We start from the raw sequence: 55706 nt of genomic DNA, 5'->3' as shown, positions 1-55706 counted from the left end.
CCGTCGAAAAGCGAAAGGAGGAAATAGAGATGTGTGAGAACAAAAAGGAATGTCCCACCGCGCAAATGCTGCGAGTGCCACAGTCGACGCGATGGGACAGTGACCTAGTCGACAGGATGTTCGCCGACCTGCCGTTCAAGCCGTGCGATACGTCGCTCCAGCCCAGTGATCGTGTGGACGACTTGTCGAACAAGGGAGGCGAGTGCCAATACGGATGCAGATTTAATCCTGGCTGGATTGGTGTTTCCGGAGAAGCGAATCGACGAAGGGAGTTGGCTCGAATTCGGAAGCAACACGGAATCTCGCAGATCTGCGCTCAGTGCGGCGACGAATTGGTGCCGGAGTCCACTGCACGAAGACGACTGCATTGCAAACGTCCTCGAAGCGCAATGATGTTTCGAATTCCAGGGAGTCTCCTGGACGCAGCAAAGGAGAAGTTGCGATTTTTTGCTCGCGGTACTCGGCATCTCGGTGAATCCACACGCTCACACGGTGAGCATTGCCGTCGCCGAAGTTTCCGCAAGACCCGTAAATAATGAGCCGTTTCTCGTCTCTCGATGGATTGGAGAGTTCCCCGGTAAATGACCAGTCAACCAAGGGCCGATTCCACCAAGACCAAAGAGCAGCACCGCCTACGGAAGCGAAAGAGATGCCGGCTGCTACCCATGACGAGACTGTTCCGAAATCCATACATCAACACTAGTTGAGCTCTCAGAAACTGCTGGGCAGGGCAACCGTCGACAAGCGAAAGGAAGGAATCTAAATGAATGCGCAAGCAGATGCCCAAATGAAGAGTCCAATCAGCGGAGTGAGGATTTACCGCTACGCCACCCGCGATGATCTACGACTAGCGATGCACCTACCTCATGGAGCGAACGTAATCGATATCTCTATCGAGGAGGCGCAACGCTTCGCCGAAGACCTAACGCAACTCGTGCGCTAGCTGGCTGGCTAACGATTCAACCCGCCGGGCGCTGGGGAAGGTGCCGGGCAGCAACTGTCAACAAGCAAAAAGGAGGGAGGACGAGAGTGAACGACCTAGGAAACCTGAGAAAAGACAATGGCTCCGAGCTTGTCCTCGCGACAGCTCAGGCGGCGCTTAATAGTGCCACCGCGCTCGCCACCACCGGGCGTTTTCCACGACATGACAGCAATGACATCAAAGGTGATGGGATTGCGGCCGTTGTATACGACGCTGTCTCCGAACATTGCGACGATGTGGCGCTTCTGGGCTCGCGCCTTGGGAATCAACTGAGGGTAAATGCTCTCAAGCTTGAAGAACAGTTGCGCACCGTAGGACACGTTATCAACGTGCCGATAGTGGGCATCAGCGGGAGCTATGGATTTGCCCGCGTGTTGAACCTCAACAAACAAGGTGAAGTCAACAGCATCGTGGGAGCTTTCGCTGGAGATGCAGATAACCCCATCGTTTTCGATCCGGAATCCCCAGTTGTACTCGAAGTCCTCGCTAGAGACTCGGAGCGCTCTTTCACTGACCGAGTTCGCATCCTCAGCCAGCTTGTTTGCCTGTATTGCGATGCGATTCGATTCGGCGGCTTCTTGAAGTGCCCGCTTAGCGATGCTGTTGGACTTCTTCGCCTTGCAATTAGCGATATGCGCGTACACGAGACCAGCGACACCGATGGGTACTCCGAGGATATCGATTCCGACTGACAGCCAATCCATACCAATAAATCTATGGAACCAAATACATAGGTGGCGAAAAATGCCAGTCAAACAGCAGCCAGCAAACGAAAGGAGGAAGTAGCGGTGAAGTACATGGATTTAGCCAACGCTAGGGGTGAATTGCGTCAACGAATGTTGACCAGGCTCCATGACAGTGGCTTAAGCCAGTATCTCGTCATCAATGATGAAGAGTTGCTCGAAGATCTCGATGGTCTTACTGAGATACATTTCTGCGTTGGCCATTCGGTCATCGAGGCTCCAATCGCCGTAGCTGCGGGGAATTCGTTGGACCCAGTCGGCTACATCGAATTGGAGACGCCAAGTGATGTCTACTCCGTCATTCGAGTTGAGTTCGATGCTGTGGCGGAGCGCGATCCATGCGGCTTCCAACTCCTCATCACCCCGGATGAAAGCCTCGAACTGATTGCATACACCACAGCGCGAGGTGTCGATGGCTGGGCTGTTGGAATTGACCTGCAGGTCGATGATGCGCCACACGAGGGAATGCCCACGTCGATGGCGGTCAATTCGAGCGAGCTCATGAATCCACCACAGCGCACTTCCGCTGAATCCTCCGGTGGCGTGATAGGGCTGCGTGCGTTCAATAGCTCGGCGAATCCTATCGGAAACCCCATAGGTATTGCACGAGGCGAAAGCGTCAGCAGATCTGCACAACGGGTAGGAAATCCGGCCGGCATTTGGCGGAGGGTCCAACTTGGTTTCTCGGACAACGATTTCGTACATCAGCCCATCGAGAGCAGCGCGAAGTTGGTACAGCCACTCTCCGAAGATGAGGGACAGCTCGGTTGGCACAGGTGCGGTCGCATGGAGGCGAAAGGAACGGATATCGCCGTCGCCTACAACCCGGCGCTCAATCGGGTTCGCCTTCAGATGTTCGGCACCAAGACTCCACAGCTCGCGGCGGTGCGAAGCCGCTCGCTCTACTCGAGCTACGAGGCGCCTGAATTCGTTTTCACTCATGGACAAATCGTAACGGCTGACACTAATCCAACTGCGGTAACAAACCAGGGCGGTAAAGGGGAGCACACGTGGAATTAAAAGCAGCAATCGGAAACACGAGAATCGACGCCACCGAAAGTGAAATCACAATCACCAATACGGACAACGACACGTCAGTGTCGATTCCTTACCGGGCAGTCGGCACCGTTGTCGAAGTGTTGGAGCTCGCAGATAGGTGTCGCACTCCTCTTACACATTCATATACAGCCAGAGCAGTCCCTTGGTCGGACTACAGCAAATTGGCGAAATAAGAACAGCCCGAATGGTTACTCAGGGGTTCGATTCCTCTGCCGGGCACTGGCGCGTAGGCGATATGAGAATCGGTCGCCGCAAGCCAGCCACAATGCCGTGGGCCTTTCGCACGGCGGTTTGGCTGCGCGCCTCACAAACCAAATAAAAAGGGCCCGCCCCCGCTAGCACCAGGGACAGGCCGAAAGTGTTGAAAGGAACACTGCCATGAAGCATACACAGTCTACGGAGGTAACCATGATCGCCAGACGGAGAACTCTGACGCCGCGCGAGTTCGCCGACGAATTCGGCATAGATGTTCAACGCGTCTATCGCTGGTGCCAGGCGGGACGCCTTCGCACGATGCCGAAGACTCCTGGGAGTCGCCAGCACTGGCGCATCTTCAGCTGCGAAGTTGATCGCGTTATGACCGTTGGGTTCCCGAGCGATCCACGGGAGGCAGCATAAATGAGTAATCCAAACGTTAAGTTCAGCCGCTCAATGTGGCGCGACGCCTACGATTTGCTGGACCACGTCAACACCAGGAACAAACTGCAATGGGCAATGTCGCTGATTCTTGCCGCATCCTCTTTTGCAATGGTCATCATTACCGGCTACGACAATTTCAATTTTGTGCCAATCATTTGGACAATCACAACAATTTTTTGGTTGTGCACGGCGGTCTTTATTTCAAAGTCCGTCAAAAGCATTGAGCGTGTTCTCCAGATGAAAAAGAAGAACAGTGGCGTCTCTGCGACCCGGTATTGGCCGGAGGCATGACATGAAACAGCTTCGTCGAGTTCGCTCACCGAAGAATCGGTGGGTGCTCGTAGTAGTCCCCGTGCCCCGAGGAAACAGGAAATCGGCCACGACCGATTTCGAGGTGTCGTTCGGTGATCTGATGTCAGAGATGCCTCGTAGTCTGAGGTTTCCGCCAACACTGCCTCGTCGGCTAGGCCGGCATGGGGATGGGCAGCAGTTCATCACCAGAGGGGCCTTGGAAAACCTGGTCACTTTCAATAAGGATGACAAGCGCGTTATGCGCCAGCTTGAGGAGTTCATCGAGCACATCGCAAGTGAGGTGCAAGGTGAACCAGAAAGATAAGCCACGGTGCGCCCGCCGAATCTCAGACGGTCGCTGGCAGGTAGCAATGGCAGGGATTCCGCCGGCCGTGATCTGTAATTCGCTGCAAGACGCTTTGAAGACCGCGGTGGGTATTGAGGAAGTTCCGCCCGGCGATTATGAGGTGTGCCGGCTTGATGCTCGGGGCCATGTTCTCGAGCTCATCGAACTGGGCATGTCAGTAGAACATATCGCTGAGTCAGCCCAGGTGGGCTGTCAAACAGTGGAAGGAATCATCTCCGGTACTGCATCCGTCTCTATGGCTGACGTCAATGCGATGGCGCAGGTTGAGTTTGAGCTGTCAGATACGGAAGCCACGGCGCTAGATCTCCTGCACTTCACGTCATTAGGGGCCACCCTTCGGGAAGCGATTGCATGGTGCCGAAAAAGGGATGGCCTGTCTGCGCAGAAAGCGTGGGCTGCAGTTCCCGTCGTCAAGCAGCGTATGGAGGGGCTGAAATCAGCATGATGCGCAGAAGATGGCTGATTTTCCAGATGAAGGTCGAAGCCCACGTGTTGCGGATTGTCCACCGCGGCGAAAAGCACTAAGCAGCCGATAGTAGTCAAACATGAGGAGGAAAAATGCCACGCCAAAGGGTTTGTAGGCACTGCGGTTTCCCTATCCGGTGGGCGTGCACACCATTGGGGCATCGACTTGCCCTTGATGCATCGTCTGATCCAGATGGGAACGTGCAGATCGTACATGGTGCTGCTGTGTTCCTCAGTGCGGAAGAAGCTCTGCGGAAGCGGTCTCAGGGGTATTTGCTGTTCCAGCGGCATGTGTGCGCTGGTGCTCATGGTAAACGGCGAGCGGGCATGCCTGAGCGGGAGAAACAGCGCATGCAACAGCGACGTGTTGCGCGTGAGCGCAGACGGCTTAATGAGATGACGAAGAACTATAAAGCGACAGCTAGATGACATCAGATGAATCAGCTGCGCAGCGTTGGTGGGAGCAGCAGCAAACGCGACGCCAAATTCAGATTTACCGATTCCTTGGCCCTCGTAAGCGCCCCGCCCGCACTGAGATTCCAGGGCAATTAACCATTGATGGACAGGAGATAAGCGATGACCACCAAGAAGATTGACAGTGACGCAGAAGACCAGAACCAAGACCACAGGGAGCCAGAGACGCCCGAGTTGCAGGAGGATGCCCCGGCCAAGTGCATTGTCGTCAACGCTCGTCCGCTGGGAGGAGTGGCGTAGCCATGACGCTCCAGGTGAAGAAGACGGGAAGCAGTTTGTTGCCGTGGGTTGTTGAGGACGATACCGGTGGCATCGCGTGGTGTGGCTCGTGGGAAGACGCTGTCAGTACTGCGAACGAGTACGCCCGCGAGGTGGAGGTCCAGCTCGTGCGGCCGGACAAGCTGTTCATTGAGCATTGCTACTCATGGGATGTTGGGCCCTACGACCGTGATATCGCACAGTTCGGCGATGTTGAAGCATCTCGGAGTATGGCCGCCTGTGGTAGCCCCCAGGTTCGCCTGGGGGACATTGAGTTCGCCTCAGTCGACGAGGCTCGTCGGACGGCAGCGCAGTTGCTGTCTGCATGTCAGTGGGCACAACGGCCGGCAGTAAAGGGGAAGGTTTCTTGATGGGTGACAGCGGCGTAAGCAATAACAAGGCCGTCAGGCAGTTCTGTGTAGTGGCGTCAACAGATGGCGGATACACATGGAATTCATTGCGCGTCGCTGGGGTGACATGGATGAGCGCAGAACAGGCACAAGATGTGCACCAGGCGTGCAGTCTGCGGGCCCGCACATATGGCTTGCCTGCGCGGTACCGGGTGCTGTCCCGCACTGTTTCTACGAACACCATGTGGCCTTATCCGTCTGATGAAGGTGATGACCGAACCGGTTATCACGAGGAAAGCGAGGATTAGCCGTGGCGCTACCAGTGCCTTGTTGTAGAGATCCGTAAGCAATTGTGTTGGTTCATTTTGTTACCGCGCCTGTTTTTGATTTGGAGTTCGAAGAATGATTGGTACCGCTTCCCATATTTCTGCTGGGCAGCCCCGGTCCGGGAGTGATGCACCATGGCATGGGTAAGGGTCAGCGATACTTTCAACGAGGCCCCGGAGTGGATGCGAGCCTACGAGCTGGCAGCCGAACGTGGCGATGACCGTCTGGTCAGTGAACTCAAAGGCGCGGCGTCAGCGTTGTTTACGCATTCTGCGCAGCAGTGGACGGATTACAAAATCACCTATGGTGCAGCCGTCCGGCATATCGGCATTAGCCGGGTGGAGCCTGTACTTCAGGATCTGATCACTATCGGGATTATCACCGAGGTGGAGTCTGAAGGTGAGCGGCAATTCGTGCTCGTTGAGCGTGAATCGTTTGTTCATGTCATCCGCTCAGATGCGAAGTCGAAGGCAACGAAACGCCGCAACGATCAAAACCGTGCTGGGTTGCAGGTGCCGGTCATGCTCCGTGATGGAGACCAGTGCCGGTACTGCGGTGATGAAGTGGTCTGGGGCGATAAGAAGTCCGATCGTGGCCGTGAGTACGACCACCGTGACATCGATGCGCCGACGACCCCAGACAATTATGTGACGGCATGCCGTGGCTGTAATCAGCTGCGGCATGAATTAGGCGAACGCGCCGAGGAGGAACTTCCGCTCCTCGACCCACCAGAGTCTCCAATATATGGCCCGGAGCTGCGCAAGAAACTCTCCCGCTGGGAGGGATTCGTTGCGCGCTGGTGCAAGAAGGAGGGACTCCCGAATCCGCTTATCGCGGACGAGGTTGAGGCCCAGGACAACCCGGCAGCCAGTCGGGCAGTGACCCCTTCTCAGGAAGAAAAAACGGTACGCGCTACGTCCCCGGCCGCGGGCCCAAGCCAGGAGCCCGGCAAGCCGCAGTTCCCCAATACTGATTCCCATGGCCAGGTTGAGTCTGAGGGTAGAGCCGCCAAAGGGAGTTCTCGGCAGCCAGCCGAGACTATTCAAGTCAATGTTGTCCAGTCGCTTCCGGCACTCCCCGCACACCATGCGGGCGGTGCGCCGCAGGGCCGTAAGGCATCGCACGTGCGCGATGCCGGTCCCGCCAAAGGAGCGGAGCCTTTCGCACGTCGCCGTCGCCGACGCCGCCGCAACTAGTTTTCGAGTACACGCCCCGCGATAGGAGGGGCGAAAAACAAACGAGCTTGCGGTGCGTCCAAGAGAGCCTACGCGCTTTTGACGACGCGGCCTTTGTCGTACCCAAAAACTTTCCCGTCGACGAAAAAACCGTTCGACAAGGGGAGTAGTTGTCGGGCTGGCACCGGGTCGGGTCGGGTCGGGACGGGTCGGGTCGGGAGGGCTTTTAAATATCCCTCCCCCTCTTTCTTTCCACCCCCCTTACCTTTGTTGGTTCTCTAGTTCTTTTTGTTGTGGCTTGTTGATTGGAGCCTTATGCCACCGTTGTCGCCGGACCAGGTTGAGCAGCTTGGTCGTGCATTGTCCGCGATTGAATCTATGGCCCCCGCTCTCGCTGAGATGATGGTCCCCTCTCCGCCTGCCTCCGGGGTCAATGGGGGACGGCCCCCGAGTACCCGGGAGTCCCGCCCGCCACTACCGGTGTATCTGCTGGATGTGGAGCACGCGGCGGAGTTGTGCCTGTGGGACTGGGCGCAGGCACTGGCCTACGAGGTGCAGTGCCGGCCCCCAACCAGCCGACGCCTTGAGCACGTGGCTCGTTGGCTTCATGATCGTGTGCATGATGTCGCGGAGCGCTCGTGGGCTGATGGCGTGCTCGTTGAGGTTGAGCATCATCGGCGGGTGATAGGCGATAGAGTGAGTCCACCTGAGCCGGTAGCGCGGCGGGAGATTCCGCAGCAGGGTTCTGCGCGTCAGGTTGCCGACGCGCTCGCAGTGCTGGGTGTGCGGGTCAGTCACACGTCGTTGAGGAAGTGGGCGAAGCAAGGCGAGATTCCAACGACGCTGAACGCCGAAGGCGTGGAACTCTTCGACATCACAGACTGCATGCGCGCAGTCGCAGCACATCAGTGTGGCGACGACACGCGGTCGACAGGGTAGAACTTCGTGACCTGCGGTTTACAGTCCGTGTGCTAAGCTACGCTTGACTGAAGCGCATGCTCTTAAACCATCTCATTTGAGATTATGGTTTGAGAGCGTTTGCTTTATGTCAGCACATTCACGATTGCCTAACACGAGTTCCACTAATGGCAACGGCAGGTTGCGGCAGTAAAACCACAGAGTTTCACCGGGACAGCGGCACTCCTCCAGTAACCCGTAGTGGGTCGGTCGGTAGCCACCCCAGCCGCCACTCGCCCCCAGGAGGTACCAGATATGCCAGGGTGGAGGTCGAACTCCCGGGGTCCCAGATCCCGGGGCGTACCAAAAGCAGTAGCTGACCAGGTCATGGCGCGCGATCACTACGAATGCCAAGCGCGACTGCACGGCTGCACTGTCATCGCCAACGAAGTGGACCATGTGGTCCCGGTCTTCGAAGGTGGTAATGACGAGTTAGAAAACCTTCGGGCTATCTGCTCGTCGTGCCACAGGAAAAAGACCGCCGGGGAAGCCACCCGCGCCAGGCAGCGACGCCGCCAGCCCGTATGGGCAAGGCCTCACCCAGGCCTGCTGTGAGGGGTGGGGGAGGCCCCTCGTTTCTAGGGCCTGGCCAGGGCGGAGGGCATTGCCTTTAAATTTGTGTACGGGTTCCATTATTTGCGCTGGTCAGGTGGGAAAACGGGCTAGATTGAACGCTGGCGCGCTTTGCTGACCTGCGGGTTTAAAACTGGCGCAGCGCTAACTTCGATGCCTTATTTCGTGGTCTGTGTGACCGTCTTTAATTGGAGAACATAAGGCCAGGTCACAGCAGTGAAACGTAACGTTTTCTGATAAAATCGAAGTATGAACAAAGGTTGCGAAGTCTGTGGTGCAACGCTTCCGTTGCAGGCACCCGGCCGCATTCGGACATACTGCTCGAGTGCGTGCCGGCAAAAGGCGTACCGTGCCCGCCAGCGCAACCGTTACCCGCAGGAAATGACCAACGCACGACGCTGGGTTGCCGCCGACGGCAAGCGCCCCATGCAGACCAACGGAAAGCCAGCATCGTCAACCAAGCCAGAAACTTGGACGCAGTTCCGCGACGTCAAAAAGAAGCCGCACGGTTTCATGCTCGGCGGCGGATTCGCATGCATCGACCTGGACAACTGCTTCAGCAACGGGCAACTCCAACAATGGGCACGCCGGATTGTCGACGCTGCGCCGGGCGCATTCATTGAGCGCTCAGTCTCCGGCAAAGGACTCCACATCTTCGGGCTCCTACCGGAAAGCAAAGGTCGCAATTACGGACGAGTAGAGGTCTACTCCGCCGAACGGTTCATACGCACTACCGCCACCGTGTGGTCCGCAGGCGAACTGGTTGCATTAACGAAGACAGTCGCGGACATCGAGGACATGAATCAGACAGGAAAGCTTCCTAGACAAACAACAGGGAGGAGGTAGGCCATGCCGGGCCCAGTACCCAAACGGTCAGACCAGCGCCGACGCCGCAATAAACCGCAAGGCCCAGCAACGCTGAAAGTGGCCGGTGCAGAAACGGTGAAGCCACCAGCGGAAGACCGCAGCTGGCACATCAGCGCCAAACGCTGGTACAGGAGCCTGAAGCATTCCGGCCAATCGGTGTTCTTCGAACCATCCGACTGGGCAGCAGCGCACCTATGCGCCACAATTCTGTCCGACGAGATGCAAAGACCAGAGCCAGTGCGCGCCGCAATCATTGCTCAGATCAACTCCATGATGGACTCCCTTCTAACAACAGAGGGAGCGCGCCGCCGACTGCGCATCGAACTGCAACGCGCCGATGCGACCAAGAACATCGACGACAACACCCAAGCAGCAATCCTGCTGATGGAAAAATACAAAAACGACCTAACCGGATAAAGAAAAGGCGGTGATACCTACATGGTCGCCGCCGCCGACAGGATTATAACCCTCCCAGAAGGAATCCCCACCCGCACCCTCGGATGGAACGCCCTCGCATGGGCAGCCAAATACCTACGCCACCCCAACGGCATCCGCGCCGGGCAACGATGGCAATTCACCCGCGAGCAAGCCCGCTTCATCCTCTGGTTCTACGCGGTCGATGATGAAGGCCGGTTCGTCTACTACCACGCAGCCCGTCGGCTGGCCAAGGGCTCAGGTAAGTCACCATTCGCAGCCGTCATGGCGCTGATTGAGTTGCTTGCGCCAGTCCGGCTGGACCATTTCGACGACAACGTTCTCGGCGGCTGTGTCGGCAAGCAGCAGCCCATGCCGCTTGTGCAGATCGCGGCGGTTTCCCAGGACCAGACCGAGAACACTATGCGTATGGTTCGAGCCATGGTCGCAAAGCGCGCCGCACCCCAGCTCAACCGCGACTACCAAATCGATGCGGGAAAAACACAAATCAATGTCGAACCCGCAGGAAAACTGGAAGTCATCACGTCGTCGGCAGCGTCCGCTGAAGGCGCAGAAGCGACGTTCATCATCGGCGACGAGCTCGAACACTGGACCAACTCCAACGGCGGCAATGAGCTACACCGCACGCTGCTGGATAACCTCGCCAAGTCCGGCTCCCGCATGTTGGAGACCCTCAACGCCTGGAAACCAGGCACCGGCTCAGCCGGAGAAGAAACATTCGAAGCCTGGACGCTACAAGAAGACGGACGCACCAAATCCGACCGCAAAATCCTCTACGACGCACGCCAAGCCCCACCAGACACCGACCTCGCTGATGAAGCCAGCCTGCGCGCCGGGCTGGCTTTTGTGTATGAGGATTGCCCGTGGGCTGACCTGGACGCGATTGTGGCGCGTATTTGGCACCCGAAAGCGCGGCCTGATGATTCGAAGCGGAAGTATTTGAACTGGCCGACTGCATCGCTGGACTCGTGGTGTGATCCGCAGGACTGGGCGCAGATGTCCAGGCCTGACCGTGAACTCGTCGATGGTGAGCAGGTTGTGCTGTTCTTCGATGGTTCCTTGTCGAATGACCACACCGCGCTGATTGGCTGCTGCATGGACGATGGACATGTTTTCACCGCTGGCGTGTGGGCGCCGCCGCCGGACGGCGTCGTTGACGTTGAGGCGGTGGAGGCGGGTGTGCAGCGGGCGTTTGACCGCTTCGAGGTGCTGGCGTTTTTCGCTGATGTCCGTGAGTGGGAGAGCTTTGTCAAGGTGGATTGGCCGGAGCGCTACGGCGACCAGCTGCGCCTGTGGGCAACACCTGGGGCGCGCAACCCCGAGCCGATTGCCTGGGATATGCGCAGCAAGGACTTTCCGTTCACGCAGGCGTGTGAGCTTGCCGCAGCCGAGATTGTGCAGCATGCGTTTACCCATGACGGAAACCCGCTGTTGAGTGAGCATGTGCGCAACGCTCAGCGGCACCTCGGGCGTTATGGCGAGACGGTGCGGAAGGAGTCTCGGGCATCGCAGAAGAAGATTGACGCGGCAGTCTGCATGATTGGCGCTCGCATGGTCTACCGCATGGTCAAATCCGACCCATCACTTAAGGCAGAGCCGGTCGATGACACGGCATTTTTCTACTAGGAGGGCACGTTATGAATGAGTCTCAGGCACGTGACGCAATCCGTGCTCTTTTGCAGGACCACTCGGTGCAACGACACCATTTCGATGAAATTAACCGTGCGGTACAGCCGTGGTCAGACACAGAGGCGGCGCGCCGTATGGATGTGACGCAGGGGAAGAACTACCACCGGCACTTGCAGATCGCGAAGATGTCTCAGACCCCGTTTCTAGGGCTTGTGCTGGACACCTATGGGCAGTCACTCAAGGTAGAGAACTATTTCTCCGAAGGCTCAGTGCAAGCCAGGTCGTGGCACCACTGGCAGACCAACCGAATGGATGCGCGCCAAACCGGTCTGCACCGCGCGGCGCTGCAATACGGCACCGCGTATGCGTCGGTGCTGCCGTCAACGCTCAACGGGGCGCGTATCGGCGTGCATTCACCCCGCCGGCTGGTTGCCCGCTACGGGGAGGACATGACGTGGCCGGATACCGGGGCGGCAACGCAGACGGAATTCCCGATAATCGCCATGGTCATCGACAACGGCCACCTGTGCCTCTACGACGAAGAGCGTGTTTACTTCTTCGGAGTCGAAAATGCCCCGGATGAGCCGTTGGCGTGGCAGCAGCGCTATTACATGTCGCCGGAGAACTTGCCGTTCATCGAATATCGGGAGCACAACGTTGGTGTGACGCCCATTGTCCGGTATCAGGACCGCATGATGGCTGCCGGCGAAGAAACCAACGGCATCATTGAGCACCTGCTCGCGTTGTCGGCCAGGATTGACCGCACTAACTATGAGCAGGGAGTCGCGCAGTACTGGGCGGCGTTCAAGCAGCGTTATGTCACCGGTTGGGCTCCGAAGTCAGAGTATGAGGCAATGCGGCAGGCCATCAGTGACACGTGGACGTTTGCGAACAAGGACGTGAAGGTCGGCCAGTTCGATGAGACGGACCTGACGCAGTACATCAAGGCGCGTGAATCGAGTGTGCGCGACTTCGCTGCAGTCGCCCAGGTTCCCGCACAGTCACTTGGTGCGAATGCGATTTCCAATATTTCTGCTGACGGCCTGGCGGCGTTGGAGACGTCTAAGGATCGTAAGGCTTCTGAGATTCAAACCTCACTGGGTGAGTCGCATGAGCAGATGCTGCGCCTGTGTGCGCACATCGCTGGCGATGAAGAAGAAGCCGGTGACTTCGCCTCTGAGGTCAAGTGGGCGGAAACATCGGCTCGCTCGTTCGCCCAGACGGTTGATGGGCTCGGCAAACTCGCCACCATGCTTGGTGTACCACCAGACGAGCTGTGGTCGGATATCCCGGGTTGGACGCATGAGCGCGTCAAGCGGGCTAGGGAAGCACAAGCAGGCCGCGGAAGCGGATTGTTCGACGTTGACCAGCCGGACGGTGGTCAGGAACCGCAAACCGAACTGTAACGGCATCACAACAATCGACATGCGAGGAGGTGAAGGCACATGCCAACGCAGGACGCGAAACTCCGTGATATCCAACGCCGACTAGAACGCGACGTTGCAGCGAAGATTGATGAGTTCGGTGTGCCCATGGATACCGACGCGGTTTATGACATCGCCGTCGAATTGCACCCCATCGTCGTAAAGTATCGGCAGGAGGCTTACCGTGCCTACGTCGAGCAAATGGGGCGCGACATGGCGCAGCTCGGTTTAGAAGTAGCCCCGGCACGAATCCAAGGCTACGGCCCCCACGCCACCTACGACGCATTGGCTAGAGCAGCAGGATTCGGCGAGAAACCATCAAACATCATCCTCGAGCTCGTTGACGATGAGACCAAGGAACTCATCAAGAAATCCGTACCGGCCTTTGCATTCCCTAATCACCCGCGAGTCATCGAGCAGATGAGCGCACGCCTGACCCGCACCCTCATGCGCCACACACTCAACGCCGGCCGAAAAGCAGTCGCAGACACCGCACGGCTCGGCAGAGTCCGCAACGCAACAACCAAACGCCCAATCGGACGCCGAATCGGCTACGCCCGAGTACTCACAGGACAAGAATCCTGCGCCTTCTGCGCAATGCTCGCCTCACGCGGCCCCGTCTACTCAGAAGACACCGCCACGCGCCGGGCTGATGGGCGTCGGTATCACGATGGGTGTGACTGTCGTGCGGTTCTTGTTATTGAGGGGCAGCCGTGGGAGGGGGAGCAGGAGTTTCATCGGTTGCAAGCAGCCTGGCGGGAGGCAACATGGGAGGACGGGCGGCCTGTCGATAATCAGTGGAATCGGTGGCAAAAGGCGGTGCACTCAGGGAAAGTCAAGTTGAGGGCAACCAGTGAAACGCAAAGACAGGGAAAGTTAAGTCTTAACGGAGTTAAGCCTGCTGCTCATGAGACGAAAACATACAATTTTTTGGTATCTCAGGGCCATGTTGTTGAGCTAATTCCGCGAAGTAATACTAGTAAAACTGCAGACTGCATAATCGACGGCATCAAGGTAGAGATAAAAGCTCCACAAGGAAGTGGTAAAGAAACCATCTATCAATTGGTGAGAAACGGCAGTAAACAAAGTGCGACTCTAATTATTGACCTCCATCGGTCTAGCATTCCAGTCGACGAAGCAATTCTCCAGGTAGATAGAGCGATGGCACGGTATACTCGAGTTAAGCAGGTAACTATTATCACTCGTGATCGGAAGGTGGTGAAGAAAACTCGTGGCTGACAGTACTTCTTTTGAATCTGATGCAGGAATTAGAGACGTAATTAATCTCTTCAAGCAAGTCGGAGAGTGCACCGCTCTTTCTGTTGATGAAGATGATGACTTGACATTTCGGTTTGGAACTCCAGGCGGGGCCTACGTCACTGCTTTCTGGGATTTGAAGCCGGATATCGACGAGTATGAAACCGTGGTCGATGTGTATGAGCAGTCAGACAAAGGGGCAGCTTCACGACTTTTTAAATATGTGGCTACAGCTTTTGATGATAAAGCCGTATTACGAGCACCTGATTCGGCAGAAGTTATTGCGAGAGCCAGTGGCGGCCATATCGTATGGGAAAACAATACAAGTAATGGTCTGAATTAAACACTTATGTATTTGAAAATACCGCTAATACGGTGAACTTTAAGTACTGCTAGATAGCCATGGAGTAGCCACATTTGCGGGAGTGCGAGTCCCCGCCATGGCACTACCCCGCACCACAAGAAGTGGTGGCGGGGTTTTCTTATGCCCGAAAACAGATTTACCCAGGAGGTAACTCATGTCGGAGGAAAACACCGCCACCGAAGCCAGCGCCGAGCAGGTGGCGCACACCGGAGCCCAGGAGGAACCGGGCAATACTGATGCGCAGCCCGTGCCCGAGCACTTCCGAAAGGAACTCGAGGAAGCACGACGCGAAGCAGCACGCTACCGCACCGAACGCAACGAACTGCGAGCAGACGCGGAGAGCTGGCGCACCCAGCAGGAAGCGGAAAAGACGGAACTGCAAAAGGCCACCGAGCGCCTAGCCAGCCAAGAAGACGCATTCAAGGCCCTGGAGGCCGAAAACACCCGCCTTCGGCTGGCAGCCCGCTACGGCATCGCCGAGGAAAACCACGACCTTCTAGGCTCAGGCAGCCCAGAAGAAATCGAAGACCGCGCCAAGCGGCTCGCAGCGATGCAGAAGGAACAGACCCGACCACCGTCAAACACCCCGGTGGAGCAGCTCGGTGCCGCAGTCCGCTCGGAGCCGGAAACTCCACCAAACGCATTCCCTGCAGGATGGCCAGTCTAAACCCGGCTGGCCATTTTCCATTTCAACCTGATTGGAGGACGCAATGGCTTCCACGCCGATGCATTTCACCCCAGCAACCAACATCACCGGCAAGGCTCAGGGCGACATCGCCCAGGGCACCTTCGTCGTCATCGCCGCCGACATGGAAGGGCGTAACCCTGTCGTCAAGGCAGCTACCGCCGACGCTGATGCGTTCGGTGTCGCAGCCCACGACGCCAAGGACGGTGAGCACTTCACCATCTACCGCCTCGGTATTTACGAGCTGGTCGCCTCCGGCGCTATCGCCGCAGGAGACAAGATTTCCACAGCCGCTGGCGGCAAGGCGAAGAAGGCAACCGACGGCCCCGTCGCCGGTGTCGCTGTCACCAAGGCCGCTAACGGCACCGTAACGGTCGCCCTGGACTAAGGAGGAAACACAATGGCACGTGACCCAATGTTCCCGCTTTCCGGCCCCAACGTTGAAAACGGGGCTATCACCATCGACATGATGCTCAACGAGCCAACCCGCATCGACAACTATGCGGCACAGCTGGTTGAGCGAGACCTCCTGTCGAAGGTAATTTTCGGCAACGTCACCACTACCGGCGGTGCGCTGCTGTTTGACCAGCTGGTCAAGAACACACCGACCGCAACCGACAAGCCGGGCATTGTCGCGCCGGGCTCTGAGTTCCCGGTGCTGCACACCCCTGATGGTGAGCCGGTTGTCGCGCGTGTCCAGAAGACCGGTGGCAAGTTCGGTGTCACCGATGAGGCACGTATCCGCAATGATGCGATGCTGCTGCAGCGCAAGATTTCCCAGGTCTCCAACACCATGGTGAAGGATCTGGACGAGCGCGGCATTTCGGCGCTGACAGAGGCAATCGACAAGATTGACGGCACCTTGAGCGTCGCATCTGGTGGTTGGGATAAGGCCGCCGAGGTCGCCGCAACCGCGAAGACCGCGAAGACTGGCGAGGGCGAAGTCATCAGTAACCTGCTGGACGCTCAGCTTGCTATCGAGCAGACTGACCTTGGCTACAGTGCTGACACTCTGGTGCTCAACCCGGTTGACGCTAAGAACCTGAAGCTGCTGCTTGGTGTCGCCAACTACCAGGAGATGCTGGGCACCTTCGGCCTGACTCTGCACTCCACCAACGCCATGAAGAAGGGCGAGGGTCTGGTGCTGCAGGCTGGCATGGTCGGCGTCATGGGTGTCGAGTCCCCAATCTCGACTGAGACGTGGCGTGACGCCTCGACTCAGACGACCTGGTCTCAGACCTGGGCGACCGTCGCGTTCGGTGTCACCGATCCGCTGGCCATGGTGAAGCTCAACGGCCTGTCTGCGGGGTAGCGTATGTTTGCCACCTATAGGGATGTTCGCCTGCGGTGGCAGACTGCCCCCGCTTCGGTTACAGATGAGGCCATCGAGGCTGTCCTAGAAGACGCGGAAGCATGGCTGCGGGCAAGCTACCCGCAAATCCCGGCTACCCCGGATGAGAATCTGCGTAAGGTTCTCGCGCTGGTGTCGGTGTCTATGGCGAAGCGAGCTTTGGCCGCCACTGACCGGGGCGGTATCACACAGCAGCAAGCCACTGCGGGGTCGTTCTCGCAGTCCACCTCGTGGCGGAATCCGGACGGAGACTTGTTCCTTTCCGGCCAGGAACGGCAGATGCTGGAATCCGCGTTGCAGGATTTCAGCGCTGACAGGGCAGTGAGTATGGAGGCAACCGGATGGTAGCTGACGTATTTCCCTGCACGATTCCTGTGACGGTGCACCGCCACGAAGACGGGGCAGAAGACCCGTATGGCAACCCTCTTCATCGCTACACCAAGGACAAGGTCATGGTGTTTGCGGTGCAAAAAGGCGGCACACCGGCAGTCACCGCGTCGCACCCTGAGGCCGCGGAGTTTGATGCGGTGGTCTACGCCCCTGTGGAAGCTGGCATTACTGACCGTGACCGTATCGAGGTCGATGGAATGGTCTACGAGTTGACCGCCCCTCCGGGGAACTGGGAATCCAACCCGTGGTTTTCGCCGGGGCTGGTCGAGTGCCGCTGTAAGCGAATGGAGGGCTAGATGAAAATCAAGTACAACATCAAGGCATTTGAGGAGATTCGTCGCCTGCCCGCAGTGGCGGCAGAGGTTGACTCACGTGCCGCGCGTATCGCTGACGCCTGCGGCGACGGGTACGAATCCAGCCCCTATGAGGGCAAGTCTCGTCACCGCGCATCGGTCATCACGACTAACTACAAGGCTGCTCGCGATAACGCGAAGAACAACACGTTATTGAGGAACATCAATGCGGGAAGCTGACCCACAAGCCCAAAAAGCGTTTATCGACCTGCTGCACCGAATCTGCGGCGGTATTCGAGTGAGCACTCGGTACCCGCGGCAGCCGAAGTTCCCGCATGTCGTGGTCACGCGGGTTGGAGGGGCGACACCGAACCGTATCACCGATGCGGCAACGATGTCGGTCCAGGTCTATGCAGAAACGGAATACGAAGCCGAGCAGGTCGCCGGGCTGATTCGCCAGGCACTCCGCGACGAGTCATGGAAGGGCATGCGCCTTTCCGGCCACAGGTTGCGCGGGTGGCGGGAATACGCTGCGCCACAGCGGTTCCTCGACCCTGATCGGGAAAACCTGGTGCGGTTTCAGTATTCCGGCCAGCTCCTCATATCGCTGCTGACTAACCAGTAACCAACGATTCGTTTACTTAAGCCCTGCGCGTCGCGTGGGGCTTTTCTCATGCCCCAAGGAGGCAAAAATGGCAAACGTCAACAACATCACGTCAACCAACCCCGGCAAGAACGGTGTGCTGTTCCGCGCACCGCTGAACACCGCCCTGCCGGAAGACACCATGTCCGAGCTTGACCCGGCATTCGCTGATCTCGGCATCGTCGGCGAGGACGGACTGACCCAGGCCATCACCCGCGATACCGAGGACAAGAAGTCCTACGGCGGCGACATCGCCTACACCCTGCAGACCGACTACGGCCAGGAGCTCACCGCCACGCTCTACGAGTCCGCCAACATCGACGTACTCAAGACCGTCTTCGGCGACGACAACGTCCAGGAGACAAGCGAGGGCTTCAAGGTTCTGCACAACAAGAAGAAGCTGCCGCGCTCCGTCTTTGTTGCTGAGCACCTGACCGACCAGGGCACCAAGCGCCAGGTCATCCCGATTGGCCAGGTCGTCAACCTGGGCGACATTCAGAACACTCACCAGGACATCGTGATGTACGAGGTCACCACCAAGTGCTTCCCAGATGCCGACGGCAACGTGATGTACGAGTACTACTCGAACAGCACCGCCGACGGTGAGGTAGCACAGTTCGGTATCACCACCGCTGTGATTGCCCCGGCAACCCAGGGCAAGGCGTACACCGCCACCCTGCAGGCATCCGGCGGTGACGGTAACTACAAGTTCACCGCAGTCGGCTCCCTGCCGGCAGGCCTGACTCTCGCTGAGAACGGCAAGCTCTCGGGAACCCCGACCGGCTCCGGTGAGGAGTCCTTCACCGTCCGTGTCGCCGACGGTGCCGGCGCTACCGCGCAGCGCACCCTCACCCTCAAGATCAACCCGACGGAGTCCTAACCGTCGCTCTCACCCCAGGCCACTGTGTGTCGTCAGCTTTTCATGAGGGGTTCAGCTGACGACGGCCTGGGGTGACCCCCAACCCCTCATGTAACCCCTCCAAATTTTTTCTAACTCTTATTAAGGAGACCCCTCATGGCTTTCGAATTCGTACCAGCATGGGACGCCCGTACGCAGTTCACGTGCGAAATCCCAACCAAGGACGGCAAGTCGAAAACCTTCTCTGTGCCACGCATGGAGTTCATCGACGATGAGACCTACGCGACATTCGCCAAGTGGTTTAAGGACAACCCAGACGACAAGCTCCTGGAAGACGGCCGCCGACCAGTCAGCGAAGCATTCGACTTCTTCATCACCGAACTGGGCATCGACGACGCACAGTGGTTCGTTGACAACCTCGTTTTCGGTGAAAAAGTCCAGCTCTGGAATGAGTGGAACCGACTCACTGATGTTCCGCTGGGGGAATCCTAGTCCTGGCCGGGCTTCTACACCGACCAGGGTTTAAAACCGCGCTGACCTACGACCTCATTGAGAAAGGACGCTCCATTCACCAGCTCGGAAGCCCAGCATTGTCGTGGGCTGAGCTGAAAGCGTTCCTCGCATGGGCGCCGGAAGGCAGCGCGGTGAGGCGTCTTGATGATCCGCTCGCGGAGTACAAGGCGCCGAAAAACCAGCTGTTGATGAACACCATCGACACGCTGGCATGGGCGAACTGGCAACGAGCGCGTAGGAAGACTGCGCCGAAGCCACGCCCAGTTATCGACCAGCTGAAAGAAGCTGTTGAGCGGCAACGACGCGCCAGGAATGGTCCGAAGAACGCTGCCGAACTGCAAAATACCCGCGCCGAACTCGCACGCCGGAGGAAACTCCAGCGGCAAAACAAGCCCTAGGAGGACGCCATGGCCGTCGAAATCGCAGCCGCCTATATCTCCATCATCCCGGAGACCAGCAAGATCGCCCCGGGTATCAACAAGGCGATGGGTGGGGCAGAAAAGTCCGCGTCGAAGTCGGGCGAATCGATGGGCCAGAAGCTGTCTTCCGGCATGGGCAGCGCCCTGAAGAAGTCCGCTGTCGGTGTCGGTGTGGCAGCTGGTGCCGCTATCGGCGCCGGGCTTACCAAGGGCATTGGCCGGTTGAATGGTATCGAGCAGGCGGAAGCCAAGCTCCGCGGTCTCGGCCATTCTGCGTCGTCTGTGGGGTCCATCATGGACAACGCGCTGGCGTCGGTGAAGGGAACCAGCTTTGGGCTTGAAGAAGCCGCCACCGCTGCCGCAGGCGCTGTCGCAGCTGGTATTAAGCCTGGCCAGGAACTCGAGCGCACCCTGAAGGTCGTTGGCGATACCGCCACCATCGCGGGCGCGTCGATGGGTGAGATGGGCCAGATTTTCAACTCTGTCGCAGCCCGCGGCAAGCTGCAGGGCGACGACATGATGCAGCTGCTTTCCCGCGGCGTTCCTGTCCTGCAACTCCTCGGGGAAGAACTTGGTAAGACCTCTGCAGAGATCAGCGACATGGTCACTAAGGGGCAGATTGATTTCGCGACGTTCCAGAACGCTATGGAACGTGGCATGGGCGGCGCTGCGCTTGAAGCGGGTAATACCGTCGAGGGCGCGTTCCGCAACATGGGCGCTGCGGCCGGCAGGCTCGGCGCCACTATTGCAGGACCATTTTTCAACCAGGCCGCCGGCGGTTTCAAGGGTGTCACCGACGCGCTTGATGCGATGAACGCGCGCGCTAAGCCGGTCATGGAAACGTTCGATGCCTATCTGACGTCGAATGTGGTGCCCGGGCTGCAGAATCTTGCCAGTTCGGCGGTGGATGCGTTTCAGGCGTTCATGCATTCTGCGACTGTTGCTCGCACTACTGAGGTTTTCCGCCAGTTGTGGGAGGCCGGTAAGGGGCTTGCTCCGTCGTTGGTGAGCATTGGTGCGTCTGCGGCACAAGCTGCTGGTGCGCTCGGCGTAGGTACCTGGAACCTGTTCTTGACTGCGCTGCAGACCACTGCTGTCGCGGCTAAGGCGTTGACCCCGCCGCTAGAGGCGATTTCGTCGTTCATGGAGTCGCACCCAGCGACCGTGACTGCAGCGGTGGCGGCCTGGGCGGGCTTTAAGACACTACCGGGGGTTGTCGGCAAGGTCACCGATGCGGTGACGAAGCAGAAGACCGCTATGTCTGAGTCCCGCTCGTCGATGCAGCAAGGCGTTAAGGATATCCAGGCCTACTACCGTGCTAGTGGGCAGGAAATCACCAAGTTTGAGGCGCAGCTACAGTACCTGGGCACGTCGTCGAATGTAGCGATTCAGAGTATGGCGCGCGGCTATGAGCGTGGCTCGGTGTCGCTGCTGAAAATGGCTAAGGCGCATAAAACCGCTGCTGTTGAGGCGCGGATTAACGCTATGTGGTCTAAGGACGCTTTCACCACTATTGACTACATGGCGCAGTCTGTCGGCCATACGGCCGCGGCTAGCCTGCAGCGGTTCGGTTCTGTCGCCGGTGGTATCGCTGGCGCTGGACTGCAGACCATGAAGGCCGGAGCCAAGGGCATCATCAATTTGTTCGGTGGCCCGTGGGGTGCCGCATTAGCTGCTGGTACAGCAGTCGTGACGACGCTTATCGCGGAGACCCAGAAGTACAACCGCTTCCAAGATGAGTCTGCCCGCTCCGCTACTCTCGCGTCCAGTGCGTTCCGCGACATGTTCAGCGCCATGGCCTCTGGCGGCGACGTTGTCGCTGCAATGGGCAGCAGTGTGCAGGATGTGCAGTCGCATCTTGAGCAGCTGGCCAGCAATGGCCCGGGCTGGATGTCCCGTGTCGGCATCGCCGTGAACGAGGCGGGGCACAACATTGGTAAGGCCATGGGAACGATTTCCCAGGAGACGAAGTTCGCTGATGAGCAGTGGCGTGATTCCTCTGATTCGGCTGGCCGTGCAGCGGAGGCTATTAAGCGGCTTGGCCTGTCTAATGAGGAGCTTGCCCAGCAGCTGACGGGTTCGTCTGCTCAGTTTGAGGCTTTCAAGCGGAAGCTGATTGAGTCTGGTGAGGGTGGCGCTGAAGCCGCTGCCCAGATGCAGAAGCTCCGGGATGAGTACAACCGTGCGCAGGGTTCGCTGGATCGTGTGGGGCCTGCTGCTGCGAATGCTGCCGCCACGATTGAGGAACTTGCTGGCAAGACGGGTGACGCAGGCGACCGCGCTAACAAGCTGAATCGTGCGTTCATGGAGCTTGCTGGCGTGGAACTGTCGGCCGCTGATGCGTCGGCGGAGCTGACGAAGGTTGTGGACCAGGTCTCCGGCAAGATGGAAACGTTTGCTGGTGCCACCATGAAGGCAAACGGTCTTCTGGATACGACGACAACAGCGGGCGCTGCGGCTCACAATGAGCTGGAAACCCTTGGTAACACCATGCGAGATAGCGTTGCTGCTGGCAATGACATCAAGGATGTGTGGGCGCAGTCCTCCGGTGCATTGTCGACCCTGCAGGAATCACTGGGGTTGACTAAAGACGAGTTCCAGAAACTCCTCAAGGCCTACGGGATGACGCCGGAGCAGATTCAAACGATTGTGGATCTCAAGGCCGACGGGGCGAAGATGGAGCTCGCGTCGGTAGCTGCGAAGTTCCAGGGCTTGGACGGTAAGTCTCTCGAGACAAAGATGATCGTCAAGGACGAGGGCGCCCGCAAAAAGCTTGACTCATTTGGCTTGAAAGTCTCTGACATCAACGAGCAGACCGGCGAGGTCACCATCACCGCCAAGGACGAGCAGGCAGTTGCCCGCTACGACTGGTGGGTCAACCACGGCATGCCGGACATGGACGGCAAAACCGCCCACATGGACGCGTTTCTCAACACCGACGAGGTCAAGGTGTCCTCGGCTGAGGCTCGGTCGATTCTCGACCAGCTGGACGTGTCAACCACGAATCCGACGGCGCATCTCATCATGGATGAGTTCCGCCGCGACGGCGAAATTGCCCGTGGTGACTTGGAGTGGCTGTCGACCATGTCCGCTAACCCCAAGGTTGACCTCGACACGATTCTGCTAGACGCCAAGACCGGCACGGTTAATACGACCATCGACAACCTGAATGGGAAGACTGCTCGACCGAAGGCAGACTTGGACGCCATGCCGCTGTTTGCAACGAATGAGTTTGCAATCGCGCAGCTGGCTACGCTGGATTTGAAGCGTCCGATGCCGTGGGCCAGCATGAACATCGACGGGCTGAACGCTCAACATATTGATGCGTTGAACAAGGTTGGTCTGCTCGATGGCCAGCGCCCGACCCCGGCTGCAAACCTCAATATCGAGGATTTGACTGCGGAGCAGCAGATTGCGCTTGCCCAGATTTTCGACCTGGACTCCCAACGCCCCACGCCGCTGGCTGACCTGACTAAGGACCAGCTGGATACCAAGGCTGCGGAGGCGAAGCGCAGGCTGCAGGAGCTCCATGATAAGAAGACCGAGCCGAAGGTCACCGCTAAGACCAGTGACGCAATGACGAAGCTCGGTGGCGTGCGTGACCTCCTTGGAAAGCTGGTAAGCAAGACCATCTTCATTGACGTGTTCCGCCGCGACCACAAGTCCGGCAATCGTCATGGTGGGCGCTTCGCTCGAGGTGGGCGTTACCCACGGTTCGCGCACGGCGGCACCTACCGCGATGCGCTGTCCACCAAGGACCGGCCACATGACGGGTACCGACTTCCCACTGCCGGGCCGGGCACCAACGAAGTCGACGGGTTCCTGGCCTACGACTCATACGGCATGCCGGCAGCACGCCTCGACGCCGGTGAGTGGATCATCAACCGCCGCAGTTCCGCCAAGTACGACAAGGAACTGCAGCAAATCAACAACGGGACTTTCCCGAAGTTGCCGGGCTACGCCGACGGCGGAGTTTTCGACGACATTATCCACGCCGAAACACCACCAACCGCGCAAGAATACCGCGCGTTGGTCGACGGCAAGATGGTTCGTGGAGTGCAGGCCGAGCGGCCACTCGACGGCGCGCCGTACGAGAACTTCCCGAATCGTCGTGGCGCGTGGGGCGACTGCTCCTACACGCAGGGAATTCTGGCAGCGTTCGGTCTTGGCATAGACCCGTGGCCGCGCAAATTCTCCACCAGCACGCAGCTCGCGTGGTTGCAGCAGCACGGCGCGAACATCGGTATTGGACCTGCGGGTAGTTTCCGTATGGGCTGGTACGACAATGGTGGCGGCCAGTTTGGCCATACCAGTGGCACCCTGCCGGATGGCACCAACGTTGAGATGGGCGGTGGCCCGGGTGGCGGCAAGGTTGGCCCCGCAGCAGCCGGGTTCAATCATCCGCAGTACACGCACCACGCGTGGATTCCAGCTGGAAGCGGCACAACAGCTGCATCCACGTCACCGGATTCACCAGTCGAAACCGACGCTGCCAGCGACACTGCCCCAGGGGCTGACGGTAGCGATGAACTGGCACCATCGGCTACAGCATCATCGTTTGAGTCCGACCCTGACGTCGCACCACTGTCTCCGGCTGCATCTGCGTCCGCAGACTCTCTGCAGGCCACCCCGCCCGGTGGTGACTCACTGTCCGGCTACGCCGGCAGCGTCGTGGCTGCCTTCGTTTCCGGCCATATCGGTGACGCCTTGCAGATCGCTGGGTTCCCTGACCAGATACCTCCGATTTTCAAGCTTGGCAGTGTCTGGTTCCAGGCAGTCAACGGTGGTGCTGAAAAGCTCCTCAACTACCGTAAAAACGACGACGCTGTTGTCGAAGCCGGGAAAACAGCCGAAGCATTGCCGGAGGGCCAGCAGGCCGCGCCGGGCGCTGACGGTTCGGTAATCGATGAGGGCAGTCTCGAGGAAGCAGTCGATTCTGCGGTCGAATCCCCGGATGTGCAAGGGGAGGAAGCAGAACAACCGGAAGAGAAACTTTCAGGTGTGGATGCGGTGAAGGCCGCAGTCAAGAAGTCCCTGAAGGCGTTTGGTTGGGATACCGGTGAGCAGTTCGACTCGATTGATTTCATTGTCGAGCATGAGTCGAATTGGGACCCGAATGCGGTGAACCCGTCATCGGGTGCGTTCGGTCTTTTCCAGCTGAACCCAGCCTCGGGCACACTGCAGCAGTACCTGCCGGATAGGTCACCTGACCCGGAAAAGCAGGGTGAAGCGGGTGCTCGGTATATCCAGGACCGGTACGGCACACCTGTTGCTGCTGCCGAGTTTTGGCGTGCCAACAATTGGTATGACTCTGGTGGCCGCGCCACCGGTGTTGGCCACATGCTCAAGAACACCATCAAGCCCGAGCGCGTGCTTTCGCCGGAGCAGACGAAGGCGTTTGAGGACCTGGTGTACAACCAGATTCCTGCGATGCAGGATACCCAGCCGCAGGGCCAGCCACCGCAGCCAGCGGAGCAGCCCCAGGACGCGGCGACGGTAACAGGCCAGGAGCCGGAGAAGACGCAACCAGAGAAGGCGACTGGCTCGTTAGAGAACATGGTCAACGAGGCTCTGCCGATGGTCATGGCTCAAAACAGTTGGGCGGACGCGGCGAAGCTCGTTACATCCTCGGCGGTCAGTTTCGCCGGGAACATGGCGACGTCTGCGGCCTCAGGGCTGACAGACTCCGCGTTCTCCGCAGGCATGTCAGCGCTCGGCATGGCGGGCACGCCGACCATCGGCGCGCTGGTGGGTTCTGCCACCGCACCAGTAACCGGGGCGCTTGGCCCAGCAGGTGGCGCGGCAGCCGGTATGGCCGCAGCACCGCTGGGAGCCATGCTGGGGCAAGTCATGCCTATGACCCCCGGTGACGTTGTCGGAGCAGCTGGCGGGGCAATGACCGACCTGGCCGCGTGGTACTCCGGCGAAGTCGCATGGGGCGTTACGAACGCGTTCGAAGAGTACTCGAAGGACATCTTCGGAAGCGTGCTTTTGCCATTCCAGGACATGAAGCAGATCGTGGAAAACCCCGTCGGATACATGGCGCAGCAAACCGGCCTGGAGGCGCCACTGGCTATCGCCCAGGAACATCTGGGGCCAGCGATGTCTGCAGTCAGTCCTGATGGTGCCGCCGTGGTCAACAACTTCATTGCCAATGACACCGACGGCATTTTCGCGAAGTACCGCGTGGAGCAGGCCAAAGCATCGGCCGGAAAGATTGGAGTGCATTAATGGATGACATTCAGGAGTTCGGCCTGACTGTGCTGGGCTGCGACGGCAGTATGTGGCCTATCCATGGCCCTGAGTCATGGGGCAGGAATGTTCGCCTGATGGAGGGCGACATGGGCGAGTTTTACGAGCCGCCAATCAAGACGGTTCATAAAGCCAGGGTTGGGCAGCCAGGCAGCAGCTATGTGGGCTCGAAAACCATGGAGCGCCATGTGGTGTTGAATGTGGACTTTTTCGGCGAGGATTGGGCGCATGACAAGTCACGGTTCATGCGCGCGTTCGCCCCGGATAAGGACACGAAGCTGGCTGTCACAACCCCCATGTCTGGCAAGCGACTCTTGACAGTCCGCCTGGAAGAGGGCCCGAAGTATTTGGATAATCGTGACCCTTTTTCGCTGGCGGCTGCGTCGTACCAACTGGTCGTTATCGCTCATGACCCGTTTTATTACGAGCCGGTGCCGTTTCGGCAGAAGTTCGTATTCAACGGCTCGAACTGGGCGGGCGACGGCATCACCGTCAACAATCATGGCGATGTTGAGTCGTGGCCACAGTGGGTGCTGACATCGCCGGCGAAGTTTGGTCTTCCAGACCAGCCTATCGGTGAGGCTTTTGACACTGACCGCATGATTTTCATGCCCTGGCAACCCGTCGGCCGCACCATGCTGGTCGACACTAACCCAGGCGCGGAAATGATTGTGGCCAACGACAACACCCAGGCGTGGGCTGATTTGAATGGCCAGTTTTTCAAGCACCCAATCCCACCAGGAACCCCGGACACCAGGCTGCCGGTCTATGTTGACCCGTTCCCGCTGCTCGATATTCCGCTGCCGTACCAGTGGCGCATGTGGATTGCCCAAAAGCTCCGCGAGCTAGTGAAGGCAATCGGGCTGGATACGTTCCTGGCAATCACGCCGGAGGAAATCGGGAAGAAGATTTCCGAATGGATGAAGGGAACCATCCCTGACTGGGTGCCGATTCTTTCTGACGATCTCATTGCAGATTTCACCGGCGACATGATTGCCTACGGAATCCGCCAAACGTACGGTTCCTTCGCCAACATCGCCGGTGCGACTGCGGAAATCAGAATCCCAAGGAGGTGGCAATCCCCATGGCTGTGACCGTGAAAGGCGCATCGGATGAGCAGCTCGACGATATCTACGAGCAGGCTATGGCTGCGCGGGAAGAGCGGCGTCGCCGTCGTGATGAGCCGCCGCTTATCCGGATTTGGGAAAACAAAACGGTCGGCATGGTGCTCCGTGGTGTGGTGGCCGCCGAGTATGCTGGCTTTTTCGAGATCGAGGTCAATGAGACCGCCCCGGCGCAGCTCGTTCTGCCTTTTGACCATCATCTGGCGAAGTTTTGCTGGGAACGACGCAAACGTGAAAAACAAAACGTGGTTTTGACCATCGATGCCGCGGGGGAGCGGTGGGGCGGGTTGATGAGCAACTGCACCCTCACTCAGGACGAAGACCTCGCCCGAAGCGTCACCGTCGACTTCGTTCACGACTATGAAATGTTTAAGCACCTGCCGTGCTGGGCGAATCCGCTTTCCCCACCAGCGCTGCAGATCCCTAATGCGTGGTCGCTTTTTGCAAACGCAATCTGGGGGCTAAAGGTTACGCTCTTCGCTAATCTTCTTCGGTTCAACGGGTCACTCTGGCAGCTCCCGGATGACCCTCTCGACCCAGAGTCCTGGGTGGCGACACTGGACTATAAACGCTGGCAAATGGTGGTCAAGCCCTCGCTGCTCACCACGGACACCAGTCCGCTGCGGTACATCCACTCGGAGTTCGAGAATTTCCACGACGTGGCTAAACCAATCTTGGAAGACTGTGGGCTGATGGTTACGTGCCGTCGGTGGCTGATAGGTGACCCGCAGCCGTGGCCAGGCGCTGGGTTGAAACGTAACGGCCAGATCGTCGTCGACATCGTCGACAAATCCGGCTGGTACGGGCAAACCTCCACATTCGGAAAGATTGGTTCCGGTCTCGTCCGCACTGGCCTGGAAATCGCCGATAACCTTGTCGATGAAACCCGCATTATCTTGGATAAGCCACGCCGAGCACCGCAATATAGCGTCTCCGGGTTTCTGGGTGTCGCCCCTGAGCAACCCTGGGTTGTCTACCGCACTAACGGCAAGGCCAGCACGGTCAACAGCGTGTCCGCTAGCTACAAGCCCGCTTCCGTCGCGCAGGTCACGGTCGGCGGTAAATCCGCCCCGGGGGTCAATGAGCTCATTAGCGCGAACATCAAGCTGATTTTCAACATCATGGGCTCATTTATCCTCCAGCCAGCGCTCGGTTCCGTTGTTGAATCAATCATCCGCCCTTGGTTTGAAGACCGGCTCTTGGCGTGGATGAGTATCAAATCTCCGCTCCGGTCGAAGAAGCTCGGTTGGGCGCACTTTCCAGAAAACGTCGTCCATCACTCCGGGCAGGCCTACACACTCTCGGCGCTGTTGGCGATGAGGAAAGAGTTCCGCGACACCAACGAACAGTGGGCTTTCGAGGTCAACATCGGTGACGGCGCACCGTATCTCATCGGCGCGCCGGGCTTTGGTCATTGGACGATTGGTGACCGTATCGGCTGTGAGGAGCCGGGAGCAGATGACGGCTACGTGCAGGTGCTGCAGTGCCGCAAGCTTCGCCTTGAGTGGGATGCGGATACTCCGAAGGAGTGGACGGCAACGTTGGGTGTGCCACCGTTGCGTGACCCGGTCGAGTGGGCGGTTGACCAGATTAATACTGTGACGTCGAGTTTTAAGAAACATGGGTGGCTGTAAATGAGTTTGCCAACACTGGAAACAACTTATGACAAGGATGACCCGACACAGTTCATGCTGTGGGCGTGGGTGAAGCTCACTACCGGTACGGGAGATTTTGGGGTTCCGGAGGAAACGGCCGCGGAGCTTTCGCAGATTTTTTGGCGCCGCGGGTTCCGCCACCACCCGGAGCTGCAGATGGAGTTTTATAAGCCTCCGTTTGATGGGGCTGGGTGGTGGCAGGGCCAGGCCGGTCTGTGGTTGCCGGCTGATGAGCCTGGCGTGCCACCGGAGGATGTGGTGTCGAGGCCTGCAGAAATCGACGTGATTATGGCGGCGTTGACACCTGAGCAGAAAACAGCGCTCCGTAAGAAACTGCATGAGGAGGGGCAATGACGGCGCCAGAACCGAAAGACTATGGAGTACCAGCTGGTGCGATGCGCCCGGGTGACCTGGGGAAGCTGCAGAACATTAACGGCGACTCTATTAATTGGGGGCAGCTGACTGGTATCACGGCAGCAGCAGAGGAAGCCCGTAACGGGTTCCTGCAGGGCCTGAAGAGTTCCATCATCAGCCCTCTCGTGAAGGCGTTTACCGGTTCTGAAGGTGACTTGCCGGATCTCACGACCGCTATCACCGACCAGCAGAGTAAAACGCAGAGCCTGTGGGACGAGCGTGGTCGCGGGCATGTATTTAGCTCACGGAACTTGACGTACCGTGGCGACCAAACTGCAGGGACGCGCATGCAGATTCCCTTCACTGAGCAGGTCGGGCCTCTCATCGGTGTGGAAATTGATACGGATGGTGGGCTGATTCTAAAGACCCCGGGTTCGTGGCTGATTACAGCAAAGTGCGGAGTGTCAGGAACCAGCGCGCTGGGCGGGGATTGGCAGCGTGTTTGGCTGGAAGCCTACCGCGCTGACGGCTCACTGCTCGCTGAGTCGTGGGCTACCGGGTGGGCTGCGAAAGACCAGGCGACAGTGATGGACATTTTGCCGCTGGTGATTAGCCCGTATGAAGCCCAGGACGGTGTGACTGTCAGGGTGTTTCAGGACGCAGGCCGCTGGCGTTACCTGCTTGGAGGGCATGGGTACACGTTCCTCCTTGCCCAGAAACAGTCCAGTACTCGTGTGATGTCCAGTGTGAATCCGGGTGACCCGGGAATCTTTGGCCAAGAAGAAGTAGGTGAATCATGACCATTCTTTATGGGACTTTCATCAATGAAGCCCGCGAGCGTTCGAGCGGCAGTGTCACGGTCTCGTCGGTGGAGTCACGGCCATCGTATGAGGGCACGGAGATTGTCACCCGGGAGCTGCATAGGCAACGTCTCGACGAGGGGGCTTTTGAGACTCCGGAGCTTGACCCCGGGCGTATTCGGGTAGAGCTTGCGGTTTCTGGTGTGTATGAGGTGTGGGAGATTGACCTGCCGTTGTCTGGGCGGGTGAACCTGAAAGACCAGCTGGACGCGAAGGTGGACTACTCACCGGACGTGACTGGCCGTGTTGAATCCGCGCTAACGAAGATTGCTGAGGCGGAGCAGCGCATTGAGGCTACGGTCGCTGATACTGCTGACGCTATCGAAACCAGGCTGCAGGAGTCGATGTCCGCTCAGGTTGCTGCTGCGAAAGACGCTGCAGCGCGTGCTGAGGCTGCAGCCCAAAACACGGTGGTCGGCGCTCCGGAAACTGGGTGGGCACGCAACCAGCTATCTGACGATGTTCAATCTTCGCTGGCTAAGGCTGATGAGTCTGTGTCGGCTGCTGGTGTGGATGAGCGCGTGTCTAAGGCTGTGGAGCCTCTGGCGCAGTCAAGTAGCGTGGACGCACTGTCGAAGCGGGTATCTGCCCTGGAGGGTGCGGATACTCCTGATTTTTCTGGGTACGCAACCCGGGAGTGGGTCACGGAGCAGGTGGATGCGAAGGCCGAACGGTCGGCGGTGACGTCGCTGCAGCAGCTGGTGGAAAACCAGCGTCAGCAGATTCAAGCGCTGCAAGGCCAGGTAGCCGAGCTGGTTGCATCGGAGTCTGTGCGTCGCATTGAGTTGGGTACTGGCTCGGATACGTCGACGCTGTACATCGAGGGGGCGTAGATGCCGCAGTTAAGTGACGCGAAAACGGTTTCATTTGGTGGCAGGCCGGTTAGGGCTTTGTGGCTTGGTGGCCGGAAAGTGTGGCCGACTGCCCCGGAGGTTGGCGACTGGCTGCTAGGGAATCAGGCCGTGCGGTCATGGTTTCGTAGCAATTTGCTGGACTCTGAGCTGGCCGATCCGCCTGCCGCTGGGACGAAGAGCGTGAATCACAGGCCTGCGGATTCGAAGAGTGTGCAGTACATGGTGTGCATAGCGGACGGTGGCCGTATCGAGTGGCGTGACAATGGCCGCGAAGCTTTGAGTATTGCTCGCAGTGGTCGAACCGTGCGTGTCCGGTCGGTAGGTACTCGTGGCAGGTACATCATCGATTTCTCGTACCAATGCGAGGACCGCGACTGGGTATGGGTAGGTATTAACTCAACGACTCACTGGTACAGCTATTGGATTGATTTATACGACGCTGATGGCAACAAGCTTGATGGTCGCGGCAACGGCGGCGGCTTACGTCCAGATGAGGACATTTTCGGAAGTGACCAAGTCCAAGTCATCATTAACCAGGGAGCGTGCTTTCCCCTTGCTGGTCTGCATGGCGGAATCACAATGCGCAGGCTACTTCAGCAGAATCAGATTATCGACACGACCACTATTTCTGGCGTGTGGCGTCGTAGATTTATGGACCCAGGCGGAACTACCGTCGGATACCTCGTCGGCGGTGGCCAAGGCGGGCAGGGTGGCCAAGGCGGACAAGGTGGGCAGGGCGGATGGTACTGGCGGGCTCAAGACGGTCCCCCTTTGGTAGCGAACTCCGGTGCCCGAGGCACTAGTGGCGACCCTGGCGGAGAAGGGCTAGTTATCGAAATTGGTGATCTTCCCGAGGTCGGAAACCTAGTGGTCGGCGGTGGAGGAGCTGGTGGCGACGGAGGCGAAGGCGGCGCCGGAGGACTTAGGGCAGCGGATCCCATGAACAACCTGATTAATGCACGGGGCAAGCAAGGAAAGTATGGCCAACCAGGGAAGATTGGTTCAGCTGGTTCGGCGTCATCTTTCGAAGGGACGTCAAGCTCTTCAGGAACGGCAAGCAGAGACGGAATGCCGGTGGAGGTCGGCAAGCTTGGAAAGAGCGGTGCTGGCGGGGCCGGCGGCGCAGGTGGACTCGGCGGTAGGAGAGGGCCCTCCAGGCACTCCTTTGGCAGCGATGGCTCCCCAGGAAACCCCGGTGAAAGAGGAGCTCCTGGCGGTACCGGCGGCCTCGTCGTGGTCTACGACTGGAACTAAAAACCACCACAAAAAGGGAGGAAACAAGAGATGACAATATTCGGCGTCGACGTCTCAGAACACCAAAACGGCATGAGCCTCACGCAAGCCAAGAGCGAAGGTATCAGCTTCGCAATCCTACGGCTGTGCGACGGCACCTACCGCGACAAAGTTTTCCACTCGCACCTCAAGGACGCAGAACGCGCCGGGCTTCTGATTGCGACCTACTGGTACCTGCGCGCACCGTCCGAGGGTACGACGATTGCCCAGCAGGTTGATGTCATTGACCAGCAGATGGGTGGTCGTCGTGACCTGCCGGTATGGATTGATGTAGAGAGCGTCGCAGGGAACCGGAAACTGCTCACCGAAGCGGACGTGTGGGTGGCTAAACGGGAGCTAGAGAAGCGCGGATATCACGTTTCCGGTATCTACTCGGGCGCGTGGTACTGGGAGAACATGCCCGGTGGCGAACCGTCAATGTCCGGACTCGGTGCTCTGTGGGTATCCAACTACGGACGCAACCGAACGCTGCCATACCGCGCCGCATACGACGGTGACGGCGGCGACAACCACAGAGGGTGGGGCTACCCACTCGGCAACAAGAAGCCAGATATTCTGCAGTACGGCTCAAACGGCCTCGTAGCGGGCTTCAAGGTCGACGTCAACGCGTACAGGGGAACCATCGACCAGCTCAAGAACCTTTTCATAGGCGCCCGTGCGACACCGCCTGCGCCCCAGCCGGAACGAGAAAGGAAACCCATGGAAAAAATGCTCGACTACCGGCGTGACCAGATCTGGCAAGACACCGGCTACAACTGTGGCCCCGCGTCGGCTCAAACCATTATCAGAGCGGCCACCGGTGTTCTTTTGCCGGAGGCAACCCTGGCACGTGAAATGGGCACAACGACTCGTGGCACCGACTGGATTGGGCAGATTAAGCCCGTGCTCGACAAGCACGCGCCTGCGGGGAAGTGGGGCTTGGCGGAAATGCCGAATGACCCGCCAACCACGGCGCAGCGAGACCAGCTGTGGCAACGGGTCACCGCCAGCATTGATGCCGGTTTCGGTTTGTTGGCCAATATTGTGGCCCCACCGTCGAACTACCCGCGCGCAAGCTACAAGAGTCGTCAGAATCTCGCGTACTCGGGAGGCACGGTCTACCACTACCTGTGCGTGATGGGCTATGCCGTCGATGACGCGGGGCAGCGGCATGTGTGGCTCGCCGATAGCGGCTTTAAGCCCTACGGGTCGTGGGTCACGTTCGAGCAGCTCGCAACAATGATCCCACCCAAGGGCTATCTGTATTCCACTGTCGTGAAGAAAAAGGAGGCACCTATGACCGCACCACTTACGCTCAACACTCCGTGCAAGAGCCATGTTCCTGGCTCGAAGCACATCGCACCGCTTGCTGACTACATCATGTACACGGACGCGGGAGTGTTCGCTCTCAGGCAGCAGGTAGGAGAGCTACAGAAGCAAAACGCCGAAGTACTCAAGCAACTCGATGAGCTCAGGCAGCTCGTCGCTAACAACAAGTAAGCACCCCACTGGGGTGCTTTTTTGATGGAGGTGTTTTATGACCACTGTTTTTGTTGATCTGGTGAATTTGGATGGTAGTCGTCCGGAAGGACGGCTGAGGTTTTCTCTGGAACAGCTCCGGGTCGGAGATCCAGACGTTGTTCCGTCTTCGGTGGAGGTAGTTATTCTCGACGGTAAGGCTCGGGTAGAGAATCTTCTTCCTGGAGAGATGAAGGTTTTGGTTAGCACCGGCGGGTGGTCGAAGGAGTGGCCGGTAGTTATTCCAGACGACGGCACTCACGATTTGTTCGACCTTCTTGGCGTCTCGGCACCAGAGTTTGAGCACGCTTTATGGGCGACCCTGTTGGGGCGCGTGGAGAAGCTGGAAAACACCCCGGCTGTTGACCTTGCCCCGGTGGAGCAGCGCCTAGACGCGCTTGAGGGCGCACCGAAGGTTGACCTCGCCCCGCTGGAAGAGACCGCCCGCAACCTCAGCGACCGAGTAGAAAAGACTGAGAAACGTATTGAGTCCGTGAGCGGTTCTCTCGGTTCAACTCAGTTCAGCCTGTTTCAGAGGGAATTACCGAAACTCAAACAGCAGCTTGCGGAGCTGCAAGCGCACTTCACGCCGTCAGAGCCCTATATCGAGGGTATAGAGTACGACCTCGACCCGTTCTACGAACGCGGTTGTCAGGTGGGACTCAAACAAAGCGCAGGCCGCGTAAGCATGCACGTCAGAGCGGCATACGACCTGGAAGGCTTGCTGCGCGCCTTGGACGGGGTGAAATTACCGCACTTCCCGAAAGTGTCAACGCTCTCAAGTGACCTGGTATCCCCGTGTGATGTGGAGCTGTATCAGGGCGCGAAGTTCCTCACGAAAATTGAGCCGTACCAAATTCGGCTGGAGGACATTGGCGGGACTCCACAGTTCCACGTGGCGGTCGATGATGTTTTGGCTGTGGTGCAGGAAACCGGGGCTAACCGCATGATCCTGTCCACGTTCTACTACACGAACGAGCTGCCACCAGAAACCACCGACTAGGCACCCCGCCCGGGGTGCTTTTCCTTTTGCCCGCGTGACCGTCACGTGGGCAATTTTTCATACCCAAAGGAGAAACCAAAATGGAAACCATTCGTAACCTTGTCCCCGCTAGCGCTCGCGCCAGCTGGTACGCGGTAGCATCCGCGCTCGTCGCAGCACTCGTATCCTGGGGTGTCCTGGACGACACCGCAGCGCCAGCCATCACCGGCGTCGCCATCGCAACCGTCACCCTTGTCTTCGCCTTGCTGCACTCTGACACTCCGTGGCGTCAGGCCGTCTACGGCCTCGCAGCAGCGCTCGGTGTCCTTGGCGTGTACCTCGGCTGGGGCAGCGAAGTGCAAATGGACGCGTTACTGGCGGTTATCGCCCCGGTCCTCGGCCTGGGAACCGCCGCAGCGACCACTAACGCCGGCGAGTATGTCGGTGAGCATCGGCTGGGCGAGTAGGAGCTGGCGCGGTGACGGAAAAACTGTTCAACCCGCGCCTGATCGCCACAGTCTGGGCAATCTACGCTGCAGCCACCAGTTACGGCTACTACGGGCACTCGGTGACCGCGCTCACACCAGTTGAGGCAGCGCTGCCGGCCGGTAGCCCGGCGTTGGCATGGGCGGCCGCATCGCTGCTTCTGGCTATTGGTGCGGCCACCTCTCCGAGAGGGAAGTGGGCAGCCCTTGGCAGAGTCAGCAGAACCGCAGGAATTGCAATCTGTGGTGCGTTGCTGACAATGTGGGCGAGCTCGTATGCGATTGACGCGATCCACGACGGGTCACGAATGTGGGTGAGCGCGAAGAATTATCTGCTGTTGGCTATTACTGCGGCTGCGTCTGCCACAGTGATGGGGCGAAACCGCTCCCGTGGGGAGGTTGCTTATGGAAATCAACTGGGGAAGTCTCATTAATTCGATTCCGGGTGCCGTGGTTGGCATTATCGTGGCGTGGATTGGTTGGAAGGGCCGTAAAGAAGAGTCGTCGGTGACGTTCAACGGGACGCTTCTGCAGAGCCAGGACAATCGGATTAAGAAGCTTGAGGACAGGCTCGATAGTGTCGAGAGTCGCCTGCGGGACACGGAAGCAATGCTCCGTGTGGAGGAAGACCGGACGCATCTTCTTCGCCGTGGTCTCACGGACGCGATTGATTGGTTGCGTGAGTTCATTGACTGGGCGCGTTGTGGTGCGGAGGGTGCTGCTCCGGAGCCGGACCTTGCGAGGCTGACTGGGATTGTGGGAGATTCGCAGGTGTTGCCGACGGCGCGGAACCCGCCGACCGAGGAATAAATCAAGGATCTTTGCCCCGCTGGTTTGAGCTGTTCGGAAATTCCGAACGGTTCGCCAGCGGGGCGTTTTTCATGCCTTGAGTCAGGAAAGAGGGAATCGTAAACAGGTTCGAGCTGCCCATGATTGCAAAACCGCAGGACTCAAGCCTTAGTACGTGGCTCACTTTTGGCTCACTTTTGGCTCAAAAAGTCGCAGAATAGGGCGTAATCAGGCGTAAAGATAAACGCCGATAAACAAGTAAAAACCCGCTACCACCTCGTAAAACGAGAGGTGGGAGCGGGTCTTTATGATGTGCCCCAGAGAGGAATCGAACCTCCGACACCGGCTTTAGGAGAGCCGTGCTCTATCCACTGAGCTACTAGGGCAATCATCTTCCGGGTAAACAGTCACGAAAACCTATCCAGGACTACCGGAAAATTACTTCATCACTTTAACGCATCCACAATCTCAAATGGCAATTGGGGCTTCGGCCTAGCGCGCAAACATGCAGGAAGCCCGCTATTACCCCCATGTGTTTTTTGACTCGGCGGCATCGTCGAAAATCCGGCTAACATGGTTTATAACGAGCGACTTTCCAGCGCTTGCTGTCGCAACAGCGCTACTAGTTTTCGGTCGCTGCTTTGGAGGAGGATGACAATATGATTAAGCCAACTTTCACGGACGTCAACGGTGTCAAGATTAAGTGCTCCATGACCACGGACTCGGACAAGCCGCACCTACTGGTTTCGCGCATGGAAGATGATGGCACGTTGACTCCGATCCTGGAGATGAATGTGTACGACTCCAAGTACATGGCCAACGCTTGCGAGATTTACCTGAAGCAGGCAGCTTCGGCCAACCTCCAGGGGTCTATGGCTGGCTTGTCTCCGGATGAGATGGCTGAGCAGTTCGGTTACGAGGGAGACCCGACCAATCACTAGTCACAGCGATGCAGCCCGCCCGCAGGTGGAGAGCCCTGTATACAGCGGGTATGTCGATGTAGACGTCATCGGAATCGGCGCCGGTAGCCCGAGCCACATTACGCTCGAGGCTATCGGCGCTCTTGCTGATGTAGACGTTGTTTTTGCTCTCGACAAGGGCGATGCCAAAGCGGACTTGTTGGCTGCGCGACAGACGATCGTCGATAAGCATGCGCCGCATGTCGAACTCGTTGCCGTTCCCGACCCGCCACGTGACCGCACGCCCGACAACTATGGCGCAGTCGTCCGTGACTGGCATCAGCGTCGCGCAGAGCTGCTTGCCGACGCCTTCGTTGCCCATCTCGGACGAGAAGGAAAGCGCCGTGGTGCATTCTTGGTCTGGGGTGACCCCTCCTTGTATGACTCAACGTTGCGGATTCTGCAGCGCGTCCGCGACCTTGGGCTGGACGTGCGCTCGCGAGTTATTCCCAGTGTGACGGCGATCTCCGCTCTGACTGCAGCACATGGAGAGTGCCTGAACCAGATTGGTAAGCCGGTATTGATTACCACTGGTCGGCGCCTGGGGGAGCGTGCACCTGGCACGGATGCGGTGGTGATGCTCGATGGTGGGGCGGCCTGGCTCGAGCACGCGGACCCGGAGGAAGAGATTCTCTGGGGTGCATTCCTGGGAACGGAGCTGGAGACGCTCCGCCGTGGTCGCGTTGGCGACGTCGGCGAAGAGATTGCGGAGCTGAAAAAGAAGCTACGTGCAGAGCACGGTTGGATTATGGATATCTACCTGCTACGTTCCGGCGCCTAGGACTGAGCAGTCGCAGCCGTGCCAGCTCGGCTAGCTGACTTTCTTACCCAAGAAGCCCTCTGCCCATCGGTGGAGGGCTTTTTCGGCGGCTTCGACGCCGTCGGCGATGGTTACTTTGGTGAGGACCTGATCGTCGTTAGGCAACACGCGTGTGGGGTCGCCTGCGGGGCGGACGGTGATGCTGACATGGTCGGCATCGATGACCTCGACGGTCGCTAATGCGAGCATCTCGACGTTCGTCTGCTCGGCAACTGCAAAGCGGTAGGCGGTGTCATTTTCCCACTCGGTGGTGGAGTTGCGAAGGAACTCGGCGACGGAGTCAGGGGCCAACTCTGTAAGTAATTGGGTTGCGACCGGGGCGTCATCGACGCGGGAATCGTGGCGCAGGGGGCGGCAGTAGAAGCGGCCGGCATTTACTTCCATGGGTTCCATACCGTCCACTCTAGACGTCCTGAACAGTGTTTGAGGAGGTCGGGGAGGGGGCTGAAAAGAATCGAGCGGGGCTGGCTGCGAATCCCATCGCAACCAGCCCCGCTTAGAACTTTAGAACTACTTCAGTTCCATCAGGACATCGCCCTTGCCGACACCCGAGCCAGCCTCAGTAGCCAGACCAGTGACAACGCCGTCCTTGTGAGCCTTGACTGGGTTTTCCATCTTCATGGCCTCAAGAACAACCACGGTGTCGCCCTCGGAGACTTCCTGGCCTTCTTCGACGTTGACCTTGATGACGGTGCCCTGCATCGGAGCAACCACGGCGTCACCGGAAGCAGCCTTCTTGGAGCCGCCAGCGCGCTTCTTCTTGCTCTTCTTCTTGGCACCTGCGTTGCCGCCGCCCAGAGCCAGGTCGCCCGGCAGGGCTACCTCGACGCGGCGGCCGTCAATCTCGACGACAACCTTCTGAGCTGGGACGGTGTCGGTGTCAGCGTCGGAGTCGCCGTCGTACGGAGCGATTGGGTTATCCCACTCCTCCTCAATCCACTTGGTGTAGACGTCGAACTTCTCGCCGTCGCCGACGAAGGCTGGGTTTTCAACAATGTGGCGATGGAATGGAATGACCGTTGCCAAACCCTCAACCTGGTACTCGGACAGAGCGCGAGCGGAGCGGCGCAGAGCCTCTTCACGGTTCTCGCCCCAGACGATCAGCTTGGCCAGCATGGAGTCGAACTGGCCACCAATGACGTCGCCCTCCTTGATGCCGGTGTCCATGCGGACGCCCGGGCCGGACGGCTCGACGTACTTGGTGATGGTGCCCGGAGCCGGCATGAAGTTGGTGCCGGCGTCCTCGCCGTTGATGCGGAACTCGAACGCGTGGCCGTGCATCTCGGGGTCTTCCTTGATGGACAGTTCCTTGCCCTCAGCGATGCGGAACTGCTCGCGGACCAGGTCCATGCCGGTGACCTCTTCAGTGACCGGGTGCTCCACCTGCAGGCGGGTGTTGACCTCGAGGAAGTTAATCAGGCCGTCAGCGCCGACCAGGTACTCGACGGTGCCGGCGCCGTAGTAACCAGCCTCACGGCAGATGTCCTTAGCGGACTGGCGCAGACGTTCATCCTGCTCCGGGGTTAGGTACGGAGCAGGTGCTTCCTCGACGAGCTTCTGGAAACGACGCTGCAGGGAGCAGTCACGGGTGGAAGCGACAACAACGTTGCCGTGCTTATCAGCGAGAACCTGGCACTCGACGTGGCGTGCCTTGTCCAGGTAGCGCTCCACGAAGCACTCACCGCGACCGAAGGCGGCAACGGCCTCGCGGGTAGCGGACTCGTAGAGGTCAGCGACCTCTTCCATCGTGTGTGCGACCTTCATGCCGCGGCCGCCGCCGCCGAAAGCGGCCTTAATGGCGATCGGCAGACCGTGCTCCTTAGCGAACGCGACGACCTCGTCTGCATCCTTAACCGGCTCCTTGGTGCCTGGAGCCATCGGAGCGTCAGCCTTCAGCGCGATGTGACGAGCGGTGACCTTGTCGCCCAGGGCGCGGATGGACTCCGGCGACGGGCCGATCCAGATCAGGCCAGCGTTCTCAACAGCCTCAGCGAAGTCGCCGTTCTCCGACAGGAAGCCGTAGCCCGGGTGGATGGCATTAGCGCCGGACTTCTTTGCGGCATCCAGGATCTTGTCGAAGACTAGGTACGACTCAGCGGAAGTGGTGCCACCGAGAGCAAATGCCTCATCCGCCATGGTCACGAAAGGAGCGTCCGCATCCGGCTCGGCGTAAACGGCGACGGAAGGAATGCCAGCGTCCTTCGCAGCGCGAATAACGCGAACGGCAATCTCGCCACGGTTGGCGACGAGAACCTTCGTGATTTTTTCAGTGGTCTGCTCGGACACGAAATCCTCCATTTTTCGTGGGCACCCCGAGAATTGGCCCTCGGGGCAAGGTTGCGACAGTCATTTGTAGGAATCACAAGCAGCACTGCAGTTAACTGAGCGGTGAACCGCAACGCGGTTAACCACGCGGTAGCTAACAGCGTGTGACCCAATGTCTCCATTGTGTCACAGGTGCGGTAAGCAACCTCTTTTTGCACGCTACTTAAGGGGGTAGAGATTGTGGGCTTGAGCGGCGCTCAAGTGGGCGTGGGGGCGCCTGAAGTGGCTATTGGCTGCACAAAAATCTAGGTTTGTGATTAAAATTACCGCTCAAGGGTACAACTGCCACCCCCTTAATCGGGGGCGGCAGAGGGAAGCTAAATCTCCGATGTGGCGCCTGTTGTTGACGTTGGGAAAACGGGGAGGGGAGTGCCCACCGGTTGCGTCAATCGCCTACAGGCTTCCCGGCTCTGAACCGCGGGCGATGGGCATGCCAATCATATTGCCCCACTCAACCCACGAGCCGTCGTAATTGCGAACATTCTCGTGGCCGAGGAGATGGTGCAGTACAAACCAGGTGTGCGCGGAGCGCTCGCCGATGCGGCAGTAGACAATCGCCTCATCTTCAAATTGGACGTGCGCGTAAATCTGCTCAAGCTCTTCGCGGTCGCGGAAACGCGAGTTCGGGTGAACGGACTGATTCCATGGAATGTTTACCGCGGTTGGAATGTGGCCGCCACGCAGGACGCCTTCCTGTGGGTAATCGACCATGTGAGTTCGCGCACCGGCATATTCCTCCGGAGTGCGTACGTCGATAATCGGAGCCTTTCCAATGAGCTCACGTGTATCGCTGAAGTAGGCGCGCAGTGTCCTGTCGTCGCGTTCGACGACAGGGTAGTCAGTGCGTGGGTAATTGGGGACCTCGAAGCTCGTGTCTCGTTCTTCAGTCATCCAGGCATCGCGGCCACCGTTAAGCAGGCGCACGTCGGGATGTCCAAAAAGCTCGAAGACCCAGAGCGTGTAGGCGGCCCACCAATTGGACTTGTCTCCGTAAATCACGACGGTGTCGTCGCGCGAGATACCCTTCTCACGCATGAGCTCGGCAAAACCTTCGGCGTCGATATAGTCGCGGCGCACGGAATCGTTGAGGTCGTGATGCCAGTCGATGCGAACCGCGCCCGGAATATGTCCAATGTCGTAGAGCAGCGAGTCCTCGTCGGATTCAACAACGCGCAGACCGGGAGAGCCCAGGCGGGCAGCAAGCCAGGAGCTAGAGACGAGGCGCTCAGGGTGGGCGTACTGCTGGAACTGGGGGTGCGGGTCGTGCGGAACAGCCATCGGATACTCCCTTGGCGCAAGTTGGGATGGGTGGGACTTTCTGACGTTTATCGTCAATTGCATATCTAGTTTACGGGTCGCGCTGCGAACGGCGGAATAGTCCCCGGTGTGAGCGCTTTCCGACGGCAACAATTACGTCCGCGGCCACCCCTGGGATACGCCTCACAGTTGGGGGTAAAAGGAGTGTTTTCAGCGCGCTTGGAGGCCAGGTAGTGTCCTAAAATTTAGCTGAGAGTTAGCGCAAAAACTGTGTTGATTCGTATCACTGGAAAATGGGCTGAAACGGGTTATCTGCCTGGGTATTCGCTGCGTTGCGGAGACAATTGAGTGCCGGAAGTCCATGTATTTTCTTAAAAGGAGTGCCTGTGCACAAGAACATTGTTGTATTCGAGATCGAGGGCGGCTCGGACAAGTACTTCGACGGACACCGCAAGGACACCATGCCAATCGTCAACGCTATCCGCGAAGCCGGTTGGTCCGCTGAGGTCGTCTACTACCGACCGGAGTGGAAGGACGACCTGTACGATTACGTCTCTCAGAACTTCGACGGCTACATTTCCCGCGTTAACCCGGGCAACATCCCGGGTGGTGAGAAGGGCTACTTCGAGCTTCTGACCAGTCTCTCGGTCGCTGGTTTGGTTGGCATGTCCACCCCGGGCGAGATGATGGCCTACGGCGCAAAGGACGCACTGGTCAAGCTCAAGGACACTGACCTGGTTCCGTCTGACACCGCTGCTTACTACGACGTCGAGGCATTCCACAGCACTTTCCCGACCTCCCTGTCCTACGGCGAGCGCGTCCTGAAGCAGAACCGTGGCTCCACCGGATCTGGTATCTGGCGTGTGCGCATCGCTGATGAAGAAGTTGCTAAGAACGTTGAGCCGGGCACCCCGCTGCCGTTGAATACCAAGCTGAAGTGCACCGAGGCCGTGGACAATCACACTGAGACTCGCGAGCTTGGCGAGTTCATGGATTTCTGTGACCAGTACATCATCGGCGATAACGGCATGCTCGTGGACATGCGCTTCATGCCGCGCATCACCGAAGGCGAAATTCGCATTCTGCTGGTCGGTCCGCACCCGGTCTTCGTGGTTCACAAGAAGCCGGCCGAGGGCGGCGACGCTTTCTCCGCAACCTTGTTCTCTGGCGCGAAGTACACCTACAACAAGCCGGAAGAATGGCAGGACCTCATCGATATGTTTGCTGAGGCTCGTCCCGTCATTGCCGAGAACCTCGGTGGTGACAATATCCCGCTGATCTGGACAGCTGATTTCATGCTGGCAGACGGCGAGGACGGCGAGGACACTTACGTTCTCGGCGAGATTAACTGTTCCTGCGTTGGCTTCACCTCCGAGCTGGATATGGGTATCCAGGAGCTCGTTGCTCAGGAGGCCATCAAGCGCGTTGAGGCTGCTAACAAGTAGTCTCCACAGCTAAGAAAGCCGCACCAATTTGGTGCGGTTTTTGCTTTACGACGGCCCTTGCGATGCCTACCGGTTCCAGAACTGTGAGACCGAATAGCCGTAGCGATACAGAGCTCGGCGCACGACAGGTAGCGACAGTCCAATCACACTGGATGAGTCGCCGTTGATGCCATCGACAAACCAGCCGCCTAGAGCCTCCAATGTAAACGCGCCAGCGCACTTCAGCGGCTCGCCCGTCGCAGCATAGGCACGGATGTCCTCTTCTGGGACTTCAGCGAAATCTAGGGAAGTAATCGCCACCTCAAGGTGCTCGCCCTTTGGTGTCACGACACAGTGACCGGTAATCAGCTCAGCCGTCCGGCCACTCTGTTGGTGCCAACGCTCAATGGTCTTTTCTTCCGTGTGGGGCTTGCCCTGCAACTTTCCGTCGAGAAGCAGCATTGAATCCCCGCCAATGACAATGTCATTGGGGTAGGCCGGGGAGACAGCGTGTGCCTTGGCCTGTGCGAGTTCCTCGACGATGCGTACCGGCGATGCGTCCGGAAGGGCTGTAATCACGGCATCCTCGTCGACGTTGGGCGCTACTGTGATGGGCTCGATGCCTGCAGAGCGCAGAATGTGCAGTCGCGAAGGGGAAGTGGAAGCCAAGACGATTCGGGGGCTGCTCATGGCTTTTGATTTTAATGAGGGGAATCATAAAAGCCTAATTTTTATGGCAAACATGCATGGGGTGTGACTGATTGTAAGAATGTGGGCGTTTCGGTGACGGTCCGCCCGCTTTCAGTGACGGTCCGCCCGCAAAGATGTATAGTAAACTTTACATAAGGTTAAAGAAAGTTCACAGATGAGTGGGGAAAGTCGTTCGAACCAGGTCAGGAGATATCGCCGCTGGTTAGAGCTGAGCCAAGCGGACTTAGCTGCTCAGGTAGAGGTCTCGCGGCAAACAATCGCAAATATCGAGCGGGGAAATTACTCGCCCTCGGTGTATTTGGCGTTGAGAATCTGCAGGGTGCTTGGAAAAACAGTCGAAGAAATCTTTGGTGAGGAAGGAAACTGACAATGTCTTACGCAGATGTCGTAATTGAACGCAGTGAGGCCACTGTGGACGATGAATATCAGCAGATGTTGCTGCATAAGTCCTACACGTACGGGTTCACAATGACAATGTGGGCAAACTACGTGCTTGCAACGGTACTGATTTGGCTCATTCCAGAGACCGAGATGGCGGCCGTGACAGTGGCAATTATCTTGATGCCACTGGTCGGACTCGTGTTTTCGCAGCGGTGGTTGCGGCGTCAAGTGCCGATGCCAAAGATCAATGGTCTTACAAAAGGGGAGATTGCAGCAACCATAGCCGTTATTGGACTGTGGCTGATTGGTTTTATCAGAGCGCAAATGCTCTCTGATGCAGGCACTGGCGGAAAGCTATCGGAATTGTGGGGATCCATCGCTGGCGCTGTGGGAGGCGCTGTTGTTGGCCTGGCTTTTGTCTATTTCCTGTTCAAAGTGGTGTGGCCAGCAGCTCGTAACCGCGATCAGCGCCGGCTGGACCGGGAGCTCGATGACGAGTTTGATGGAGATGCTGCAGGTGGTCAGGCCGAGAACTGACCAGTACTAGGTGGACCGGACCAGTACTAGGTGGACTCGCGGCCCTGTACTGGCCGCTGCCACGATGGGCGCTGTGGAATCACAGCCGGAGCGCCCAATTCTGCTACCTGTACGGATGCCCCGTAGACCTCCTCGATTGTGGCTTCTGTCAAAACCTCACCAGGGGTGCCAGAGCACACCAACCGGCCGGCGGACAGCAGCGCAATACGGTCGCTGTACTGGCCCGCCAAAGTCAGATCGTGCACAGCCGCAATAACCGTCAACCCAGATTCGTGGCGGATATCATCGACCAGTTCCATCACCTGTTGTGCCATGCCGATATCCAGGGCGGAAGTGGGTTCATCGAGAAGCAGGACCTCAGGTTCCTGTGCCAGGGCGCGTGCTAGCACTACTCGTTGGAGTTCGCCGCCCGAGACGTCGTTAAGCGTGCGCTGCGCGTAAGCCGCGAGATTCAGACGAGACATCACCGCATCGACGACTCCACCGTCGCGACCGCGATACGGAGTTCGGCCGAGAGCGATGTAGTCGCGGATCCGTAGGCCTTCCGGAATGATGGGGCGCTGCGGCATGAGTGCGATTTTCTGAGCGAGCTTGCGGCGTGGAGTATTTCGTGGGCGAATACCTGCGATTTCGATATCGCCGCGACAGCGGTTGAGTCCGGCGATGCAGCGCAGCAGGGTGGATTTGCCGCAACCGTTCGGGCCAATAAGGCTTAGCCACTCGCCCTTGTGGACCGACAGTGAAATGTCTCGCAGCGATGGGGCGTCGGCACCGGGGTAGCGGAATTCGACGTGCTGGCAGTTTAGAAAAAGCGTCATGAGCGTCCCCTCGACTTGCCATACCGGCGCAGTAAAAAGAGGAAAAACGGTCCACCAATTGCAGCGGTAACTACGCCCACCGGGACCTCCGCGGGTGCCAGTGCAGTTCGGCCGATGATGTCCGCGAACTGTAGGAACATCGCGCCGACAAGAACGACTAGGGGCAGCAACAGGCGGTGCCCGGGGCCGACGAGAAGCCGCAAAGTGTGTGGCACGATGATTCCCACAAACCCAATCAGTCCGGACACGCTCACCGCAGCGGCGGTAATCAGAGTAGCAGCGCAGACCATTACCACGCGCACAAGCTCCACATTCAGCCCGAGCGACGCCGCCTCGGAATCGCCGACGCTCAACACATCAAGGCTGCGTGACGACGCGACGATGACGCACACCCCCAGTGCAATCGGTAGCGCCACCGTAAGTACGGATTTCCACGTCGCGGTACCGAGTTGACCGAGCATCCAGCCGTATACCTGTCGGAGGGAATCTTCGTTGCGCTGCAGTAGAAACTGCTGCATTGCGTTGGCAAAGGCAGCTACCGCCACACCTGCCAAGATGACAGTAACTGGGGAGGAACGGTCACCCAGCGACGTGCCCGCTATGTAAGTGACCGCTACTGCAAGAGCGCCTCCGAGGAAGCCGATTAGCGGGATTGCTGCGGCAGCCACGCCGAAGAGGATTGCAACCGTCACGGCCAGGGAGGCGCCGGAAGAGATGCCGAGAAGGTATGGGTCCGCCAGCGGATTGCGGAACACCGCCTGGTAAGCCGCACCGGCTGTGGCCAGCGCCGCGCCGACTAGGGCAGCCATCACTACGCGGGGAAGTCGCACATTAAAGAGGATTGCCGACTCTCGAGCAGCCAGCGCAGCCTCATCCCCGCCGATGAGGCCACCAGAGAGCGCGTGAAAGACACCCGCTATCGGCAGGGGCGCGGCACCGATGAACACGCCCAGCACAAGTGTTGCCGCTAAGGCAATTGCGGTAAGGGCAATAGGCACGGTGCCTTTGGGAATGAATGACAACAATTCCTCGCTACTGTCTCGCTACTGAGCCGGTACCGGCACCTGCTGGTACGCCTTCAATGCCGCGGCAATGTCCTGAATGAGCTGTGGAAGCCGCGGCCCCCAGCGGCTGGCTAGATTTGGATCTAGCGGAATGATTTGCTTGTTCTTCACCGCAGCAATCTCGTTCCAGCCAGGTCGAGTGGCAACGTCTTTCTCGGTCACGCCACCGGCATCACCATGGTCGGCTAGGAAAATGAAATCCGGATTTGCCTGAATGATTGCCTCATTTGTCAGCTGTGGGTAATCATCACCCGGACCAGCGACGGATTTCAGGCCAAATAACGCGTATGCCTGTCCGATGAAGGTGGCATCACCGGCGCTGTATAGTGTCGAATCCGCTTCGTGGAAGTAACTCAGCCCCGCATCACGAATATCCGAATCAACGCTGTCGACAGTGGCCTCAATCTCTTTTTTCATTCGGCCGACCAGCTTCTCTGCATTATCAGCATGGCCGGTGCGTTCACCAACCTGCTCAATCTGATCGTATGCCTGCTCAAAAGTTGTGGCAGCGGGCAGGAGCAGCAACTCAATGTCGACAGCATCCAGTGCGGCGCCAAGGCCGTTTGCGTCGTCGCTAGCAATTACCAAATCCGGATCCTCTGCAATCACGGCTTCCGGGTTGGGGTTAAAGCCACTGAAGTCGCGGCGTGGTGCGTTCTCCGGGACGTCGGAAAACGAATCGACAGCAACAACTTGGTCGCCGGCGCCAATCTCATAGAGCGTCTCGGTAGCAGTGGGGGATAAAGAGACGATTCGCTTAGCGACGTTGCCCGAACCTCCAGTCGTTTTATCCGTGTGGGTATCGGCGGCATTGTTGGAGTCAGCGCAGCCGACGAGGAACAGCATCAGTGCGCATAGCCCAGCGGTAAGTGATCTAATGTTCATAGCCTTAAATCTTAATGTCAATGATTAAAGCGCCACCACCGGAAAACTCGATGGTGGCGCTTTGCGCTAGCGAATCGACGCAGCTAACGTGCGGTAACGACTACGCGGTAAGCGGTCGCTGTACTAGTAGAAATGGACGTTGCGGAACGTGCCCGGTACGTACTGGTGCGGCTGGTGGAAACCCTCTTCCAGCCGACCCCAGTTGTTACGTGGGCCGCGGTCCTCTGGGGCACCGCCAGCTGCTGCCATACCCGCGAACAAAAGCGCGAGCGTGGCAGTTTCAGCGTCAGACGGGTTGCCCTTGAGGACGGACATGAACGGTGCAGCCGGGGCTGCAGCCTCGTCCTTGCCTTCGGATGCTGGGGTGTTCGTGGAATCGGTCACAGCGGAATGTTCCCATGCTTCTTGGCGGGTACGTTAACAACCTTGCGGTCCAGTAGACGCAGACCCTCAATGATCTGGCCTCGGGTCTCGCTCGGCGGGATAACGGCGTCGATGAAGCCGCGCTCAGCAGCCATGTACGGGTTAACCAGGGTGGCCTCGTACTCTGCCTCGTACTCCTTCTGCAGTGCGACGACATCCTTGCCCTCAGCTGCAGCAGCCTTGAGCTCCTTGCGGTAGATGAAGCCGACAGCGCCGGAAGCACCCATGACCGCAATCTGAGCGGTCGGCCATGCCAGGTTGATGTCAGCGCCCATATCCTTGGAGCCCATCACACAGTAAGCTCCGCCGTAAGCCTTGCGGGTAATGACGGTAATCTTCGGAACCGTGGCCTCAGCGTATGCGTACAGCAGCTTGGCGCCACGGCGGATGATGCCGTCGAACTCCTGGTTGGTGCCCGGCAGGAAGCCTGGGACGTCAACCAGCATGATGATCGGAATGTTGAAGGCATCACAGGTGCGGACGAAGCGAGCCGCCTTCTCGGATGCCTTGATGTCGAGGCAGCCAGCGAACTGAATCGGCTGGTTGGCAACGAAACCGACCGAGCGGCCCTCCACGCGACCGAAGCCGATGACCACGTTCTGTGCGTAGTCTTCCTGAATCTCCAGGAAGTCTTCGTCATCGACCAGGCGGGTAATGACATCCTTGATGTCGTACGGCTGGTTCGGGGAGTCCGGAATCAGCGTATCGAGCTCAAGGTCAGTCTCAGTGATGTTGTCAGCGATGGAGCCCTCGAACGGCTCAGCCTCCATGCGAGGAGCCTCAGCGCGGTTGTTGGACGGCAGGTAGCTGACCAATTCCTGAACGAATGTCAGAGCGTCTTCGTCATCAGCAGCGGTGTAGTGCGAAGTACCGGAGGTGCTCATGTGAGTGCCAGCGCCACCCAGCTCGTCCTGTGTGACCTCTTCGCCAGTGACGGTCTTAATAACGTCCGGGCCGGTGATGAACATCTTGGAAGTGCCATCGACCATGACAATGAAGTCGGTCAGAGCCGGGGAGTAGACGTGGCCACCAGCGCAGGCACCCATGATCAGGGAAATCTGTGGGATAACGCCAGAAGCCTGGGTGTTCCGGAAGAAGATCTGGGAGTAGAGGCCGAGGGAAACAACGCCCTCCTGGATGCGGGCGCCAGCACCCTCGTTGATGCCGATAATCGGGACACCGGTCTTGATTGCCAAATCCATGATCTTGACAATCTTTTCACCGTAGACCTCACCGAGTGCGCCACCGAAGATGGCACCGTCCTGCGAGAAGACACAGACCTGGCGGCCATCGATGGTGCCGTAACCGGTCACAACGCCATCGGTGACAGGGCGCTTGGCATCGAGGCCGAAGTTCTTGGAGCGGTGACGTGCGAGAGCGTCAACCTCCACGAACGAGCCCTCGTCCAAGAGGAACTCGATGCGTTCACGAGCGGTCATCTTGCCCTTGTCGTGGACGCGGTCAATACCGGCCTGGCCCATCGGGGCCTGGGTCTCTGCGAGGCGAGCGCGCAGATCGGCCAGTTTTCCAGCAGTAGTGGTCAAATCCGGGGTTTCACCGGTTTGTGTATTTGCGGCAGTCGTCATGCCAACTAGTTTACGTTTCGAAAACGGGGGGAGGTAGTTGGGGGCAATCGCTGTTAACAAAAGTAGGGGTAATGACTAGCTCGTTGTTCAGCAAAAAGCCTGCTCTTACAGTGGAATATTGCCGTGCTTGCGCGCAGGCCAGGGTACTTTCTTTGAAGTTAGAAGGCGCAGATTTTTTATCACCCGAGTTCGTGTCTCGGAGGGGAGGATGACTTCATCAATTAACCCCCGTTCGGCGGCACGATAAGGCGTGAGCATGTGTTGCTCGTACCCCATTTCCAGTTCAGCAATGAGTTCTTTCACACTCTCGGGAGTGCCAAATCGATCGGCCGCTGGGTCTGCTGCGAGAGCTGCTTCGGTGGCGGTTCGAATCTCGGCGCGGTGGAGGAAGCGTACTGCACCAGAGGCGCCCATCACGGCGATCTGTGCCGTCGGCCAAGCCAGATTTACATCCGCGCCGAGCCCCTTTGATCCCATCACGCAATACGCGCCGCCATAGGCTTTGCGCATGGTGACGGTGATTTTAGGAACGGTTGCTTCTGCATACGCATAGAGCAATTTGGCGCCACGGCGCAGAATTCCCTGGTGTTCTTGATTCGAACCGGGGAGAAAGCCCGGTACGTCTACGAGAAAGACAAGTGGAATGTTGAAACAATCGCAGGTTCGGACGAATCGAGCAGCCTTCTCCGCTGCATCGATATCTAGGCAGCCCGCAAATTCCATGGGCTGATTAGCGACAAACCCAACAGATTGACCGTTGAGACGGCCAAGGCCAATCACGACATTGGCTGCCCGGTTTTCCTGGATTTCCAGGAACTCCGCATCGTCGCAAAGCGCGTAGATAACTTCATGTACGTCGTACGGCGTGGATGGGCTGTCGGGAATGAGGCTGTCAAGGGTGCGGTCGGTGTCAGTGATTTCGTAACTGGCATCGGAATCCCAGCTGGGCGCGGGGGAGGTTGTGTTGTTGGGGAGGTAGTCGAGCAAATCGCAGACCCAGTCGAGTCCATCCTGCTCGCTAGTGGCGGTGTAGTGGGAGTTTCCGGCGATTTCCATATGTGTGTCGGCGCCGCCAAGCTCGTGCTGGCTGATTTTTTCGCCAGTGACCGTTTCAATTACGTCAGGGCCGGTGACAAACATGCGGGAGCTTTCCTCCACCATGACAACGAAGTCCGTCAGTGCTGGAGAGTAGGCATTTCCGCCTGCGCAGGCGCCAAAAATGACTGAAATCTGCGGAATGACGCCGCTGGCACGAACGTTGTGGTGGAACGTCTGGGCAATAAAGTCCAGTGAGACTGCGCCATCTTGGATGCGGGCGCCGGCACCTTCGTACATGCCAATAAGAGGACGGCCGGTAGTGATGGCAAGGTCCTGGATCTTGACCATCTTTTCGCCGTAGACCTCTCCGAGTGCACCACCGAAGATTGTGCCGTCCTGAGAAAAGATGCAGACCTCGCGGCCGTCTATGGTTCCCCAACCGGTGATAATTCCGTCCGTCACGGGGCGTTTGGCTTCCATTCCAAATGCGGTAGTGCGGTGGCGTGCTAGCGCATCGAATTCGACAAAAGACCCTTCGTCCAGCAGGTAGTCAATGCGCTCGCGGGCATTCATGCGTTCAGTCAGTTTGAGCTTGTCGTAGCCTCGCGACCCCATTGGAGTCAGTGCGGCAGTGCGTCGGCGTCGCAGGTCTTCGTTGAGAGAAGCGGTGGTGTGTTGCCCCACCGCCAAACGTGAGGAAATAGTCATGTTATGGAATGTAGTGTTTGAGAAGGAAAATAGTAAAGCGGGCGAGCTGTGATGATTCTCACGCTGTCGTCCCCTTGAGAAAGGCCTCGACGCGCTGAATCCGGCCATAGCGCTAGACTGCTGTGCATGACCGACCCTCGAATTGTTGCTTCCCGCAAGCCTCTTGATGCCGCGCGTGTGCGCGCAGCCGCGCCGGGCTGGAGTTCCATTGAGGTTGTCGAAACCACTGGTTCGACCAATGCCGATCTTCGGAAGCAGGTGGCACTTGGACAGGCGGCAGATCTCTGTGCGCTCATCGCCTCGGAGCAGACCGCAGGTCGCGGTCGACTGAGCCGTAGTTGGACGGCCCCGAAGGGTGCGTCTATTGCGCTCAGCGCGCTGCTGCGTCCGGAAGGGCTCGCACTGGAACAGTTGGGGCTCTTGCCCTTAGTCGCAGGTCTCGCAGTCGTCGATGCTGTCGTAGAGGTCGCGGGTCTGGCGCCTGAACGCGTTGCCCTGAAGTGGCCGAACGATGTCCTCGTTGACGGTCGTAAGCTCTGCGGAATTCTGGTAGAGGCTGCTTCGCTGACGCCACCAGCTCTCATTCCAGGAATCGGCATCAATGTTTCTCTGCAGGAAGACGAGTTGCCCGTGCCACACGCCACTTCGCTATACATGGCGGGTGCAGACAATCTGGACCGCGCCGACATCTCCGCTGGTGTGCTGCGAGCGCTGGGTCGTCGTCAAGCACAGTGGCGAAAGGGTGATACTGAGTTGCTGCGGGACTACGAGGCGGTGTGCGCGACCATCGGCTCGAACGTGCGCGTGGAGTTGCCGGGGGATCGCGTGCTGGTGGGCAAGGCGGTTGGTGTGCGTGCCGACGGCGAATTGATTGTCACCGACGAAGCTGGCACAAGTCACTTTGTTGCGGCCGGTGACGTGTTTCATGTTCGTGCCACTGATGGCGGCTATGCATCCCCACAGACTGACTCGGACCGGAGGTAGTGCTGTATGGCCTTTCCCGATGATGAGTTGGACACGCGCGAGGCAATTCTGCTGGACACCAATCCAACTTTTGGTCGGCTGGTGTGGCCGCTCTTGGAGCTCATGGTTATCACCGGCGTCTGCTGGTTGCTGATTGGCTTTATCGACGGCCCCGCGATTGCTCCGGGAGATTTACAGGGTGTGCGTCAGCTGCTGCTATTTGCGTGGCTGGGGCTTATTCTCTGGCGCGTTGTTCGTCCGGTACTAGCTTGGCTGGGGGAGCGGTTTGTGCTGACTGATAGGCGGATTATTCTGCGCCGCGGCATTGTGCGTCCGCAGGTGGTCTCGATTGATCTGCGTTCGGTGCGTGCGGTCAATCGCAAGGGCGGCGTGTTGTATCTGCAGACACGCAGTTTCGGCCCGCCGCTGGCTGTAGAAGATATTCCCAGCTCTCGTAAGGTGGCTAAGTTGGTCTCCCGGTTGACTTAGAATTTCGGGTCATAACCTACAATCAGGGGTGTGATTGCTTCGGATACCCCTGAAAACTCCACTGATTCCACTTCTGATTCCGCTGCAGCGCTAACTGCTGCACAGCACCCCGCGCATGCTGATGGCGTGCCGGTTGTGGCGGTGATTGGTGACGGTCAGCTGGCTCGCATGATGCAGACTGAGGCCATCGAACTGGGACAGTCCATCCGTTTGCTTGCCGGTTCGCCGGATTCTTCCGCAGCGCAGGTGTGTGCGGACGTTATCATCGGCGACTACCACGTCTGGGAGGACGTTGAACGCACTGCCGCTGGTGCGCAGTCCGTGACTTTCGACCATGAGCACGTTCCCACCGAATTCCTCAACAAGCTGACCGAGATGGGCTACTCGGTTCAGCCTCAGCCTTCAGCGTTGCTGTACGCGCAGGATAAGCTGCTGATGCGCCAGCGCCTGGAGGAACTGGGCGCTCCGGTACCTGCCTACGCTGCTATCGAGTCCGTCCAGGATGCCGAGGCTTTCTTCGACCGCGTTGATGGCGCCGTCTGCCTGAAGGCCCGCCGTGGCGGCTACGACGGTCACGGCGTGTGGTTCCCGAAAGACCGCGAGGATCTGCGCACGCTTGTCGACGAACTGTTGGGCAAGGACGTGCCGCTGCTGGCCGAGCGGAAGGTCGCGCTGGTTCGCGAGCTGTCGGCCATGTGTGCCCGCACACCGTCGGGTGAGGTCAAGGCCTGGCCAGTCCTCGAGTCTGTGCAGCGTGACGGCATCTGTGTTGAGGCAATCTGCCCGGCGCCGGGGCTTTCCGACGAGCTTGCGAGCGCGGCCGAAAAACTCAGTGTGACCATCGCTTCCGAGTTGGGAGTAACCGGTGCGCTGGCAGTTGAGCTGTTCGAGACCGTCGATGCCAATGGCAATCCGGAGATCTACGTCAACGAGTTGGCGATGCGCCCGCACAACACTGGCCACTGGTCGCAGGACGGCTGTGAGACGAGCCAGTTTGAGCAGCACCTGCGTGCAGTTGCTGACATGCCACTGGGTTCCACTCGCCCGACTGCACCGGTGACGGTGATGGTCAATACGCTCGGTGGCGAAGAGGCCTCGGACGTGCCAATTGCGCAGCGCTTTGCTGAGGTATGGCGCCGCTTCCCATCGGTGAAAATTCACTGGTACGGCAAGGATTGGCGCCCAGGACGTAAGCTTGGCCACGTCAACCTGTGCGGTTACGACGCGAGCCCGGAAGGTATCGCGGAGACTCGTCGAATTGCCAACTTGGCTGCCGACTACATCGTCGATGGCGCGTGGGCAGACGGCTACACAGCATGAAGCTAGCGTTGCGTAAGTACTAGCGCCGGTTAAAACCAGCGCTGTTAAAAACTAGATTGCTATCTCAAGGAGACAAAATTGGCTGAAGCAAACCAGGTGGCAAGCCCGAAACTGGCAAACGCAACCGGTCCACTGGTCGGTCTGATTATGGGGTCGGACTCGGATTGGCCGACCATGGAGCCGGCCGCTGAGGTACTGGCTGAGTTCGGAATCCCGTTTGAGGTAGGCGTGGTCTCTGCACACCGCACTCCGGAACGCATGATTGATTACGCAAAGTCCGCAGCTGACAAGGGCTTGCGCTGCATCATTGCTGGCGCCGGTGGTGCTGCGCACCTGCCGGGCATGGTTGCCTCAGCCACTCCTTTGCCGGTTATCGGAGTGCCACGTGCACTCGAGAACCTGGAGGGTGTCGACTCGCTGCTGTCGATTGTTCAGATGCCGGGCGGCGTTCCGGTGGCAACCGTCGGCGTAGGCGGCGCTAAGAATGCTGGCCTGCTAGCTGTGCGTATTCTCTCCGCTGGTTACCCGGAGCTCATTGTGGCGATGGAGAACTACCAGGCCAATATGCGTGATGAAGTCCTGGCAAAGGACGAGCGCCTGCGTAAGAAGCTGATGGGTGAGTAGGGCGTCCAGCCAGCGCCCAACCAGCCTCGAACTATCCACGCATATGAGCTGAAGGGTAGTGGAACGTGTCTGGGTCAGCGGTCTCCCAGGCCTCAGCCCAGTTGTGGAAGCGAGTGCCGCTGAGCAGCTCGCCGGGCTGCAGCCAGTTGTAAAGCTCCGCGTAGGACTCACCGACCTGCTCGCTTGTGCGGCGCAGCAGGTGGGTCGGCCCCAGCTCAGAGAAGCTATTCAGTCCCATCGATGCCAACAGGCCGGCTGCCTCCTTGACAGTCGCGTTGTGGTAGTTGGCCACACGCCGACCCTTGTCATCTACGTCTAGGGCTTTCCACAACTTTGGGTCTTGGGTAGCCACGCCCACCGGGCAGGTGTTGGTGTGACACAGCTGAGACTGAATACAACCGGTGGCCATCATCATGCCACGAGCCGAGTTCACAAAGTCAGCGCCTATGCACATGCGCTTCACAATGTCGAAGCCAGTAATTACCTTGCCGGAAGCGCCGAGCTTAATGCGATCACGGAGACCGGCACCGACTAGGGCATTGTGGACCAAAATCAGACCGTCGGTAAGCGGCAGGCCGACGCGGTCGGAGTATTCCAGCGGCGCGGCACCGGTGCCACCTTCAGCGCCGTCGACAATGATGAAGTCCGGTGTGATGTTTTCCTCGAGCATCGCCTTGCACACGGCGAGGAACTCGAGCTGGGAGCCAACACACAGCTTGAAACCGACCGGCTTGCCGCCATTGAGCTCGCGCATGGTGCCCATAAACCGAACAAGTTCACGCGGGGTGGAGTAGACGCGGTGGTACGGCGGGCTCATCACGCCTTTGCCAACTGGTACGTGGCGAGTAGCCGCGATCTCTTCATTGACCTTGTGGCCTGGCAGCATGCCGCCGAGTCCCGGCTTTGCACCCTGGCTAACTTTCAGATAGGTCGCCTTGACCTGCGGAATCTTAGCCTTTTCGCGGAAGAGCTCCGAATCGAAGTCGCCATCCTCAGTACGCGCACCGAAGTAGCCGGAACCCAGCTGCCAATAAATGTCCGCACCGTACTTCAAGTGGTACGGGCTGATGGCGCCCTCGCCAGTGTCCTGCACGAAATTGCCCAGCTTTGCACCCTTATTCATTGCCATGACGGCGTTAGGGGACAGCGAGCCGAAACTCATGGCGGAAATATTGAAGATAGATGCTGAGTACGGCTGAGTGCAGTCCGGACCGCCAATATCTACGCGCGGATCCTCGATGACGTGTTGGCTCGGTGCCATCGAGTGGCGGACGTACTCGTAGCCGGGTGCGTTAATCTTTCGCTCAGTACCGAAGGACTTCTTCGAGGACAGCCCCTTCGCACGCTCGTAGACCACGGTACGAGTATCGCGGTCGAACGGAGCGCCGTCGAAATTGCGCTCGATGAAGTACTGCTGCATCTCAGGGCGAATGGTCTCAC

General features: G+C 58.5%; 60 protein-coding genes and 1 tRNA gene (1 of these 61 cut by a window edge). 47 read left to right on the top strand and 14 right to left on the bottom strand.

The features are described 5' to 3' along the window. Positions 1-222: 222 nt before the first annotated feature. Positions 223-690 carry a hypothetical protein gene (locus HMPREF2708_RS11070; protein WP_141762951.1) on the bottom strand — a complete coding sequence of 156 codons (468 nt, stop codon included), beginning with the start codon at positions 688-690 and terminating at the stop codon, positions 223-225. A 73-nt stretch (positions 691-763) separates the two neighbouring features. Here HMPREF2708_RS11070 and HMPREF2708_RS10605 point away from each other — a divergent pair, with 73 nt between their 5' ends. Continuing rightward, entirely contained in the window at positions 764-943 is a 180-nt protein-coding gene (locus tag HMPREF2708_RS10605) for a hypothetical protein (protein ID WP_053412736.1), read from the top strand. 95 nt (positions 944-1038) lie between these two features. Here HMPREF2708_RS10605 and HMPREF2708_RS10600 read toward each other — a convergent pair whose 3' ends face one another. Continuing rightward, a complete protein-coding gene (locus HMPREF2708_RS10600) occupies positions 1039-1686 on the bottom strand; it encodes a hypothetical protein (protein WP_053412735.1) in 648 nt (215 codons plus the stop codon). Between the two features lie 84 nt (positions 1687-1770). On the opposite strand from HMPREF2708_RS10600, the gene HMPREF2708_RS11065 reads away from it, so the two are divergent. The 37 genes from HMPREF2708_RS11065 (at position 1771) to HMPREF2708_RS10425 (ending at position 35955) form a co-directional block, all read left to right on the top strand. Further along, entirely contained in the window at positions 1771-2745 is a 975-nt protein-coding gene (locus HMPREF2708_RS11065) for a hypothetical protein (RefSeq protein ID WP_141762950.1), read from the top strand. Positions 2746-3162: 417 nt separating this feature from the next. Beyond that, positions 3163-3402, top strand: a complete 240-nt coding sequence (locus HMPREF2708_RS10590; protein WP_053412733.1) for a helix-turn-helix domain-containing protein — start codon at positions 3163-3165, stop codon at positions 3400-3402. Continuing rightward, a complete protein-coding gene (locus tag HMPREF2708_RS10585) occupies positions 3403-3714 on the top strand; it encodes a hypothetical protein (protein ID WP_053412732.1) in 312 nt (103 codons plus the stop codon). It begins immediately after the preceding gene. A gap of 308 nt (positions 3715-4022) precedes the next feature. Next, on the top strand, positions 4023-4526 hold the full coding sequence (locus HMPREF2708_RS10575; protein ID WP_141762949.1) for a hypothetical protein: 504 nt from the start codon (positions 4023-4025) through the stop codon (positions 4524-4526). Positions 4527-5122: 596 nt separating this feature from the next. Further along, a complete protein-coding gene (locus HMPREF2708_RS11130) occupies positions 5123-5260 on the top strand; it encodes a hypothetical protein (protein ID WP_168165349.1) in 138 nt (45 codons plus the stop codon). 2 nt (positions 5261-5262) lie between these two features. Beyond that, positions 5263-5649 (top strand): hypothetical protein, encoded by a 387-nt coding sequence (locus tag HMPREF2708_RS10570; RefSeq protein WP_070834197.1) that lies wholly within the window; start codon positions 5263-5265, stop codon positions 5647-5649. 440 nt (positions 5650-6089) lie between these two features. Beyond that, a complete protein-coding gene (locus tag HMPREF2708_RS10565) occupies positions 6090-7151 on the top strand; it encodes an HNH endonuclease (protein WP_070834196.1) in 1062 nt (353 codons plus the stop codon). A 294-nt stretch (positions 7152-7445) separates the two neighbouring features. After that, complete coding sequence (locus HMPREF2708_RS10560; protein ID WP_070834195.1) at positions 7446-8069, top strand: hypothetical protein; 624 nt, start codon at positions 7446-7448, stop codon at positions 8067-8069. Positions 8070-8342: 273 nt separating this feature from the next. Further along, complete coding sequence (locus HMPREF2708_RS11450) at positions 8343-8642, top strand: HNH endonuclease (protein WP_083321940.1); 300 nt, start codon at positions 8343-8345, stop codon at positions 8640-8642. A gap of 267 nt (positions 8643-8909) precedes the next feature. Then, positions 8910-9506 carry a hypothetical protein gene (locus tag HMPREF2708_RS10555; protein WP_210400340.1) on the top strand — a complete coding sequence of 199 codons (597 nt, stop codon included), beginning with the start codon at positions 8910-8912 and terminating at the stop codon, positions 9504-9506. Positions 9507-9509: 3 nt separating this feature from the next. Further along, a complete protein-coding gene (locus HMPREF2708_RS10550; protein ID WP_070437713.1) occupies positions 9510-9944 on the top strand; it encodes a phage terminase small subunit in 435 nt (144 codons plus the stop codon). Positions 9945-9965: 21 nt separating this feature from the next. Next, positions 9966-11588: a terminase large subunit gene (locus tag HMPREF2708_RS10545; RefSeq protein ID WP_070437710.1), complete on the top strand. Its 1623-nt coding sequence runs from the start codon at positions 9966-9968 to the stop codon at positions 11586-11588. Between the two features lie 11 nt (positions 11589-11599). Beyond that, complete coding sequence (locus HMPREF2708_RS10540) at positions 11600-12997, top strand: phage portal protein (RefSeq protein WP_070834194.1); 1398 nt, start codon at positions 11600-11602, stop codon at positions 12995-12997. A gap of 39 nt (positions 12998-13036) precedes the next feature. Further along, positions 13037-14254: a VG15 protein gene (locus HMPREF2708_RS10535; protein ID WP_070834193.1), complete on the top strand. Its 1218-nt coding sequence runs from the start codon at positions 13037-13039 to the stop codon at positions 14252-14254. Continuing rightward, a complete protein-coding gene (locus HMPREF2708_RS11060) occupies positions 14247-14615 on the top strand; it encodes a hypothetical protein (protein WP_141739559.1) in 369 nt (122 codons plus the stop codon). Before HMPREF2708_RS10535 ends, HMPREF2708_RS11060 begins: the two co-directional genes overlap by 8 nt. Positions 14616-14790: 175 nt before the next feature. Next, on the top strand, positions 14791-15303 hold the full coding sequence (locus HMPREF2708_RS10530) for a hypothetical protein (protein WP_070834192.1): 513 nt from the start codon (positions 14791-14793) through the stop codon (positions 15301-15303). 43 nt (positions 15304-15346) lie between these two features. Further along, positions 15347-15709, top strand: a complete 363-nt coding sequence (locus HMPREF2708_RS10525) for a DUF2190 family protein (protein WP_083321939.1) — start codon at positions 15347-15349, stop codon at positions 15707-15709. Between the two features lie 12 nt (positions 15710-15721). Then, complete coding sequence (locus HMPREF2708_RS10520) at positions 15722-16633, top strand: major capsid protein (protein WP_070834191.1); 912 nt, start codon at positions 15722-15724, stop codon at positions 16631-16633. A gap of 3 nt (positions 16634-16636) precedes the next feature. After that, the gene (locus tag HMPREF2708_RS10515; RefSeq protein WP_070834190.1) at positions 16637-17020 is read left to right on the top strand and encodes a Gp19/Gp15/Gp42 family protein; all 384 of its coding nucleotides are present in this window, start codon (positions 16637-16639) and stop codon (positions 17018-17020) included. Next, positions 17014-17358, top strand: a complete 345-nt coding sequence (locus HMPREF2708_RS10510; protein WP_070834189.1) for a hypothetical protein — start codon at positions 17014-17016, stop codon at positions 17356-17358. Before HMPREF2708_RS10515 ends, HMPREF2708_RS10510 begins: the two co-directional genes overlap by 7 nt. Further along, complete coding sequence (locus tag HMPREF2708_RS10505; protein ID WP_053412714.1) at positions 17359-17595, top strand: hypothetical protein; 237 nt, start codon at positions 17359-17361, stop codon at positions 17593-17595. Further along, on the top strand, positions 17582-17980 hold the full coding sequence (locus tag HMPREF2708_RS10500) for a tail completion protein gp17 (protein ID WP_070834188.1): 399 nt from the start codon (positions 17582-17584) through the stop codon (positions 17978-17980). The genes HMPREF2708_RS10505 and HMPREF2708_RS10500 overlap by 14 nt, the downstream gene beginning before the upstream one ends. Before the next feature lie 67 nt (positions 17981-18047). Further along, positions 18048-18878, top strand: coding sequence for an Ig domain-containing protein (locus tag HMPREF2708_RS10495; protein ID WP_070834187.1), 831 nt, complete (start codon positions 18048-18050; stop codon positions 18876-18878). A 135-nt stretch (positions 18879-19013) separates the two neighbouring features. Continuing rightward, complete coding sequence (locus HMPREF2708_RS10490) at positions 19014-19349, top strand: hypothetical protein (RefSeq protein WP_053412711.1); 336 nt, start codon at positions 19014-19016, stop codon at positions 19347-19349. 152 nt (positions 19350-19501) lie between these two features. Further along, positions 19502-19768: a hypothetical protein gene (locus HMPREF2708_RS10485; protein WP_141762948.1), complete on the top strand. Its 267-nt coding sequence runs from the start codon at positions 19502-19504 to the stop codon at positions 19766-19768. A gap of 9 nt (positions 19769-19777) precedes the next feature. Next, positions 19778-26020: an aggregation-promoting factor C-terminal-like domain-containing protein gene (locus tag HMPREF2708_RS10480; protein WP_070834186.1), complete on the top strand. Its 6243-nt coding sequence runs from the start codon at positions 19778-19780 to the stop codon at positions 26018-26020. After that, entirely contained in the window at positions 26020-27135 is a 1116-nt protein-coding gene (locus HMPREF2708_RS10475; protein ID WP_070834185.1) for a phage tail family protein, read from the top strand. The genes HMPREF2708_RS10480 and HMPREF2708_RS10475 overlap by 1 nt, the downstream gene beginning before the upstream one ends. After that, positions 27126-28799, top strand: a complete 1674-nt coding sequence (locus HMPREF2708_RS10470; protein ID WP_070834184.1) for a Gp37-like protein — start codon at positions 27126-27128, stop codon at positions 28797-28799. The genes HMPREF2708_RS10475 and HMPREF2708_RS10470 overlap by 10 nt, the downstream gene beginning before the upstream one ends. Next, the gene (locus tag HMPREF2708_RS10465) at positions 28800-29174 is read left to right on the top strand and encodes a phage gene 29 protein family protein (RefSeq protein ID WP_070834183.1); all 375 of its coding nucleotides are present in this window, start codon (positions 28800-28802) and stop codon (positions 29172-29174) included. Then, positions 29171-29974 carry a hypothetical protein gene (locus tag HMPREF2708_RS10460; protein ID WP_070834182.1) on the top strand — a complete coding sequence of 268 codons (804 nt, stop codon included), beginning with the start codon at positions 29171-29173 and terminating at the stop codon, positions 29972-29974. Before HMPREF2708_RS10465 ends, HMPREF2708_RS10460 begins: the two co-directional genes overlap by 4 nt. Next, positions 29971-30867, top strand: a complete 897-nt coding sequence (locus tag HMPREF2708_RS10455) for a hypothetical protein (RefSeq protein WP_070834181.1) — start codon at positions 29971-29973, stop codon at positions 30865-30867. Before HMPREF2708_RS10460 ends, HMPREF2708_RS10455 begins: the two co-directional genes overlap by 4 nt. 129 nt (positions 30868-30996) lie before the next feature. Continuing rightward, the gene (locus HMPREF2708_RS10450) at positions 30997-32142 is read left to right on the top strand and encodes a hypothetical protein (RefSeq protein ID WP_141762947.1); all 1146 of its coding nucleotides are present in this window, start codon (positions 30997-30999) and stop codon (positions 32140-32142) included. 30 nt (positions 32143-32172) lie between these two features. Further along, a complete protein-coding gene (locus HMPREF2708_RS11345) occupies positions 32173-33660 on the top strand; it encodes a GH25 family lysozyme (RefSeq protein WP_083321938.1) in 1488 nt (495 codons plus the stop codon). 37 nt (positions 33661-33697) lie between these two features. Next, positions 33698-34681, top strand: coding sequence for a hypothetical protein (locus HMPREF2708_RS10440; protein ID WP_070834179.1), 984 nt, complete (start codon positions 33698-33700; stop codon positions 34679-34681). A gap of 80 nt (positions 34682-34761) precedes the next feature. Then, positions 34762-35127, top strand: coding sequence for a phage holin (locus HMPREF2708_RS10435; RefSeq protein ID WP_070834178.1), 366 nt, complete (start codon positions 34762-34764; stop codon positions 35125-35127). Between the two features lie 11 nt (positions 35128-35138). Continuing rightward, positions 35139-35579 (top strand): hypothetical protein, encoded by a 441-nt coding sequence (locus HMPREF2708_RS10430; protein WP_070767164.1) that lies wholly within the window; start codon positions 35139-35141, stop codon positions 35577-35579. Next, positions 35551-35955 carry a hypothetical protein gene (locus tag HMPREF2708_RS10425; protein ID WP_070834177.1) on the top strand — a complete coding sequence of 135 codons (405 nt, stop codon included), beginning with the start codon at positions 35551-35553 and terminating at the stop codon, positions 35953-35955. The genes HMPREF2708_RS10430 and HMPREF2708_RS10425 overlap by 29 nt, the downstream gene beginning before the upstream one ends. Positions 35956-36247: 292 nt before the next feature. On the opposite strand, the gene HMPREF2708_RS10420 is transcribed toward HMPREF2708_RS10425, so the two are convergent. Further along, positions 36248-36320, bottom strand: a tRNA-Arg gene (locus tag HMPREF2708_RS10420). Between the two features lie 273 nt (positions 36321-36593). Here HMPREF2708_RS10420 and HMPREF2708_RS10415 point away from each other — a divergent pair. Continuing rightward, the gene (locus tag HMPREF2708_RS10415) at positions 36594-36875 is read left to right on the top strand and encodes a cg0963 family protein (RefSeq protein WP_070834176.1); all 282 of its coding nucleotides are present in this window, start codon (positions 36594-36596) and stop codon (positions 36873-36875) included. Next, positions 36826-37674, top strand: a complete 849-nt coding sequence (gene cobF / locus HMPREF2708_RS10410) for a precorrin-6A synthase (deacetylating) (RefSeq protein WP_083321937.1) — start codon at positions 36826-36828, stop codon at positions 37672-37674. Before HMPREF2708_RS10415 ends, cobF begins: the two co-directional genes overlap by 50 nt. Before the next feature lie 30 nt (positions 37675-37704). Here the strand turns inward: cobF and HMPREF2708_RS10405 are convergent, their stop codons facing one another. The 3 genes from HMPREF2708_RS10405 to HMPREF2708_RS10395 all read right to left on the bottom strand — a co-directional run bounded on the left by HMPREF2708_RS10405 (position 37705) and on the right by HMPREF2708_RS10395 (position 41316). Next, the gene (locus HMPREF2708_RS10405) at positions 37705-38106 is read right to left on the bottom strand and encodes a hypothetical protein (protein ID WP_070834174.1); all 402 of its coding nucleotides are present in this window, start codon (positions 38104-38106) and stop codon (positions 37705-37707) included. 117 nt (positions 38107-38223) lie between these two features. Beyond that, positions 38224-40011, bottom strand: coding sequence for an acetyl/propionyl/methylcrotonyl-CoA carboxylase subunit alpha (locus HMPREF2708_RS10400; RefSeq protein ID WP_070834173.1), 1788 nt, complete (start codon positions 40009-40011; stop codon positions 38224-38226). Positions 40012-40431: 420 nt separating this feature from the next. Then, complete coding sequence (locus tag HMPREF2708_RS10395) at positions 40432-41316, bottom strand: sulfurtransferase (protein ID WP_070834172.1); 885 nt, start codon at positions 41314-41316, stop codon at positions 40432-40434. Positions 41317-41681: 365 nt separating this feature from the next. Here HMPREF2708_RS10395 and HMPREF2708_RS10390 point away from each other — a divergent pair, with 365 nt between their 5' ends. After that, complete coding sequence (locus tag HMPREF2708_RS10390; protein ID WP_070834171.1) at positions 41682-42740, top strand: Cj0069 family protein; 1059 nt, start codon at positions 41682-41684, stop codon at positions 42738-42740. A gap of 66 nt (positions 42741-42806) precedes the next feature. Here HMPREF2708_RS10390 and HMPREF2708_RS10385 read toward each other — a convergent pair whose 3' ends face one another. Beyond that, positions 42807-43409: a Maf family protein gene (locus HMPREF2708_RS10385; RefSeq protein WP_070834170.1), complete on the bottom strand. Its 603-nt coding sequence runs from the start codon at positions 43407-43409 to the stop codon at positions 42807-42809. A gap of 175 nt (positions 43410-43584) precedes the next feature. Here HMPREF2708_RS10385 and HMPREF2708_RS10380 point away from each other — a divergent pair, with 175 nt between their 5' ends. Together HMPREF2708_RS10380 and HMPREF2708_RS10375 are read left to right on the top strand one after the other, a co-directional pair. Next, complete coding sequence (locus tag HMPREF2708_RS10380) at positions 43585-43797, top strand: helix-turn-helix transcriptional regulator (protein WP_040361723.1); 213 nt, start codon at positions 43585-43587, stop codon at positions 43795-43797. Between the two features lie 2 nt (positions 43798-43799). Next, positions 43800-44348: a hypothetical protein gene (locus tag HMPREF2708_RS10375; RefSeq protein ID WP_070834169.1), complete on the top strand. Its 549-nt coding sequence runs from the start codon at positions 43800-43802 to the stop codon at positions 44346-44348. 26 nt (positions 44349-44374) lie between these two features. Here the strand turns inward: HMPREF2708_RS10375 and HMPREF2708_RS10370 are convergent, their stop codons facing one another. The 6 genes from HMPREF2708_RS10370 to HMPREF2708_RS10345 all read right to left on the bottom strand — a co-directional run bounded on the left by HMPREF2708_RS10370 (position 44375) and on the right by HMPREF2708_RS10345 (position 50870). Beyond that, positions 44375-45166 (bottom strand): ABC transporter ATP-binding protein, encoded by a 792-nt coding sequence (locus HMPREF2708_RS10370; RefSeq protein ID WP_070834168.1) that lies wholly within the window; start codon positions 45164-45166, stop codon positions 44375-44377. After that, a complete protein-coding gene (locus HMPREF2708_RS10365) occupies positions 45163-46164 on the bottom strand; it encodes a FecCD family ABC transporter permease (RefSeq protein WP_246840414.1) in 1002 nt (333 codons plus the stop codon). Before HMPREF2708_RS10365 ends, HMPREF2708_RS10370 begins: the two co-directional genes overlap by 4 nt. 45 nt (positions 46165-46209) lie before the next feature. Then, on the bottom strand, positions 46210-47115 hold the full coding sequence (locus tag HMPREF2708_RS10360; RefSeq protein WP_070834166.1) for an ABC transporter substrate-binding protein: 906 nt from the start codon (positions 47113-47115) through the stop codon (positions 46210-46212). A 123-nt stretch (positions 47116-47238) separates the two neighbouring features. Next, positions 47239-47499 carry an acyl-CoA carboxylase epsilon subunit gene (locus HMPREF2708_RS10355; RefSeq protein WP_070834165.1) on the bottom strand — a complete coding sequence of 87 codons (261 nt, stop codon included), beginning with the start codon at positions 47497-47499 and terminating at the stop codon, positions 47239-47241. Beyond that, positions 47496-49124 (bottom strand): acyl-CoA carboxylase subunit beta, encoded by a 1629-nt coding sequence (locus HMPREF2708_RS10350; RefSeq protein ID WP_070834164.1) that lies wholly within the window; start codon positions 49122-49124, stop codon positions 47496-47498. Before HMPREF2708_RS10350 ends, HMPREF2708_RS10355 begins: the two co-directional genes overlap by 4 nt. Positions 49125-49229: 105 nt before the next feature. Continuing rightward, complete coding sequence (locus HMPREF2708_RS10345; RefSeq protein ID WP_070834163.1) at positions 49230-50870, bottom strand: acyl-CoA carboxylase subunit beta; 1641 nt, start codon at positions 50868-50870, stop codon at positions 49230-49232. 126 nt (positions 50871-50996) lie between these two features. Between HMPREF2708_RS10345 and HMPREF2708_RS10340 the strand changes: the two genes are divergently transcribed. The 4 genes from HMPREF2708_RS10340 to purE all read left to right on the top strand — a co-directional run bounded on the left by HMPREF2708_RS10340 (position 50997) and on the right by purE (position 54266). Then, the gene (locus HMPREF2708_RS10340) at positions 50997-51854 is read left to right on the top strand and encodes a biotin--[acetyl-CoA-carboxylase] ligase (protein WP_083321935.1); all 858 of its coding nucleotides are present in this window, start codon (positions 50997-50999) and stop codon (positions 51852-51854) included. A 6-nt stretch (positions 51855-51860) separates the two neighbouring features. Next, positions 51861-52322: a YdbT family protein gene (locus tag HMPREF2708_RS10335; protein ID WP_070834162.1), complete on the top strand. Its 462-nt coding sequence runs from the start codon at positions 51861-51863 to the stop codon at positions 52320-52322. Between the two features lie 30 nt (positions 52323-52352). Beyond that, complete coding sequence (locus tag HMPREF2708_RS10330) at positions 52353-53642, top strand: 5-(carboxyamino)imidazole ribonucleotide synthase (protein WP_083321934.1); 1290 nt, start codon at positions 52353-52355, stop codon at positions 53640-53642. 147 nt (positions 53643-53789) lie between these two features. Continuing rightward, a complete protein-coding gene (gene purE, locus HMPREF2708_RS10325; protein ID WP_042389458.1) occupies positions 53790-54266 on the top strand; it encodes a 5-(carboxyamino)imidazole ribonucleotide mutase in 477 nt (158 codons plus the stop codon). A gap of 31 nt (positions 54267-54297) precedes the next feature. On the opposite strand, the gene HMPREF2708_RS10320 is transcribed toward purE, so the two are convergent. Next, positions 54298-55706 carry the 3' portion of an FMN-binding glutamate synthase family protein gene (locus HMPREF2708_RS10320; protein WP_070834161.1) on the bottom strand. 202 nt of this gene lie beyond the right edge of the window, so 1409 of the gene's 1611 nt are visible here — the last part of the coding sequence; the start codon falls outside the window, past its right edge; the stop codon is at positions 54298-54300.

Origin of the sequence: Corynebacterium sp. HMSC073H12 (assembly GCF_001837775.1) — a bacterium.
In the GTDB taxonomy this organism is placed as follows: Bacteria; Actinomycetota; Actinomycetes; order Mycobacteriales; family Mycobacteriaceae; genus Corynebacterium; species Corynebacterium amycolatum.
Note: the sequence above shows the minus strand (reverse complement) of the source record. Positions and strands in the feature narration are given on the sequence as shown.

Coding starts and splice junctions, on each gene's coding strand:
- HMPREF2708_RS11070 (WP_141762951.1), bottom strand. CDS start 690: ATGGATTTCGGAACAGTCTCGTCATGGGTAGCAGCCGGCATCTCTTTC.
- HMPREF2708_RS10605 (WP_053412736.1), top strand. CDS start 764: ATGAATGCGCAAGCAGATGCCCAAATGAAGAGTCCAATCAGCGGAGTG.
- HMPREF2708_RS10600 (WP_053412735.1), bottom strand. CDS start 1,686: ATGGATTGGCTGTCAGTCGGAATCGATATCCTCGGAGTACCCATCGGT.
- HMPREF2708_RS10590 (WP_053412733.1), top strand. CDS start 3,163: ATGAAGCATACACAGTCTACGGAGGTAACCATGATCGCCAGACGGAGA.
- HMPREF2708_RS10585 (WP_053412732.1), top strand. CDS start 3,403: ATGAGTAATCCAAACGTTAAGTTCAGCCGCTCAATGTGGCGCGACGCC.
- HMPREF2708_RS11130 (WP_168165349.1), top strand. CDS start 5,123: ATGACCACCAAGAAGATTGACAGTGACGCAGAAGACCAGAACCAAGAC.
- HMPREF2708_RS10570 (WP_070834197.1), top strand. CDS start 5,263: ATGACGCTCCAGGTGAAGAAGACGGGAAGCAGTTTGTTGCCGTGGGTT.
- HMPREF2708_RS10565 (WP_070834196.1), top strand. CDS start 6,090: ATGGCATGGGTAAGGGTCAGCGATACTTTCAACGAGGCCCCGGAGTGG.
- HMPREF2708_RS10560 (WP_070834195.1), top strand. CDS start 7,446: ATGCCACCGTTGTCGCCGGACCAGGTTGAGCAGCTTGGTCGTGCATTG.
- HMPREF2708_RS11450 (WP_083321940.1), top strand. CDS start 8,343: ATGCCAGGGTGGAGGTCGAACTCCCGGGGTCCCAGATCCCGGGGCGTA.
- HMPREF2708_RS10555 (WP_210400340.1), top strand. CDS start 8,910: ATGAACAAAGGTTGCGAAGTCTGTGGTGCAACGCTTCCGTTGCAGGCA.
- HMPREF2708_RS10550 (WP_070437713.1), top strand. CDS start 9,510: ATGCCGGGCCCAGTACCCAAACGGTCAGACCAGCGCCGACGCCGCAAT.
- HMPREF2708_RS10545 (WP_070437710.1), top strand. CDS start 9,966: ATGGTCGCCGCCGCCGACAGGATTATAACCCTCCCAGAAGGAATCCCC.
- HMPREF2708_RS10540 (WP_070834194.1), top strand. CDS start 11,600: ATGAATGAGTCTCAGGCACGTGACGCAATCCGTGCTCTTTTGCAGGAC.
- HMPREF2708_RS10535 (WP_070834193.1), top strand. CDS start 13,037: ATGCCAACGCAGGACGCGAAACTCCGTGATATCCAACGCCGACTAGAA.
- HMPREF2708_RS10530 (WP_070834192.1), top strand. CDS start 14,791: ATGTCGGAGGAAAACACCGCCACCGAAGCCAGCGCCGAGCAGGTGGCG.
- HMPREF2708_RS10525 (WP_083321939.1), top strand. CDS start 15,347: ATGGCTTCCACGCCGATGCATTTCACCCCAGCAACCAACATCACCGGC.
- HMPREF2708_RS10520 (WP_070834191.1), top strand. CDS start 15,722: ATGGCACGTGACCCAATGTTCCCGCTTTCCGGCCCCAACGTTGAAAAC.
- HMPREF2708_RS10515 (WP_070834190.1), top strand. CDS start 16,637: ATGTTTGCCACCTATAGGGATGTTCGCCTGCGGTGGCAGACTGCCCCC.
- HMPREF2708_RS10510 (WP_070834189.1), top strand. CDS start 17,014: ATGGTAGCTGACGTATTTCCCTGCACGATTCCTGTGACGGTGCACCGC.
- HMPREF2708_RS10505 (WP_053412714.1), top strand. CDS start 17,359: ATGAAAATCAAGTACAACATCAAGGCATTTGAGGAGATTCGTCGCCTG.
- HMPREF2708_RS10500 (WP_070834188.1), top strand. CDS start 17,582: ATGCGGGAAGCTGACCCACAAGCCCAAAAAGCGTTTATCGACCTGCTG.
- HMPREF2708_RS10495 (WP_070834187.1), top strand. CDS start 18,048: ATGGCAAACGTCAACAACATCACGTCAACCAACCCCGGCAAGAACGGT.
- HMPREF2708_RS10490 (WP_053412711.1), top strand. CDS start 19,014: ATGGCTTTCGAATTCGTACCAGCATGGGACGCCCGTACGCAGTTCACG.
- HMPREF2708_RS10480 (WP_070834186.1), top strand. CDS start 19,778: ATGGCCGTCGAAATCGCAGCCGCCTATATCTCCATCATCCCGGAGACC.
- HMPREF2708_RS10475 (WP_070834185.1), top strand. CDS start 26,020: ATGGATGACATTCAGGAGTTCGGCCTGACTGTGCTGGGCTGCGACGGC.
- HMPREF2708_RS10470 (WP_070834184.1), top strand. CDS start 27,126: ATGGCTGTGACCGTGAAAGGCGCATCGGATGAGCAGCTCGACGATATC.
- HMPREF2708_RS10465 (WP_070834183.1), top strand. CDS start 28,800: ATGAGTTTGCCAACACTGGAAACAACTTATGACAAGGATGACCCGACA.
- HMPREF2708_RS10460 (WP_070834182.1), top strand. CDS start 29,171: ATGACGGCGCCAGAACCGAAAGACTATGGAGTACCAGCTGGTGCGATG.
- HMPREF2708_RS10455 (WP_070834181.1), top strand. CDS start 29,971: ATGACCATTCTTTATGGGACTTTCATCAATGAAGCCCGCGAGCGTTCG.
- HMPREF2708_RS11345 (WP_083321938.1), top strand. CDS start 32,173: ATGACAATATTCGGCGTCGACGTCTCAGAACACCAAAACGGCATGAGC.
- HMPREF2708_RS10440 (WP_070834179.1), top strand. CDS start 33,698: ATGACCACTGTTTTTGTTGATCTGGTGAATTTGGATGGTAGTCGTCCG.
- HMPREF2708_RS10435 (WP_070834178.1), top strand. CDS start 34,762: ATGGAAACCATTCGTAACCTTGTCCCCGCTAGCGCTCGCGCCAGCTGG.
- HMPREF2708_RS10425 (WP_070834177.1), top strand. CDS start 35,551: ATGGAAATCAACTGGGGAAGTCTCATTAATTCGATTCCGGGTGCCGTG.
- HMPREF2708_RS10415 (WP_070834176.1), top strand. CDS start 36,594: ATGATTAAGCCAACTTTCACGGACGTCAACGGTGTCAAGATTAAGTGC.
- cobF (WP_083321937.1), top strand. CDS start 36,826: ATGAGATGGCTGAGCAGTTCGGTTACGAGGGAGACCCGACCAATCACT.
- HMPREF2708_RS10405 (WP_070834174.1), bottom strand. CDS start 38,106: ATGGAACCCATGGAAGTAAATGCCGGCCGCTTCTACTGCCGCCCCCTG.
- HMPREF2708_RS10400 (WP_070834173.1), bottom strand. CDS start 40,011: ATGGAGGATTTCGTGTCCGAGCAGACCACTGAAAAAATCACGAAGGTT.
- HMPREF2708_RS10395 (WP_070834172.1), bottom strand. CDS start 41,316: ATGGCTGTTCCGCACGACCCGCACCCCCAGTTCCAGCAGTACGCCCAC.
- HMPREF2708_RS10385 (WP_070834170.1), bottom strand. CDS start 43,409: ATGAGCAGCCCCCGAATCGTCTTGGCTTCCACTTCCCCTTCGCGACTG.
- HMPREF2708_RS10380 (WP_040361723.1), top strand. CDS start 43,585: ATGAGTGGGGAAAGTCGTTCGAACCAGGTCAGGAGATATCGCCGCTGG.
- HMPREF2708_RS10375 (WP_070834169.1), top strand. CDS start 43,800: ATGTCTTACGCAGATGTCGTAATTGAACGCAGTGAGGCCACTGTGGAC.
- HMPREF2708_RS10370 (WP_070834168.1), bottom strand. CDS start 45,166: ATGACGCTTTTTCTAAACTGCCAGCACGTCGAATTCCGCTACCCCGGT.
- HMPREF2708_RS10360 (WP_070834166.1), bottom strand. CDS start 47,115: ATGAACATTAGATCACTTACCGCTGGGCTATGCGCACTGATGCTGTTC.
- HMPREF2708_RS10350 (WP_070834164.1), bottom strand. CDS start 49,124: ATGACGACTGCCGCAAATACACAAACCGGTGAAACCCCGGATTTGACC.
- HMPREF2708_RS10345 (WP_070834163.1), bottom strand. CDS start 50,870: ATGACTATTTCCTCACGTTTGGCGGTGGGGCAACACACCACCGCTTCT.
- HMPREF2708_RS10340 (WP_083321935.1), top strand. CDS start 50,997: ATGACCGACCCTCGAATTGTTGCTTCCCGCAAGCCTCTTGATGCCGCG.
- HMPREF2708_RS10335 (WP_070834162.1), top strand. CDS start 51,861: ATGGCCTTTCCCGATGATGAGTTGGACACGCGCGAGGCAATTCTGCTG.
- purE (WP_042389458.1), top strand. CDS start 53,790: ATGGGGTCGGACTCGGATTGGCCGACCATGGAGCCGGCCGCTGAGGTA.